The following is a 54508-nucleotide window of genomic DNA, read 5'->3' on the forward strand; positions in this document are numbered from 1 at the left end:
CGAGATGGGAAGAGTGCTGGCGTGTCTTTCCATCGGTTGGTGAGGTACGCTGAGAGCAGCCGTGTCGTGTCGTCGGCGAGTTCGAGGGTCACTGGTGGTGGCGAGTTCTTGTTGGGATAGTCTTTCTGCAGTTCCGAGGGGAGGTAGAGCTCCGAGTTGTTGTTCCGGAGTAGTTCGACATCGATCTGGACGAGTTCGCCTACCCGGAGCCCCGTGTCGTACATCGTCGTGACGATTGCTTCGTTTCGCTGTTGGAGATAGTCTGCACCAGTCGCGTAGCATGCCGACCGGAGCGATTCGACTTGGCCGGGTGTCACCCATACTTTCGCCCGAACTTGGGAATCTGCTTACTCGCCCATCCTAACAAACCCTGCTTATAAACAACAGTGGGCTGCAGCCACTTGAACTTTGGAGTCCACAAGTAGACTCCAAAGTTTATCTATGCCGGATCAATCGAATTCTGCAGGAAAACCACATAGAAGACGCGGTAAAGAAGTGTGCGAATGACTCTGAATGACTTGTTAGGCACTCGGATAGACAATGGAGGGGTCGCAGGTGGGGTCGGCTTCTTCTGGGAGTGTTGAGTAGTCCCCTGAAGATTCGCGTGCTGTAAGGGCGAGGATGGCGGCGTCGAGGACGTCGTCGATACGACCTTCCTGGATTCGATGGTGCCATTGACTGTTTGCTTGCCGTTCGTCAACGAGGTCAATTACTGGCTGGAATGATTGGCCGCCGTTCTCGATGAGACAATCTTTCCGAGCTTCAAAGCCTTCGCCGCTTTTCTTCGATGGGAGATTGTCGCCGTGGTACGCTTTGAAGCAAACCTCTGGATGGCTCTCGTACACCATCTCACGTGCTGCATCGATTTCATCCAACATTGCGTTCACTTCTTGGATACGTGGGATGAGTCCCCAGCTGTGGCTTCCTAGTCCCCGAGTATTGTTCTCAACGGCCGTATCGTAGTCCTCGGCGGTCACCGCGTCGTTGTTCGGTGTCCAGAAGACAGTACTGCCACGAGAACCGAGGAAGTCCTTAGCATTCTGATCGCACTCTCGGTTCCCCTCGCGCTCCAAATGCACTGGGATGTCTACTAAGATCTCATTTGCTTGGTCGCCATATTCGTGCCAAACGTTGAGCAGCGAGGGTTCGGTACTGATATTAGTGGTTTCGGTGGTTGCCTCGACAACGACCCAGCACCCGCTTGCCCAATCGACGCCGACGTGTGACCCCATAGAGAAGAAGCCTTGTGCTCATACTTAGTTTCCCGCACCCTCCCAAGACGGGGATTCTGAGGGGTGAACTCGGGTAGATGCACTACAGTTCAGTCTGGGATGCTGGCGATCCCGATGAGGAGACTTGAGAAGAGTAGCCCGGTTGATGCTGGAAGAGGAAGTGATGATGCGTGTAGTCCCGTCACAAGCGCTGCGGCGAGGATAGTTATGCCGGTAACTCCGATGACTGATCGCCCGGCTGTGCTCACGTTACATGCGTGGAGTATGGGTGGCGAACCATCGCAGTGACGACGGATGAACTGGTCAACGAGATTGGTTCCACTATGCACAGCGCGTCCTATTGTACCGAACGCTGGGAGTGCGGCCGCGCCCTCGTCGTTGATCCAGTCCTGCATTTTCGTCTGACCGGGAAGTGTTTTAGACTGGTCAGTTTCGTCAGCGAGTGGTATCGCATGATCCTCGAACGCCGCTTTGATGTACGCGCTAGCGTGCTTCCGGAAGAAGCGACGGTTTTTCCGGTCCGTTAAGTAGTGTTTGTTCATCACGCGTTCCGAGGATGAGCCTGCCGCATCAGTCGTCGGCTCTGTGACGTCACGGCGGAAGCCGAGTCGAGCTCCTGCAAGGAGATTCATGTAGAAGTCCCGGCCAGCCGTCGGTGTTAGATTGTAGTCCTCACGGTCAATCGTCACGTCGCTGCGTTCGACGACCTCGTCGAAGCGGGCTCTGATGAAGGCGTAACTCCGTGAGCCAGATTCCGAACGGTCGCTAGGGAGCATCGCGCCATTCCAGTTGGGATCCTGTTTCAGCAGTTCTAAATGTCGCTTCAAAATATCGTCTCCAGCGAGGAGGACAGGCTTTCCTGGACCGTTCTTCCGATCAGAACCGAACTCAAGATGTGGATCGAATGGATCGAGGTGGACCCTGTCTCCGGTGAGGACTCGGATGTCATCGGGTCGTAACCCGGCGGCGAACATCAGAATGATGATTACTTTCTCGGTGAGCGTTTCAGTAGCTTTCCACAGCTGCCATACCTCAGTGGTAGTCAGCACGTAGACGGGTCCATCGCGTTGGTATTCCCAATCGAATCGGTCGCGGATCTCGTCGGCACGATGTGAATCAATCTCGTCAAGGAGTTCTAACCAGTCATAGAAAGAGACGAGTGTACTGGCGTAATTATACGCCGTCCCCTCCGTTTCATGGTGGTCTTCCAAGCTCAGAAACAGGTCTCGTAACGCGTAGTACTGTTCTCGCCGTTCCATACGGCCGATTCTAACAAGGTCTGCATGTCCATGGGTTTCGAGACAAATGTCCATGAGCGTCCGCATGTGCGTCGATAAATTATGGACTGTGGAGTGGTTAACACGGTTGAAGTTGTCCAACTCCTCGGCGAAGAACGAGTGAAGAAGGCGCTTTGTTTCGACACTGTGGCCCGGGAGTGGCTTCGATGGCCGTTCGTCAAATCCGAGTTCTTCGAGAAGAATCTCATCAACTGTTACCTCACGGGTTCGACAGTACGTGAATACTCCCCAGAAGCTGTGTTCCCTGAGCCAACGATGAGTTGGCTTGACGTCTGGGTCGTTCCCCTGAGCCAGTAATTCCTCTCGAACACGTGGCTCGAAGTCCTCCTTAAGTTGAGCGAGCGTTACCATATCTACCATTATCTCCCACACACGTTTAATGGCCAGCCAGCGGTTGAAAGAGATCCAATCCAGAATTCACGAGCGGAACTGATTGACGAATTTTTGGATTCCATAGCCCCGCCGTCTGCCGTTCAACGATCAGGCCGGCCGCGTGGCAACACACAGGATGAACTCAAACCACGGGACGGGAGGAGGATGATTAGAGGAAGTTTTCGTGTCATCTTTGTCCCGTAACAACGATGATTGAACGTGAATTAGACCTTCAGTTAGTGGAAATCGATGACATTGAGGCACGAACATCTTTCGGCAGCTATCCGCTTGGGAGTAATGCCAAGCGATTGTGGATCTATCGTAGCAGCCGTTAGGCAGTAGGCTGGTTACGCTTGACGAGTTCGTTTTTCTGTGGCTGAGGAGGGTCACATCATTCGATTGGTATAGTGTACTAGGCGAATCACTAAGACGACTAGTGGGTTTGTTATTGTATGACGTACTGCCCGAATTGTGGTGATGTCGTAAAGGAGGAGCACCACTACTGCGGACAATGCGGGTATCCGCTTGCTGAAGTTGACGATGATGCAGATGAAATTCCTCCAGCGGGGACGGCGGCAACTCGTCAAGGCTTCCTTAGCGGGCGTTCCCTCCAGTATTTAATTGATGTACGGAATGAGGAACAAGTACTGGATTCAGAGACAGTCGGCTACTCGAATCTATCGCGGGATGTGGGTGGTGGACTGGCGGACTTTGCGAAAGTTGCGCTGGTTTCTGATGTCAACCTACTCGCTCTTGTCCTCTACAATAGTAGTGATGCTGATGTCCTAGGTGAGGATGTCAATCAACTCAATCGGTGGCAGGCACAGGAACGAATGATGTGGATGGGGCTGCTACAGGTGCCGAAATTGTACGACCGAGCATTCGGGACAGAGTGGGATGAAGAGTTCTCGGAACGGTTAGAAGAGCTCTCGGAGAAGGCTGTGGAATTCACCGAAGAGGAGTGAGACCTTTGATAATGGAGACAATTAGGCGTGAAGCCGTAGAGTGCGCTGTTCCCAACAAAGACATACACGGTGTCGACTCTGGCGGCTGTGTAACAAGCTACTGGTGTGGCCAAGTGTTTGTTCCACTGTCCGTGCGATGGTTTTTGTGTAATCGGTATACGGCACCGGTATTGAACGCCGATTCTTGCGCTGAAATCCCCGCATTTCGTGCGTTACTATTCTGTTGGTTGTCATTTTCTGCGCTCAACTGTTCCGGATCGCGCCAATTGTCTATGGATCCTTTGGAATCGCCATAAGGCGCTACGAAGAGAATTAAATTCTCGGCGGAGATCTGGGGGAGTACCACCCCCATTAGTGGCAAATATCTCCTACATAATCTGCCGAAGGCTAACTGCATTAAGTGGGTGGTTATTCTGCTGAGTTGATGAGCGACCGGCGTGACGATGTAGAGTTCGTAAAAGAACGCCTCTCTGAGGACCCCACAGAGGAATTTCTAGAGCAGATAGCCTCTACCGTCGTCGATCAGATGGCGGATTCGTTCCCTGAACTCTCACGAAAGTCGCGCCCGATGAATGAGGTTCTGGATGAGTTTCGGGATAATAAACTGGAAGAGGTGGCCTCGACAGGTCAGTATAAGCGGAAACTGGACTACCTTCAGACATACCTCGAAGACGAGGTGGATGTCGAATCGACTGAAAACCTCACGAGCGAGGACGTAGAGCGATACAATAAATGGCGGAAGTACGAGTCCCTGTCTCGGGACGAACCGTTAGCGGACACTACACTTAGCGACGATATGTACCTCTTCCGTGAGTTCATTCAATACTTGATCGAACATAGGATGGCTCCAGTTCGCTTCGAGAAGTGTGTCGAAATCCCGGACATAGACTATGCCGGAGGCGAGGGTGTCGACGAGAAGAAACTTGATCCCGAAATAGCGAAAGCGGCGCTAGACTACCTTCGAAAATACGAATATGCCGATATAGAGCACGTTTCAATGGAGTTGATGTGTCAGTCTGGCCCGCGGAAAGCTGGATTGATCGGCCGTGATGTATCCGATTTCGACTATGAAGAGCGGGTTCTCCAGTACGAAACCGACGAGACGACACCGCTGAAGAACGACGAGAGTAGCGAACGAGAAATCACTCTCTACGGGAATGTTCCAGAGATCATTCAGGACTATCTCAAAGATCAGCGACCGCCCGCTACTGACGAAGAGGGAAGGGAACCGTTGCTTACGAAGGGGGATGGGAGAATGAGCCCGTCGACGCTACAGAAGATTGCCTACAAATGGACTCGACCTTGCATGGTCGGATTAGACTGCCCTCATGACCGTGACTCCGAGGACTGCGAAGCGGCACAGAAGAACAATTCCGCCTTCAAGTGCCCAAGTAGTCGGGCTCCGCATCACATCCGAGGCGGGTATATTACCGACCAGAAGAATAGAGGGGTCTCTGCAGAGGCTATTGAACAGCGCTGTGACGTAACGCCACGCGTCCAGAAGTTACACTACGATCTCCCGGACGACGCTGAAGAACGTGAACGCTTTGAGGACGAGTTCCGCAACGCCGACGACGATCCTGACTCTGGGTTCAATCACAACTGACAACGGATCTCATCGGCGGTGGAACGTAGTGGATGAGCAAATCAGGTAGTGCCCGTCAAACCAAGTACCGATCACACTAAGAGTTACCAATCTGTGGTTTGGTTAGTGTTGAATAATGGTCACAGGCTTCTACGCAGCACTTGCTGGCGCAGCCAGCGTCTTCATCGGTATTCTTACCGCACTGCTCGCAAGCAACATATCGAATCGGCGTTCAGAACAGACTCAGTTAATACACCGAATCAAAGCTATAGATTCCCGGCTTCAGAGTTTGGATGAGCAACGACAAGACCTCGAAAATCAAATTGATCGAGTTCGACGTGCGATGGAGCATGAGGATCTCGAAAATGACGCGACGGAACGTGTTAGTCAATTCATCGACGACTACGTAGGGAATGAGTTCTCCCCCAAGCCGACAGCGATAGACCTAGAAGATGTGATCGATGCATTCGCCAATTATGAGGGGGATGATACGAAAGAGATCAAAGCGGATGAATACCTCACGGATGAGTTAGACGGCCGACTTGATGAAATCAAACGCGAACTCGGTGGGCGGTCCCCCTACGCTGAAGCCGATATCCAACCATCTGCTGAGCAGATTGCAGTTCAACGGCAGATGGACACCCAACGTCGGATTCACCAGCGAGACCAGTACAACAATTTCCAGAATAGGTGGCATCAGACCAAGACTGACATCCAGACCTTGCTGAATGAACGAGCCAAACTCGTACCGCGATTTGAAGCAACCGAATCTATCGATACCGACCTCCTATGGGCTATCGTCGCCGCAATTGGTCTTTCCGTTGGAGTGCCACTATTCGCATATTTGCTCCATATTTCCGGAACCGTGCTTATTCGAGGTGTTCAACCGTGGGTTGAGCCAACCGGAATATTTGTAATATGGGTTATTGGTCTAGGAATTGTGTTCCACCATCTCAGAGATCAATTCAGCGATGACGGCGAAGATCTCCCTAACAAGCCAGAAGTCACCCTCGATGAAGTGAATTGATTAGTCTTAGGGCTATCTCCCCATTGAAGCATCCGATTTAGAGGATATGGATTAGAATTCTTAGATCTAAATAATCTTAACTGAGGTGAGTGCGTGTTTTGTCACATCGAGTATAGGGGAGAAGTCCGAGTCGCACGTGATTTGACTCTGAAAAAAGGATTTTTGAAAGACGATTTGGCTACTCCGACGAATGACGAGCGACGAACACTCTCGGATTTTCGTAGATCAATCGGAGCGAAGTAGTGAACTCAGCAACTGCCTCCGGAGCCTCTTCTTCGTCCTGCCGATAGTATGCGTCATACTCTCGCGCTTCAATACGAAACCAGATCTTCCCATTAGAATCTTCAATCCGAACCTCATGGTCTGGGACCTGAGATTCATCATCGGGAATCGGAGCATCGGTATCGACCACAACAGAGAACGGTTGGTGTTGGTCAACTTCGGATTGGCCAGCTGTCGGGTCGCTTGGCAATGTCTCTGGGTCAAACCACGGTTCTGAGTGACCGTCCTCGCCATATACCGGGCGACCCTCCATATAGGGCTTCTCTTGCTCCCAGAGTTCCTCAGGTCGTTCGTAGTACTGAATCAACGACTCAACGTAATTGGGGAAGCTTTCCACCCCTGGCTCTTCTAGTCCCCAGTCACTACGATACCATGGTACGATCTCGAACCCGTTTGATTCATAAATGAGGGCATGACCATTCCCAGTCAGAAGCGTTAGCGGAGGACCTTTTGGTTCGTTTGCCATCGCTGCTCGGTTTAGATTGGAATCGTATGATAGTTAGGACATTGTTGTTTCACAAACACCTTGATAACTGTCCTCTCAAAACTGTTCACATGTCGGTCGACGAATTCGAAGGGAAAGCCGAGGATGCAATTGGTCAGGAGATTTGGGTAGACGAAGAGCTCGGGAACGATCTCGGATGGTTTATGGTAGAGACCGAAATGGAACTGCAGGAGGAGACGTTCGAAGCCGAAGTGGACTTCAACCTATCCGAATCGGGAGTCTCGTTGCTCTACGCCGAGATAACTATCGACCCGAGCGACGTCGCACGGAAGTCAATCCTCGAAGAGGAGGCCACTATCTTGGATCGCGGAGACGACTACGCCCTCTACGAGTATTATCCTGAGGAGAACGAAATAGATGACCTATTGAAGGATTTGAACGAAGTCTGCTCTCGGACGGAAGGGCTGTGACCTATACTTGAAGTGTCGTCACTGAGACCCATCAGGAAATGACTCGTGTGTTGGTGAAAGGGCCGGAAGTGTCTCTTTCAGATGAATATGCCGACTGGGACGAAGAAGAGAACCTTATCGACTCAAATATCGCGTTCTACGACCTCAAGGATCTCCAGCACCGAAACTACGAGTTCGCATACCCCGGATTCGGCTCTCGGGATAACGACCCAGTTCGATTACCCACAAAGAGCGACGTTATTGATTTTCTCTTCGGAGGGAATGAGTTGGTAATCCGGCTCCCTACCACGGCACGATTCCATTTAGAAGGAGAAGACCACGATGGTAACGAGGAGTGGTTCGAGTTCGATCCCTTTGCTTGGCTGCCAATTGGTGTTGGATTAGACGAGGAGAAACGAGGAGACTTGGTTTCAGCGGAGCCTGAGTGGGAATGGTACTTTGATGACGACTTTACTTGGGAGACTATTCTGCAAATCGGTGCGTCGGTTCAAAACCCTGACTCTGGTTATTTCGATCCTCGACCACCAAAGTCGGGACCAGCCCCTAAAGCTAGGGTCGCCCAACCGACTTTACCTGAACCCTCTGTTGAGGGACTGGCCGCAAATAACGTGAATAGACTTCTCGCAGCCAAAGTCCAAGTCAATTCTGAGCGATTTGAAGACAGAGAACTACACGAATCAGACGGCCATATCTACCTGCTCCCACCTCATCCCTCTCAGGAACCCGGTGAGTTCGTCCGTGGACTACTGGAACATGAATTCGGGTTAGATGTTGAGCATAGACCGGACTGGGTCAATGACTACTCCCTTCCCAATGAGGACAAGTTTCGGGATCAAATCGGGCAGTTGGAGACAGAAGTCTCCGATCTCGAAGCCAACGTCCAAGAAGCTCGGAAGTACAGAACAATCTTGTTCGAAGGAGACAAGGAATTGGAAGAGTTGGTTCCTGAGGTTCTCCGGAAGCTAGGACTAAACGTAGATGGCGAGGTTTCGGGTGGCCGGGATGGTGCGATCAACTTCGAGGAGAAGACGTTCATCTTGGAAATCACCGGACAGAATACCGGAGTTGACCATGGGAAGATCCGGCAGTTGGAGGATCACTTGGATAATGCGGCGAGTGAAGGATTCGGTACAAACCGAACTGGCCTCCTCATATTCAACCACTTCAAGGACAGGAACCCTGCGGATCGGCAGTTGACGACATCGAATTTCAAAGACCGGCTTGAGAAAGAGGATTGTAAATTACTCACCACGGTGGATCTCTACCAGATTCTTTGTGACTATGAGCGAGGAGACATCGATGCGAACGAAGTTGTTGATCTCTTCACTTCGGACAATACGATTATTCGAGCAGACAATCAACTCAGCCAATCGACCGGTCAAACAGAAAGCCAGTTAGCATCTCTACGAAGTCGGCTGAGAGATATCCTGTAACTTAGTATCGAAATTCGGGGAGCAACAACTCAGAAAGAGTGCTTTGAGACTGCAAGAGTGGATTAGAAATGAAACGCGAGTGTTCTACCCAGAGCTCGTCAAACACGATTCGGGGAAGGTCGTGTTGCGAGGCTGCTTCCTCAAATCCTTCCTGAAGATCAGAGTAGCCAACCTTCTTCCTTGGATTTGTGTTCGGATTCACGTTCACGACGCGCTGGTAGTTCTTATTGAGGTCAGCTTCCCAGTCCTCACCCTCTCGGTCGATAGCACCAGTCTTGACCAGCGCCTTCACCACGTGCGTATCTAATGGAACGTGAAGGTCGTATTCCCATTCAGAGTTGATTCCAAAGACGTGGACTGCCTTTCGGAGAAACTCGTCGACGATTTTCGGGCCCACATCATCTATCTGAATGAGTTCCTGGAAAGCTTCAGACCGAGTGTCGTAATTGAGGAAAGCCTCAGCGTTAAAACGATCTGAGAGAACACGATAATCCGCGGGAGATAGTGAGCGAGCTCGATTTTGGATAGCGAGATCGAATAGTGTCTGTAATTCGGGATCGACCTCGTTGATCCCGTAGACGTTCGTATAGAGCGCGTATTCGTGTTGAACGTGGCGATTGGTCACCTCGGCGTCGACGAAACGGGAGGCAATCTCGTCAAGGATGTCTTGCTGGAGTTGCATTTGTTTTCCCTCGATGACTATTACGGTTCGTCGATGGTTTCCCGGACAGTTTCGGTTGGGAACAACGTCTCGATGAATTCCGTGAGACGGGACCGGACCTGGTCAACGTCATCCTGAAGCGTTTGACCCGATTTGTGGTGAGCCATCCACCGACGTTCGGCCCGATTCATGCTCTCAATTTTAGAGACCGTCTTCTGGTCGATTTCCGCGTGTTCGGTTAGTTCGTCAAGGATCGAGTTCCGTCCTCCTGCAAAATTGTAATAGTTTCCGTTCTGTTCTTCCGCTATGATATCCACATCGGTCGTGTGCTCCAGATACGCTATTGCAGCCCACTCGAATGCGTGAATGTAGCAGGTAAGCGCCGAGTGCCAGAGGCGGTGTCGGTAACACTGGTCTCCCTCTCGGACGTGATTGATGATCTCTGACCCATGCTTCGTTTGTTCCAAGAACTGGCCTTGAGGGTTGGAGTAAATACGGCCATTCGGTCCGGAATTCTGCGGTTCGGGGAGTCGCTTGGCTATCTCCCGAGTGACCTCTGTGAACCGGGACGGGCCCCACGGATACGCCTCTCCGCAATGGTGACAATACTCTTGAACCCTCCAGTAGGGCGATCCGTCGTCACGGGTGTAGCCATCTACCTTGATAGGTGCATTGTTACAGTTCGGACACACGCTGTGCACCGGCTCGCCGCACTTTCGGCAGTAGGGGTCGTGCTCGATATCGTCGTATTCGGCTTCAATTGACCGTATATGGCTGTTCTCACAGACCGCGCCGACTGTCATTAGCTCCGGGAATGTCGGCAGTTGGAATTATTCTTCTGTTCTTCCACTTTCACTCCGGCACGAGACCACTTATCCTGTTAGTACCCATAGGAGAGATTACAGGTGTGAACCGAGCTCAGGTAGAGAACCGAATACGAATGGCTGGGAGAGCCCTCTTGGTCTTCATCTTACTCCTCTCTCTTATCGTCCCAGTCGCTGTTGGGATCACCATCTTCACGCTCCTTTACTCGCTAGCAATCTTAGGACCGTGGCTAAGTGGCAAGATTTCACTGAAAGGTAGGTTCCGAGGGGCTATCGACTGGATCTTCGGGATAGATGAAATCCACCGATTCCGAGACGATATCAAGAGTTTGGTGGGAAAGCACAGTCAACTCGAAATCGGGGACAGATCGGCACCAGAGATTCGGGAAGATATCCTCGACATCCACACTGAGGCGAGCGACCAGGCAGAACGAGGAGAGTTCGTTATCGCTGTTGTCACAGGGATTCTATCCTTAGTAGTCGGAACTCTTACTAGGACTTCTGTAATTGGGTGGCTCCTCGGCACATATTCAGTCATTATGACACTAACTATCGGGGTCCACGTGGTTGTTCTGGATATTCTCACCTACAATCGAGAAGATGACCTTAGTCCATATCGACGGAAGCATCTGGTTCTACTCGAAGGATGGAACAGGGCCATACTATCAAGTCGACGAACACAGGCTCGTATTCTTGTGGTTGGTTTGCTCCACCGCTTCTCTCCATTCGGATACGAGTTGGCGAAAGAGCTCTTGGATGAGATTATGGAACAGGATATGGATACACTGGAGGCGATTTTCTTCATCACGTTCACAATCTCGAAGTCCATCGACGATCTGGTCAAAAAAGGAATTGATTAAAGTATAATCTGTAGGTCAAGCTGACGGAACTTATGAAGTTAGACTAGAGGTTGTCCAGGTATTCCCTCCGTTGCTCCATCTTTTCACGCTCAGTACGGCGGTCGTAGTGCTGTTCGATCACCCGCTGGCTGACGTTCGCGCGGTCGCTGACTACCTTGTCTGGCATATCACTATTCAGGCTATGGGTGATGCTACCTCGCCGGATTGCGTGTGGACTCACGCTTGACGGGCAGCGGTAGGCAGTGTCGCGTTCTAGTGCCGAACACTCACCGAGATCCCGGTCGTGCGGGCACTTGGTACTGTAGGTACAGGGCCGGGTCCACCGATAGACGTACGCTCGAAGCGTTGTCTTGTTCGTACGTCCTTCGCGCGAAGCGAGTAGCGGCTCTCGCCCGTACTCGTCGGTGACTGATGGGCGCTTCTCGGCTAACCAGTCGTCGAGTACGTCACAGAGTTGATCTGAAAGCGCAACCATCCGTTCCCCCTTCCCCTGATTCTTAATCGGCGTCCCCGATTCTGGACGATGACGAACCTTCACACACTGGTCGTCTGGATCGTAGTCGTCGACGTCCAGTGCATGCACGCCACCGACACGCATCATCGTGTGCCACATCAATGCGATTGCGACGTGCTGGATACTCGCGTATTCATACTTCTCCAGATGAGCGAGTACATTCGAGGCACTGTCGCTGTCCAGCATCACGTCTCGGGAGTTCTCGTCAGGGGTGATCGACGGAGACAGTACCTTCTGACTCAGGTCTTGTTCTACGCCGTCGATGGATTCCAGCCATCGGATGAACACGCGGAGCGTGTCCATCTGTGTTTTCTCGCTGACCTTGTTCAGGTCGCCGTCTTCGCGCCGCCAGAGCCGATACCGGTGGAGCTGGCGACCGGTGAGCGTGTTGAGATTCTCAATCTCCTTCTCATCACACCAGCGGACGAAGTGACCGAGACGGTATTTATGCCCTTTCAGAGAGGCCTCCGAGAGTTCGTTCTCTTTGTCTGCAAGGTACAATTCGAGTGCGGTTTCTGCGTCGATTGGTTCGAGACTCATGGTTGGTCTTCTCCAGTCAAGCGAACCCCACGAGTCCCGGTTACTGCCCGTTCTGAACCAACGGCTACAACGCCCGAAATCGCCAAAAGGAAGGGTTGTCACGCCGCGTGACCAAGGCCTGCAGCGCCCATCCGAAATTAAGTCGGATTGGAGTAAAATAAAATCAGCCGCTAGAGTCGTCTACGGCTCCCAATTCGGCGGATTCGCGTTTCTCAAAATCCCCGATTTTCTGGTGACCAATTGGTTACGAGAAACGCCCCTCTGCAGTCATGCGGTTTGCTCCGCCAATCGGGGTGATCTGCGGTGAGTTTGGGACACAGCTCAAACTCGCAGTGCCATCTCACTGCAGATGGGCCCGGCGAATTCTGGTGTCCTGTCTGCGGTCAGAGGTGTACGCGGAACTCGACGAGCGGCGTCGAGTACGGGCACGCGCTCGACTGTCCCGAGCGGCCGGCCGAGCTCGATAATCTCGTCGAGAAGTGACGCGCTCGACTGCGCGCCGGTCCACCTCCCCACGGGTCCGGCCCGATCTCGCCCGCCTCGTCGACGCGATCCTCGTCAGTCTCTCCGAGCGGTCGGCGACCTTGCGGTCCGTGAGGTCCGCCGAACGCGGACCGAGCGGCGCCGACCGCGCACAGGCGACCGAAGGTCGCCAAACGAGTGGCGGTGCAGTCGCGGTTGAACGCACACCTGGAGGTGAGCGATGAGCGCGCCCGACGACGGGGCTGCGTCTTGGCCTTCCAAGGAGACTAACTCTGTAACGGCTTCTCTCAGCGGATTAGAGGATGACGCCGATCCCGTCGTCGAACGTGTGAGCGAGTTCGCAATCGAGTATCCACACCTCGCCGATCAACCGCTCTCCGAGACGCACGGGCGCAAACTCCGCCGGATCGTCACCGATCCTGAGTGGGAAACTGAGTTCGCCTTCCAAGGAGACTAACTCTGTAACGGCTTCTCTCAGCGGATTAGAGGATGACGCCGATCCCGTCGTCGAACGTGTGAGCGAGTTCGCAATCGAGTATCCACACCTCGCCGATCAACCGCTCTCCGAGACGCACGGGCGCAAACTCCGCCGGATCGTCACCGATCCTGAGTGGGAAACTGAGTTCGTCGACCCTAAACAGCCGATGGAAGACGCCTTCGCCGTCGACTCTCTTCGCTCTCGTTCCGCCGGGACGTGGCTCGACGCGATTCACGCGTTCCTCCGCGCTCACCGCGACTACCAGGGCATGATGGCCCGCTTTGCTGACCGCGAAACCGGCGACGAGTTCGACGTGCCGCTCGTCGACGCCTGGGGGAAGGAGTACAGCAAGAAGCAGTACGCGCGGGCTCGGGCGCTCCAGCGTCAAATGTCAGGTGGTAAACGCCCGTCCGGTGGCGAAGCCATCCCTGCTTGGGACAATCCCGTAACGACCATGCTCACCCTGACTGCTTCCTCTGTCCCTGACGGGGAACGGCTCTCTCCGGTCGACCAGATGGACGCGATTCACGACGCCTTCAGCTACGGCGGTGTTCGCGATACCCTCCGCAACGTGATGGAATATCACCTCGACCTTGACCCCGACGAGTGGGGCTATTGGCTCCAGGCAGAACCTCATGGAATGGGCGCTGCATCGGACGATGAGAAAGAGCCAGGACTAAACGCTTGCTACACTCATATTCACGTTGGCGTCTACTTCGACGGGGGCGACTTCGACGATTTCCGTCCGGTCGCTTCTGAGTTCGAGCGTGTCGTCGACAAACACCTCGAAGTGTGCGACCCAGCCGGGTGGTCAGCTCATAACTACGACGCCATCGACGATTACCTTCACGAAGATAACGGCTGCATCTCGATGAACGCCGACGTGGGCAATCTCGGTTCTTATCTCGCCGCGTACATGGGCGGCTACACCGAGGACCTGCTCGAAAAGCCAATCGAATACATCGCCTGGGGTGCAGTCTACTGGTCTGCAGCTCGTCGTCGGACCTCCCGATCGCAGACTGTGAATCAGGCCATCCGCGCGGATCGGTGTGAACAGCGCGCTGAAAACGAAGAGTCGGGCCAGGTTGACCCGCACGGTGATCGCGTCCGATGGGACGACGGTCACGGCGCGGATGTGGTCTGCGTCTGCTGTGGCTCACCCTGGACGATCGACCAGGGCCGCCTCGATGGACCTCCCGAACCGGATGATCGTCTTCTCGGCGATCTCCGATGGGCGACGGACGCAGCTGCGACGCCGCCGGAACCAGACCGCGAGCGCACGCTCGCCGAACGGTGGCCGAGTGCAACGACCGCCTCAACGTATGGCGAATCACCTCGCAAGGCGCTGATTCGTGAACGCGTCGAAGCTTATCTTGACGTGCATGGAGCGGATGTGTCACTTCCGTCCATTCTCGCCCACCTCAACATCGACCCCTCATGCCGGGAGTTTGTCGGTGAAATTCTGAACGGCAGCGACCAACCAGAAACCGAGTCCGTCGATCGGCGTCGACGCGAGCCAGAGTTCGGCTACGAACTGAAGGCGATCGTCGACAGCGACGGCCACGAGCATCAACCCGGCGGCGGCGGTGTCGACATGGTGTCTCTAGAACTCCCGATAAAGAACCTTCTCCAAAATACTCGGCTTCACAACGACCTCGTACAAGGCGAAGTATTCCGCAACGCTCGGACTGAGGTTGCGTGTCACGATCCGACGACTATTGCCGCTGGATTTATTCAGAACGGGATCACCGAGCCGGAGGTCGTCGATCGCCTCCTGATCGTCGAAGACTATCACATCTCGAACCCGGCGATGGATCGCACTGAGCCCCGTCCCTGTATGCTCCATCCAGATCAGAAATAGTCTATTGAATATAGAACAGTTACCCGACAAGAAATCAGACTGCAATTTAAGTGATCGTGAACTAAGTTAGCTTCCAAAAGCAAGGAGCCAACTCAAAGCTCTAGTTTCGGATAATAGCGGGAGCTTCACTCCGAAAATCGTAGTTCGTACAGCTTCTGATCAAGGATGTCATAGAAGCTAAGCCCTCTCTTTATTTGTTCGAGTTCATAGTCGCTAATTACAATGATCGCAATCCCCTCATCCCGAAAAACATCTCGCACCCGTTTTGATGCGTTAGCACCGGTATCTCCTGAGATCCCGTTACGGGCAAAGAAAATCCCGAGATCAACCCCGTGTTCATTCAATCTATCCTTGAATACGCGGATCTGATCAGATCCAACTGAGCCACTCCAGTTTTTACACTCAGCCAAGATAAAGCGGGAATAGTCGTCAAATATTGTTAGATGATTTGACCCCTGATATTCGATAATAACGTCAATCTCACCCGTGTTTGTTCTGAACTTCCGATCGCGCATCTGAAGAAATGAAATACCTGAAAAAAGTAGCACTGCCAATCGCTCAAACGAATCACCCTTCTCAATAGTCGAATCTGCCTCATCTACTTCTCGGAGGGCTTGGACATATTCTACAGTGTCAAGCTGAAAATTTTCAGTTCGTATAGAGCTGGTTTCAGCATTCTTAATGGATGGGGAGATCTCCCGTGGTAGTTCCTCTGGTGCTTGCAAGAGTTCAAAAATCTCTCCAGCGTCGGCTATAGAGACCTCCCGCAGATCATAATCCCGATATTCTCCATCGTGATAGATATATAGCGAAAAACTAGACAAATAGACGGAAAATATTGGTTCAAATGCGCCTATAAATTGTTCAATCTCCTGATAGAGAACATGATTGTATAAATCTATATCTTCACCAGGTGGGAGCTCTTCTGAATATTTTGCCTTGATCACTAGATACGGTCTAGACGAAGGATGTCTTGCTACTCCTGCGTCCGCCTGAGTGAATCGGTACACGTCTCCGTCCCTTGAGGCCGCATCCTCATCCAAATGAGCAGGGTCCACTTTGTACTGACCACTTAACTCATAGAAGATGACATCCGAATCATACTGTAAAATATCTAGAAACTCTGAAACATTTTGATACATAAACTCACTGCTCGTGTCGTAATCCTGGTCTGGAAGCTTATTCAGAAATTCAAAAAGTCTCTCACGACTCATACCTGAGAAGTCTGGCTCGTATCTATTAAATCAACTACCAAGATGGACGCCTGCAAAATACGCATCCTGTATATCGAACGTGACTCTTGAACATCAGCCAATTCTGATGACAATATACTAGTTATTTTCAGTTTCTATGTAATTATATCTATAAATGTCGTATACTCGACCTCCGATTTTAATATTCCAATTTTTCTCTTCAGTTACTTTACTTGTGTTTGTCCGCCATCTTGTGTGTAAATTTCGCTCTGTTGTTTCTCCAAGTAGAATCTCACCCGGATCCGCCTCCTGTTGAATTTTACTTGCCAGATTCACACAGACCCCAAGTAAGTTGTAATCCTCTTCTCCCTCAGACACAATCCCGGGCGTGCCTGAATTAATTCCAATCCGACATTTTAGCTCAGGGAATCCGGCTGACTGTAGCACTTCATTGATGCCATCTCTCAAAAGAAGCATATGGCTTACGGCACAATCAATCGTATTGTCGTGCATCCCATTCACATTTGGCCCCGGAAAGTAAGCGATAATACCATCACCCCCCGTAGAGAGAATTGAACCATTAAAATTGTGGATTAAATTAGCCGTTTCCATCATGTATATTTGTATCATTTTTGCGAATCTATCATTTCCCATACCAATACTGAGAGATGTGGATCGAACAAGATCAATCGACATGATGGCAAAATATTGAACATCCTCACTTTCTAGTTCTGAGAGTGTTTGTCGATCAGGCTCTACCATATGTAGAGGTTTTTCATCCTCTACCGCAAGACGGATCTCCTCTTTTCGTGCCTCAACGTACTCTACTGTATCATCTATCTGAGGAGGATCGTAATATCTTGGAAGGTCATTATCGGGATCCTCATCCAAGATTGGCTTTTCGAGCTCGTCGAGCGCTGGCTCAAGAACGTCATCAGGTATGATTGTGTCGTCAAATTTATCTAGCCAACCTGGAGGATCCTCAATCCGCTCATACCGATCAGGATGAGGCTTTGCTCTGAATTCCAATTCCATATGATCTATAATGTAATATTTACCGTCCATTTCAACTGCATCTACGTGATCTTCATCCACTTCTACAAGATGAGGCACAGCGACCGGTTCTTGTACAAAATCCATCCGAAATCGCTTCCATTTATCTTCTTCAGACATCAATCCTAAGTTAACCGTCACTAATTTATCAACCCGTCGAATTTTATAAATATGGATAAAAGTGAGCTAGCAAAAATAGCGTACCAACATCAAAATACGTATATTAAACTCGCCGACCAGAAGGCCTCGATCTTGATCTCTGGTCAAATAGCGTTTGTTGTATTAGTCTTGAATCTGATGTCAAACATTACTGTAGAGTTGAGCACACCAACCGTGGGGATGATTACTATTTCTATACTGTTTTCGCTCATATCAATACTTTTTTCAATTCTAACGGTGCTACCACGGGAAGAATCTGGAATATCGGAAGGATTTGTATACTGGAATGATATAAAAAAATATAATGACCAGAATACATACGCCGAAGCAATCACAGAGCTCGACGGTGACACACCTCTAAACGAAATCAGTCACGACATCTATAATCTATCGTCAGTAGCACAGGAAAAGTACAAATACCTCCGATGTTCCATTATATTCTCAATTGGATTCTTATTGTTTGGGTCAGTCAGTGCTATCTCGTTTGTGATTTGTAGCTAACATAACGACGAAGCATCTGTTGTCGGTACACTAGTTGAAATATTGGTGACTACTTTCACCCCGCACATCTCGAATTTATATCCGATATCTTAGCTGACTAATAGTCGGAGATGTCGACTGAAAGACCGACGCCGCCTGACGGTTACGAACAGTTCGAAAGTAACGACCCCGACAGCGATGTGCCGACCGTGGAACTCGGCCCCGGTGACGTGCTCGAAGGGCTCGTGCTCGACCTGACCGAAGGTGAAGGAGAGTACGGTCCGTGGTACCGCCTCAAGATCAAGGACGAGAGTCGGGGGGTCGTCCGGTACTTCGCCAAGGACGAGGTCAAGCGCGCAGCTGCGCAGGACCGCATCGAGGTCGGCGAACAAATCTGGGTCGCGATGGACACCGACGAGGTGACCCTCGAACGCGATGACGGCTCGACGCACGACTACAACCCGACGATGGTCGCCTTCCCCGGTGGTGACTGAGAATGGCGTACAACAGCAAATCGATGAGTGCGCGGATGAACGACTACATGAATCTGCGCTCGCTGCCCGCCGCGATCGGGATCGTGTTCACAGTCGCCTCGCTGTACCTGTTCGGTGCCATCACCGGACTGACGTTCGGATGGGGCGTCGAGTATCAGATCGCCGATACCCACGCACTGTGGGTGTCGCTCGGTGCCTACCTGCTCGCGTTCGCCTCCTCTGAAACTCGCTCGTTCGACAAGTACGACCGCGGAGAACAGGCGATGATCGCGGCGGGACCGCTCCTGATGCTCCTCTCGCAACATTGGACGTGGCTCGTCGACACGATGGCCGCGAACTCGCCGCACTTCGCTATCGTCGCGTTCCTCATCAGTTTCGGCTCGTACGCCGTTCTGGTGCAGTAACGAACTGACTCTGCACTCAACCTTATGTCAACAACCAATGACCCAACGACTCGCAGTAACGCCTCCCACGGCCCTGCTGATGGGCCTGCTGTGGAGCCTGATAGTAGTGATGACGTACGGACTCGTCGTACTGGCCGCCGCCGCTTCCTGAAGGGCCTCGGAGCCGCCGCCGCTGCTGGTGGTGCGCTCGCCTACGACAACGGCCCCGTACAGGAGTCGGAGGCTTTCGCGCCGCTCGCCGCGTACGGCGCTGTCGCTGCTGGCTCGTTCGTCGCAGGCGCTGTCGGCGGCATCGCCGCTGGCTCGATCCTCTCCGACGTTGACGAGGAGGAGGTCGAGGACGCCCTCGACTATAACGGCCTGATCAACGAGTTCACTCGCCAGCGCGAGTCGGAGCTATCCGATGAGGAACTGAAAGCTTCGCTTCAGCGCGACGTTCAGCTCGTACAGAACAAGGCTCGCGAAGAAGCAATCTTCGCGATCTACGAGCAGGGCGTCGACTCCGGTACTGCGTCTGAGGCTGAACAAGCCGCTATCGATGCCATCGACGAAGCGTACGCGACTGTCGAGCGCAGTCTGGTCAACTCGTGGCACCTCCGCGTAACCCGCCTCGAAAAGCTGATCGAACGCATCAAGGATGATGATAACCCTGATTGGGGTTACGGCTCCGACCTGTACATCCCCGAGTCCCCTCGCTCAAACACGACTCACACCCAAAACCTGCCGTGGGAAAACTTCGAGGTGACGCTGCTCGACGGCGAGCAGATCACCTACCGTGGCTTCACGCTCCGAGAGGAGCAGGGGCAGTACGACGACGTACACATCTCGAACACCTGTGCCGTTCACCCGGACCAGTACGAACAAGAACGGGACTGGACTGATAACGACAACGGCGGAGAGTTCGTCTACGGTATCGAGTGGTCGCAACCCGATGCCGACGACTTCGAAACCGTCGACGACGGCGTCGACCTCCCATACAACCGTGTGACGCTGTACAACTGCAAGGAGTGGTATGACATCTTCGTAGACCTCTACGACGAGCACGACGCGATGATCTCCGAGGTCTCGTCGATGGTCGATACCTACTTCCAACCCGCGCAAGACGGGGAGATCGACCTGCACGAAACCATCGGCCCCAAACACCTCACTGACACTGCTGCTGACGCGACCGACTATCAGGAGGCTGCGATGGCGATGCGTGCGATGGGCTACCCGGTAAGCCATCAGGTCGTCAACATCTCCGTACCTCTCGGAGATGACTACGATGGCGACGAGGAGGACGAGGACGAACGCCTCGAACTCACTGGTCGTCTGTCGTGGACCGCTCACAGCGGTAACGCCCTGACGGTCGGTACTGAGTACGACCCGGATGACGTTGTCGGCTCCATCTTCGCCGCGCTCAACATGCCGGACGATGCTGAGTCCGACGCTGAAATCCTCGAAGTAACTGGCCCGTTCGTCATCGAATCTGCTGAGGGCGCTGACGAAGTCACCTTCGAGGAGCGTGATCTCGTCGAGTCCGACACCGAGATGACGAACGAGGAGATCGTCGACCTGTTCCACCAGCATTACGAGGCGAACACTGAGGCAACCGAGAACGTCCACGACACCGCCGGTGGTGGCGGTGGAGGACTCCCGGAGTGGGGAGAACTCACCAACACCGAGAAAGGTGCCGCTGCTGTCGTCGCCGGGCTACTCGGCTACGGCATCTTCTCGAACTGAACACCATGCGTCTTCTCACAATCTTTGCCATGCTGCTCGTAGCGACGGCTCTCGCAACCGGTGGAGTCGCCGCCCAAGACAACAGCACGGCCACGAACGAAACCGAAAGCTGCACCGAACGCATCAACGAGTACACTGCCATCTGTGACGCCGAACTCGACGGCTCCGACGTGGTCGTGACCATCCACACGGAAGGGCCACAGACCATCGTCGTGACCGAAGCGTTCCGCCGCGGCTCGGGCGAACTGACCCAACGGCATGTTGACCTCGACGCTGGCGTGAACACCGTTCGGCTCACTGTCACCGTCGATGGTGGCTCCGAAGGCGTCACGATCGCTGCTGGTGACACTCTTTACCAAAAGGAGGTCACGACCTCCGACGAACTAATCGGCGGTCCATTCACTGCGACTGACGCCCAAGCCGCCGGAATCGGCGGTGGTCTCGGCGTCGCCATCCTGACAGTGTACCTCGTCGCGAAGGCTGTCTACGGCCGCGATCAAGAACCTGAGAGGTTAGCATGAGAGACACGCCTGATACTTGCCCGGAGCCGCCGAACCACATGAAGCTGATCGACTGGCTCTCGGGCTACGTTCCTGAACTGATCGCTGGTGGTCTCGTGCTTGTCGGCGTCTCGCTGATCGTCGGGTTCAATCTTGAAGTTCCACGATTTGCGAAGGTCGCCGCGATCGCTGCCGTCGCGATGGCTCCGCTCGGCCTATTCACCGGCTCGAAGGTCGTTAGCTGGCTCTACAATCCCCAGTGGGTCTACCTGTTCGACCTCGATGCTCGCGAACTCGATGGCGGAATCTACCGACTCCCCCTCGACGAGTTCAAAGAACTCGAAGTCATCGACGATGACGGCTTCCTGAACCGCTCGTACGAACTGACACAACTGACGCCGAACCTCTACGTCGGTAAACAAGTCGACCTCGAAGAGATGACCGTCGTCGGCACATGGCGCGGAACCCTCGATGACCGCGAACTCGCCCGCTCGCTTCGTGCCGTCTCGGAGTGCCGCGGCCAACTGCAAGACGACGCGCAACGAGGATTCATCCTCGAAAGCTCGGCGTTCGTCGTCGTCCGACGTGCCACTCGCAACACCGTCGAATCTATCATCAAGACGTTCGAGGAGGGATCGCTGCCCGATTCCGGTGACGGTATCGAGCGCGCCATAGATGCTGAACTCGAAGATTTCGGCCTCGACTCCGGCGACAACGATCTTGACGACCTCGTCGACGATGAGGAGGTCGACGAGATGGAACACAAGAGCGGATTCGACTTCTCGACGCCGGATGAACCCCCTACCAACCGTAACGGTCACTCAGAGAAAACGGAGGTACCCGCCGATGGGTAACTCGGACGAAGGAATGTTGACCGCGGCGAAGCTCGCGGAGCAGTTGGCCGGTCGCATCGAGACCAATCGTAACCTCGACTCCCGAGCGGGTGCAATCGACCCCGGCGACGTGTCTACCTCCGTGTTCCTAAACGACCTCGACCCGCAACTCGTCGAGGACTCCGAACTGCTCGACCTCGTTGACCGGACCCAACAGTCTCGGCAGGCGTCCGAAGCGATTCGGTCGGGGAACTCGATGCTGCTCTCGCACCTGGTCGGTGTCACCGAGCAGGACCTGGACGGCTCTGCCCTTCGGCTCCCGCTGCGGCTCGACGACGTGATGACCAACAACGACGCGACCGCGTTCATCGGTGGTGCCGGGAATCCGAACACTGGCAAAACAAACCTGATGGCGTTGCTCGCTGAGCTCCGTTCTGCGACTGTCGACGATCTCCTCGTGATCTCGAACTCGCGGACCTGGTCGCTCACGGACAGGGTCGTCACGAGCGCGCACGACCTTGCCGTTACCTGCATCGAGCACCGCGACCGCCCCAAATTCGTCTTCATCGACGAGGGCTCGACCCACTTCGATGCTCGAACTAACTCCTACGAGGTCGCCGCGCAGTTCTCTCCGCTCGCCAAGCGAATGGCGAAGGTGAACGTCGACGTGTTCGGCACCGTGTTCCACACGGGGAAGGACTGCCACCCGGAGCTGAAACGGCTGTTCACGACGGCGTACTTCAAACACTCAAAGAAAGAAGTCGACTTCTTCGCGGACTGGCCAGCTGACGCGGACAAGCCTACCGATCAACTGTTCGGCGGGACCGTCGAAAACCTCGAACCCGCGACCGCGGAACCGGACCCGGACGACGCCGCTCCGTGGAACTGGAACCTCGAACCTGACCTATTCGCTCTCGACCTCGACTGGCCCGATCTCCTCGACGAACTGCGCGAGCGCGGACCAGCTTAGTGTTTCATCTCGTGACCGCGCACGCTGTGTGCAATGTTGTCTAATCCGCTTTCTTTCGCATAGAAACTGTACGTTTTGTTCGCCGTGTGAACCTTCAAAGATGAGCTACGAAGCAGAAATCCCCAGGCCCACAACCCCACACCAGTGATACCTCCAAGAACCCCTAACATCATTCCGATATCTTCTGAGATCGGTCCAATCGGTGTGAACATCAGCGCCCCGATTGCTAGTAAGGTGCTGAGTAGTCCCCACGCAAAATACTCATTTGGATATCCTCCCTCCGAATATTCTATCGAGTTCACTCCACGTAGTGAGATATCAGTCACATCTCCGTTACGAACAAACACAAGTCGGTAGGGTGTACATGCGAGTGTTCCAGCACTCGACTCCGAATATTCATCTGGACTATCGAATGCACTGATCTTGCTAGAGACACTTTCTTTCTCTATCAGGTAATCATTCAATTCCATACATCTCGGTCAAATACGTGGGAAATAAAGCTATCTACTGAATGAAGTTAAGTGATAATCGCACCCAAACACGGTGATCCACCCACCGACCCACCTACCCTTTCAGTGGGCGGCCGCCCGCGCGACCCCTCCCTGCGGGGGGTCGCGCGAGTTATTCTGAGCTCGTAATGTCACTCACTCATCCTCCGTAGATATCTTTTTTGAGGTCGCTCCTAACGCCTCCATGAAATTCATATCATCATCCAAAATATATGCCATCATAATAATAGCAAATCGAAACCCATCATCTACTAATTCTTCACTCAAGGCCCGTACCATGACTAAAAGCGCTAGTACTGGGATCGTCGTGTTGCTTGTCAGTGAATGATTCCAAAGGTAGAACGAGAATATTTCTGATTTTAAGTCCGAGTCCTTGATTCGTTCATCCTTTACCCTTAACTCATCGTTCATCAGCCGAATTATATTCGAATCAAATTTTAATGCTAATAAATAGGCAGCACCAGCCAAAAGCCAAGATATTGGGACCCCGTACTCAAATAAAATACTAGCAATAGGGGGACCATCTAGAAATCCCACCACTAATTCTGCAGAATATCCGAGAGTCTTGTGTAATATATATGCAATTAATACTACAATCACCCATAACGCGCGGTATACTTTTCTGAATATTGAGAGAGGATCAAATACGATTGAATGTGGTTCAAACTCGGTTGACTCTTCTCCCGTAGCCAGAGCATCATCGCGTAATGAATCTGATTCTCGGGATTCCAAATATTCCCGAATCGGTTCTGCTTCGGCAGCTTCTAAATATACACTAATAAAATTCTCTCTTAACGAACGGTAATCTTCGAACCTTATCCACCGATTGGCTACCGCTCGTTCAATTATTTTTGAGGACCTACTCATGTCCTATTTACCCATTTTGGCAAGTGGCTGGCATCAAGGTTGCCTCGTAAATATGCGAGTCCCCAGCGAGTGATTTCATACATTCTTCCCTGTTCGATAATGGGCTCAATGAGTTCGCGCTCCACAACCCGATCGCAGCGCTGTCGAATGTACTTCTCATCTGCATCTAAATCTTGAAACTCTGATTCGGCTGCCATTGTTGAGGGTGATGCCCATGATTCTTCGGCAAGATGTTCAAGAATCCGCTCGTCGACGGTGTACATCCAACGGCCCATCCGACGTACTTTCATTATTTACGCCTCATCCATGCTCTCATTCCTTTCTCCGTTGTCTGTTACCCCAACATCACCATTTTCTACTGCGCTATACTCCCCATTCAAATAGGAAATTCCGTCCTCTGTTATAGTATACACACCTCTAGCAACTGGTTTGAGCAATCCATGTGCGGCTAGTTTCTTACATCGACGCCCGACGTGCTGCGAGCTGTATGGAATTCGCTTGTGGTCGGCGATGTCGCTTGGAGACATAAACTCGTTCTCTTCCTCGCTTAGAAGCTCTAGGATTCTCTCATCGAGCAATACCATCCATTTCCCCGATTTTCTCATAATCCGTATCTGGTTCTTGAGTGCATATTTGGACCGTCTATAAACAAAACTGCACTCCCACAACATATATGTTGTATCCCCCCAGATGTGTTCTCGTCATGGACGATGATCCCCGACAGGTCACGGCGACCGACACCCGCGACCTCTCCAGTTGCGAAGTGTGCGGTGCCTCCGTCGACCCGGACCCACCGGACGGGTTCACCCCGTACGCGCGACAGGTCGCCGGCTACCTCGACCACTTCGCTGACGAGCACCCGGACCACGAGATTCTGGACACCCCGGAGGGATTCCTGTGAACGACGACGACCTCCAACCGATCTCCCCGGAGACGGCTCGCGATCTCCATCTGGAAGCGCTCCGCGACGAGGCTGCCAACTGGACCTACCAGTCTCACGAGAGCCACCTCCGCGCGTTCATCGAGTGGTGCGAGGAAGAGGGAGAGATCGAAAACATGAACGAGCTGACCGGCCGCGATATCTTCCAATTCCGGCGCTGGAGACGCGACGGAGGTTACTCGCAGGGGAAAGACGACGAGATCGCCCCTCGAACACTCGCCTCCGCCCTGAACGTGGTCCGCGTGTTCATGCGCTTCTGCGGGCAGATCGAGGCGGTCCCTTCAGACTTCTACGAGCTGGTGGACCTCCCATCGCTCACGAAAGACGACCAGGTGAGCGATTCGACGATTGACCCCGAGCGCGTCCCGGATATACTCCGGTACCTGAACAAGTACGAGTACGGGTCCCGCGACCACGCGATTTGGGCGCTCGTTTGGCATACCGGCGTCCGTCTCGGCGGGCTCCGCGCGCTCGACCTCGCTGATGTTCACCTCGACGGGGAGACTCCGCACATTGAGCTGGTCCACCGACCCGGCAAGGATACTCCCCTCAAGAACCAGCGCGACGGCGAGCGGGCGAACCGTATCAGCGACCGAGTCGCCGAAATCCTCCGGGACTACATCGACGGTCCCCGTGTCGACAACACCGACGACTACGGCCGGGCTCCCCTGTTCACGACCCGAGAGGGACGCATCTCGCACAGCGCGGTTCGGTACACCTTCTATCGGTGGACCCGCCCGTGTGTGATCGGCCTCGGGTGCCCGCACGGAGAGAACACGGAGACCTGCGAGTACCTCGACCACACTCAGATGAGCGGCTGTCCGTCTTCGCGGTCACCTCACGACGTACGAAAGGCGCGGGTCACCCGGTACAGGAACGACAACGTTCCACGGGCGATCGTCTCGGACCGACTGAACGCTTCGGAGGACGTGCTCGATCTCCACTACGACCGAGCGTCCGATCTCGAAAAGGCTGAGCGACGGTGGGAGTTCCTCGAATAATCATAACTATGACACAAACAGCAAAACGATTCGACGCAAACGCAATTACCGCGGACCTGCAGCGCCCATAGATTTCTGGACCAATAATCGCCGGACAGCGCAACGGTCACTGGTCGAACGGACGTCTTCTTGGCTATCGTTCGATGCTCGAACGAGGGTGTGGTTTTCACAGAGATTCGCGTATAGCCAAACTGGTCGTGTCTGAGAAAATCAATCGCCGATTGACCCTGCCTCCTCGCTTGGTTGGAGTGGCCATCTCAAACCCTGATAGAGCCAAACTACTGAATCGAGGGGATGGATCTTGTCTAGACGTTTGGTCACTGGCCGAATATCGGCCTCTCGAAGTTCTCCACGCAGATCGTCTCAGTCGTACCTTTGTCAGCGGTGATGATCTGTTCCTGGTTGAGATTTCGTGTGAGTACTGCCGCCTGACGTTGGTGGCGTGCGGTCGTGATACAACGGCAGAAGACATTCATATAATATATCCACTTTTGGACTAGTTGATTTCGCGTTAAGTTTATATTCCAATGGTAATTGATGAGATAGTAGTGCCTAAGCGAGATGATTCTCTGTGACAGGAATAGTACCGTTTGTACAGGACGAGAGTGCGGGTTTCGGAATCCTAACTCTCTACACAATTGTGGCGATCTATAAATTCGTAACAGTTCCCGCTGATTCCGTACTCGCGTATGGATTTCTATTATTCTCTTTGGGGCCAGCACTCATCATTTATGAGATCTCTGAAGAGTTCACAACGGAGATCATCAAGGAAGTATTTGAACAACATATTGCGATTTTACGGATGAGACTTGAGCTTGAGCAGGGAGGCGAATTTGATGACTGGTACTCTGGAGATACTGAGTCCAAAATAGATGATTTGGATCAAAAAGCCAAGCAAGAAGTTGTTACTGCACTATGTTGTTTGACAATCGGGATTACCGCTCCTGTTCTCGGGTACTTTGCATATGGACTATTGGGGTTAAGTGCCGGGCTTCTCCTGTTAGTTCTGATGGCCGGAGCGTCGTTGTACTCGGCCAAAGAAGTAAAACGCTCGATTGAACGAACACTCAAAGTTGTTAACAATGAACATTAGTGGATTCAAAATTGACGATTTCGCTAAGGAAATCTACACAGAAGACCAAACACCGCAAGCGCACAATCTTAACGGAGGGGCTCTACTTATCCACGGACCAAACACTAGTGGCAAGAGTCTTACATTTAACGCGATCCTGTATGCCGTTCTTGGGGTTCATCAGAGGCTTGGGGTTCGCCCCGGCGGTGGAAATAACGTTACTGTCACATTTGATGACGGTTCACAGTTTACTCGGGGTGATCCGAAGAGGAAGTATTCGACTGATGAGGGCGTGTTGAAAACAAAAAAGGCTGAGAAGGCTCTTGAGAATAGATTGGGTAATACAGAGGTTGTTCGACAACATTTTCTCCCATCTCATCTCGATCAACTCCCTCTCGGACATCTCGATGGGTCCGCGAGATTGGACATGATTCTAGAAGTCACTAATAAAGCCTCTAAGCGTCGTATTGAGGAAATCCGTAATGAGATTGAGCGCTTGGAGGAAAATATGAATATCGAACATGATCGAATTTCTCCTCTCGAAAATAGAAAACGAGATCTAAGCCGCGATGTGAGTAATCTGGACGGATACCAATCCCAGTGGGAGCAAGTTCTCAGCCTATCTCAAACCGGAGAGCTGGAGGGGATTGCTGATAAGCTCTCAAAAAATGAGGATATACGCCAACGGATAAGCGAACTCTATTCAAAGAAACGAGGATTGAATCGGAAGATCAATCAGAAAGAGGAACAGAAGGATGAACTTCAGCGATACCAGTCAAACGTTGAAGATATAATTATAGAAGCACTCAAAGAATTCTTTTGTCCTGTCTGCGATCAACGCGTCTCCTCAAATACTGTAAAGAAGCGTTTAGATGATTCTGAGTGTCCGTTCTGCGGTGAAAACCACTCTATTGACTCATTAATAACACATCTTCAAGAGAAAAAATCAGAGAATGAAGGGAAACCTGAGCAACTTGCTACAGAGCTCGCCGAACATCAGGCAGAGCTCAACGATATCGAGGGCAAGATTTCTGACCTAGAATCTGAAATGCCGGAGATTTCGAAACTCAACTCGTTGGTCGTAGATCGACTGGAGGATGGTAAGAGCGTAGATGAAATTCAACAGGAGGCCGAAGAAGAACTCGAAGAGCGTGGGGAAAAACTTGAGCAAAAAAGAGAGGAACTTGAACACATAGAATCAGAACTTGAAGAGACACAAGACAATATTTCTGAGTTACAGAAGGAAAAAGAGGATTTGATATCCGAATTAGAACAGCTAGAGTCTGAAAGCTATGATTCTGCTATTTCGACGTTCGAAGAATCGTGGACCAAGCATTTTCAGAAGTTGTCAGACGAGCCAGAAATCGAGCTGTTGATTAACAGAAACAGTGGTGCTGTCGCTCTACCAGGTAGTGATGAACGTCGTCTCTACGATAGGCGAGGAGAACTAAGTGATTCCGAACTCCAGTTACTCAACTTATCATTCACATTGGCTCTCAACGAGCACGGAAATCGAACATCTGCGATAGACTGGGGCACAATTGTGCTGGACGAGCCGTTTTCTAATTTAGACGCTGAAAGGAAGGAATCATCATTGTCTCACCTGCTTCAATCCGACCCGCAAATCATCTTTACATCATCTGACTCGGTCGTTATCGACGAGTTTGAAGAACACAAAAAATTAGAACTCGTACGCTCGTCTTCCAAACAAGCCACCTTTGCAGAACATGAGTGGAAAGCATGACCGACGAATCCGACGAAATCCTTCCGGGGTCAGAGGCAGCGTTACATCCCCGATTATGGATGCTCAACGAGTTTGATGGGGAGATAGACGGTGAGCTGAAATTTCACAAATCGCTTGTACAGTTCCGCAACGGAACAGATATTGAGAAGGACGAATGGCCGTTCATTCGTGCTTATCGAGGTCCGATGGATCAGGGCTTTTCGAGTATATTGGAGTCCTATGACGATCTCGAACTAGTCTATAGGGAGAAAGATGGAGTAATCCACATCTACAGAGAAACAGAGAAAGGGAACCGGTTCGTCAGAGGACTAAAAAATGGTCTTCGTATATTGAAGAAAGACCAGACAGAGGAAAGAGAGACTCAATTAGAACTTGTAGCTAAAGCTAACAAAGACAGAATAGGGAGTGAAATTGAACAGGACGAGGATATTCAAAAGATGAAGGAGGCACCAATAGGTACCGAAGTGTAGCATACGCAGACCAAAATTCTTAGAGCGTGTCGAACGAATTGATGACATCATTTGTTGAGTACGTCCCAACCAGATCCTGGTCGTCGAAGTCGGAGTCGTCACTCCAGATGGCCGCATCGCAGGCTATCGCACATGCCAAATACAGTACATCGTCGGGATCGGTGTCCCCAATTGCTCTGTCCGCACTCTCGATAGCGGGATAGAACTCGCTGGCGGGGACAACGTCGATGTATTGGAACAGAAGGTCGATGAATTGTGTTACCCGGGCCGGTTTCATCCCGGATTTCTCCACGACTAGGTCCTTGTAATTCTCGATTTCGTCGTAAACGAATGCAGGTGTCAGTAAGTCCGGTTCGAGCGTGACGATGAGTTCCCGCGTTGTCGAATCAGCGATAAGTGCAGAGATGACGACGTTGGCATCGATGACCAGCTTCATTCGTCGTGATTACGCTGATTCCTCGTTGACACGCTTGCGTCCGCTCTCGTTGATTTTGTCAGCGATGTCCTGCACATCGCTCTCGGTAAGTTCACTCTCGCTGGTGAGTTCGTCCATCACTTCGAGTGTCTCAACCTTCTCTTGGATGGCCTGTCGGGTGACCTCACTCCAGTTGATCTCTGGGTGGTTTTCCATTCGCTCTTTGAGGTCGTCGTCTACATTGACAGTGATACTGGGCATACAGGAATCTATGTATACACAGGTTACTGTGTCTTTCGGTGTATCTCAGAACTATTGAATTTGGCCGCCTCACGCCTCAAAGGTCAAGTCGTTCGACAGTCGAACCGGAGCCTGCAGCGCCCATAGGTTCAGGACCATAACCGCTCGACAGCGGGACGGTTACTGGTCGTACGGACACGTTCTTGGCTTTCGTTCGATGCTCGAATGAGGGGTGCGTAATCCCCCAGTTCAATCTGATTCTGACACGTGAAAATACAGACCTGATGATCTACGCGTGAGGGTTGGACGGTTTCGGTAATTTCGTTTCGTCACCAGCGTCGAGAAGTGGGTCTTCCCAGCCTTCGAGTCTGTTACGAATGAGTTTCGTGTTCTTCCCCGACACAATGATACCGAACAGTCCGTTCGATGATGCGTCGGTGGTAATGGAATTCTGTCGAATATACCTTGATAAACCGAGCGTCGGAACTCCGAGGGATGGTTGAAGCAATCGACGGCGAACGGTCGGTTCAATTCTGTGAACTGGTCGAAGAGGGAACGGGACAGGAGCCGCCGTTGGATATCGAACTCGGTACTGAGCTGAGCTGAGCTGGTTCGTAATCGGTACCGCTCTCGAACTGAAGGCTGAAACGTTCAAGCCGGAGGGTGACTTCAATCACTCCGAGTCTAGTGGAGGACCACTCGACACCGATCTGTACGAGTACTCATTACTCGCTCGCTGAGCGTTCTCCTTCGTAGGCGTCGAACCAGCCTTTGACGGTCTGTTGGAGCGCCCCAGTCGTGCTCCCGAGGTTCAGCATCTGGTAGCCGTTCGTCGCTTTCTCGTTGACGTCATCCATCCCGAATCCGAGACCGCCGACGGGAACACCTGCGTCGACGGCCTTCGAACGAATGGTCTCGACGGCTTCCTGTACGTCCGGATGGTCGAGTTCGCCGGGGCAGCCGAGCGAGACGGAGAGATCGAACGGGCCGATGAAGACGAATCCCAGCTCCGGGACGTCTAAGATCGCGTCGAGGTTCTCGACGGACGTCTCTGTTTCAATGGTCACGCCGACGACCGTCTCCCGGTCCTCGGTGACAACGTAGTCGTCGACGAGCCCCCAGCGTCGGGCCCGGGGCGACGCAAGGCCCCGGTCGCCGGGACTCCCGTCGTAGCTGAACCGAGCGGATTTGACTGCTTCGCGGACCTCTGCCGCCGTTTCCACGCGCGGCAGAAAGACGTTCCTGACCCCGAGATCGAGCGCTTTCCGGACCAGCGTTGGGTCCGTGTCGGGGAGTCGGACGAGCAGTTCGAGGCCCGTCCGTTCGGCCGCGCGTAGTAGGTCTTCCATCCGGTTCGCGTCCCACGGATCCGGCCCACCGTGTTCGAGGTCGATCCAGACGAAATCCACGTCGAGTTCACCGAAAAGCTCCACGAGTGTGGGGCTGTACGTGTTATCGAGCAGGCCGAGGGCGACGCCGCCGTTCGCCAACGTGGCCGCGAGGTCGTTCGTCGGTGGTTGATGGTCCATCGTCGTATCTTCGAGCGCAGACGGGAAACATCTACCGGAAAAGTAAGTGAGATAACATTTGTAGGTCTCACCCGCCGATCGCGCGAGCCGACAACGAAGTATCCGTCCGGATGTAACGATCGATCCGATTATCCGCCGAGCCACCAGCCGTAGAGCTGTTCCTGCTCGTCAGTGCTCGAACTCTTCATCGACTGGTCGTAGGTCTTCCCTTTGAGGAGCTGGCGTTCGACCGCGTTCGCGGCGAGTCGAATGGCGTGAGACGCACCGTATCCCTCCCCATCGGCCGTGAAGTAGCCGCGGTCGGTGGTCAGTCGAATACGTGCGAGCATCAGCGGCACGCCCCGTCTCCGTTCTTTGTGCTCTTGCAGTTCGATGCTGGCTTTGATCACGCTCATCTCACCGTACTTCGAGGTCATGCTCTCGATCAGCGCGGAGACGTCGTCGTAGCTCATTCCCTCAAGCAGATCGATCCCGAGTATCTGCACGGCGTTACGGTCATCGCGCTCCCAAGTGAGCGCCTCGATGACGTCCGTTTTCGTGATGATACCGATCGGATCGGTGGTGTCGTCGTCCGTGACGACGAGCGAGGAGATCTCCTGTTCGAACATCGTCTCGACGACCTCGTCGAGCGGTGCGCTCCGCTCGACCGTCACGACTCTATCGGACATCAGGTCCCGCACCGGCACGTCGAGCATCCGATGGGAATCGCCCTCGCGCGCGCCGAACCCACCGCGATTCTGCCCGCCACCGCCGCGGCCACCGAAGTCGCTCGACGAACCGCCTTGGCTCCGCGTGCCTCCCCGCGTCGTGAAGTCGATGACGTCGTACAGGCTCAACATCCCCACGAGGTCGCTCTCCTCGACGACCGGGAGATGGGCGATTCCGGCTTCTCGAAGCAGATTGAGCGCCTTCCCGACCGTGGTATCTGGTGACGCACTGATCAACTCCGCCGAGTAGGTGTCCTCGACGGTCGCCGCGTCGAGGAAGGGACGCACTGCTTCGAGGACGGCATCGCCGGTTACCACACCGACGACGCGGTCGTCCTTGAGGACGGGGAGCGTTTTGGCGTCGCTGCCGATCATGAGTCGCGCGACCTCGCGGACGTCCTCGGTGCGATCGACAGTCGGGACGTGCTGTACCTGCGAACCGACCTTCGCAGACGGCTGGTTAGACGAGGACGCCAGCTGTCGGCGACTAACGACACCGCGATACTCGTCGCCGTCCGTCACGATGACGGCATCGAGCTCTTGATTCTCGAACGCCCCGGCGACCTTCGAGAGCGGTGTGCCGATATCGAACTCGGTGAACTTTGTGGAGAGGATCTCTGTTATATCCATGCTATCACTCTGCATGGAGGGGCGCCGGACGGTTATACTTGTTCCGTCACTGACATCCCTCGGTTATCGTCCCGGTCAGTTCACGGAGAATCGAGGAGAAAGCCTCGCGCTTCAGCGCGGGGAGGATGTCAAGTAGGCGTGTGACCGCCCCAACACGAGACAGATTCCGGTCGGCGTTCGACACGCCAGCGTAGACGATCGCACCCGTAATTTGTTCGCGAATCAGCCGTCGTATCCCACCGAAAGCACTGATTAACTACATTATCTCGTGAGGAAAGTCGCCTTCATGAACGGGAAACTCGGCATAGGTAGGCAACGTTCGCCCCATCATCACCACGGTATATCGCTCGGCCTTCTGAAAGAGCGTGAATAGTCGATGAGGAACAGAAGACCATGACGGCGCAGCTAGATCAGTACTCGGCTGCCGCGGCGCCCGTGCCGTATCCGATCGTGGTTACCGCCGCCGTCGGAACGCTTCTCCTCACTGTCGCCACGATGGCGTCGGTTCGGAGTACGTACGCGATGGCCGTTCTCGTCGCTGCCGTCTTGTTTGTCGGGTCGGCCGCGATCACCGGCGGGGTGGCCAGCGTGCTCATCCACGACCTGCTGCGCGGGGCCGTCGGATACTGGACGGTCACGGACGCGGTGTGGCTGTTCGTCTTCTCCGGACTTCTCCTGTGGCTTACGTCTGCTCCGGTCGTATCTCGGGATGGCAGATCGAAGGTGGTGCGCCGCATCGTCGTCGACTCCCTCGGCGCTGTCGGTACCGCCGGCGTTTTCGCGACGGCAGTCGCAGCGTGGGTCGGGTTCCTGATCGGCGGTCAGCGCTTTTATACCGGCGTCACCGAGCTACTCGGCGGCGTTCTAGTGACCGCGGTGATCTGCATACCGGCGGTGATAGTCCTCGCTCGATGGAGGGGTACGCGGGGCGGGCACGCAGTCGCCAGCGACGCATCTCCGGAGTCGTTCCCTTCCGAACTGGGAGACACGTGGTTTGACCGCGTACGGCGACCGTCGTCTCGAACTGTCGTCTATCTCTCGCTTATCGGCCTCGTTTGGCTCGTGGGTGGCGCGATACTGGACGTCATTACACACGACCTGAGGCTCTTCCCGACCGAACGGACGCTCCGCGAATACGTGGCCGGTATCGTCGGAACGGGGTCGACGCTGGCGACCGTAGGAACGGCCGGCGCTGTCGCGGTCTACCGATACGGGGCTTGGGCGTTGCACCTCTTGACACCCGCCGTCCTGGTAGCGGTGTGGGTCACGTGCCGTCGCAGCGGGATACGAACGGGGCGGATCAATGAGAGCTAATTGCACCTACGGAGGGACCCGATGAGCCGACGGCCGGACGAGACGCGTGAGCCCTCCGCTCGGGATCCGAGCACTACGCGCCGACGCAGCCTTTTCGCTCTCGGTGCCGCGATGCTCGGGGCCGCGGGATACGGGTACGGCGTCGCACCGAGCTCCGATCGGTCGTCAGATGCTGACGTCACCGAGAGGGAACACACGACGACGCCGGCACGTCTCGCGACGCTGACCGCGCTCGCCGATGCGGTGTACCCGCCGGGCATCGACGTCGACCGGGAGTTCATCGAGCGTCGGGTCTTCGGCCGGACCGAGCCGAAGCCGGGCCACTTCGAGGGGGTCGTCGCCGCCGTCGACGCCGTCAACGGTCGGGCCCGAGCCCGCTTCGGAGCACCGATCACCGAGATCTCGGTCGACGATCGGCGCCGAGTCCTGCGGTCGATGGGCGCGACGGTCGTCCATCCGAATCCCGATGGAACGGTCCCCGAACGGGTGCGGCACTACCTCGTCAACGACCTGCTGTTCGCGCTGTTCACTTCGCCGGCCAGCAGCGGATTAACCGGTATCGAGAATCCTCCGGGCCATCCGGGAGGACGGGACGCGTACCAACGGGGGCCGGACGAATCGTGAGATATCCACGAGAGGTCGTTTCCGGCGTACCTCGCCGTCCACCGACGAGCCCGGGAGGTGACCCACGATGACAGGGACGATCGATCGGACACCGACCGACGCCGACGTCTGCGTCGTCGGTGCCGGACCGGCCGGGGCGATGGTCGCTTACTCGCTGGCGAAGCGGGGGCACGATGTCGTCGTCCTCGAGGCCGGAGAGCGACTCACACCCGAGGACCACCGCCGACGGATGGAACTGTGGCTTCGACCGGAGTTCTGGCGAGGGGAGTTCTGGGTCGACGAGGAGCGGGACGACTTCTCGTCGACGGGCGAAATCCCCGCCCGGCTGAATCACACGCGCGTGAAGGCCGTCGGCGGAACGTCGCTCCACTGGGACGCGAACACGCCCCGGCTCCACGAGAAGGACTTCGAGATGAACACACGGTACGGGGTGGCGCGCGACTGGCCGATCGAGTACGCCGATCTCCGACCGTACTACGCCCTCGCCGAACGCGAGATGGGGGTGTCCGGCGCCGACGACAACCCCTTCGGGCCGCCCCGCGAGGAACCGTTCCCGCTGGAGGCGTTCCCGCCGAGCTACTCCGACTCGTTGTTCGCAGAGGCGTGTGAGGAACTCGGTATCGAGATGCACTCCCAGCCCAAGGCGATCAACTCCGAGCCGTACGACGACCGCGCCGAATGTGTCGGATACGGAGTCTGCAACGCCTGTCCCGTCAACGCCAGGTACACTGCGGAGGTCCACGTACAGAAGGCGGAAGCGGAAGGCGCTCGGGTCGTCGACCAAGCACAGGTTCTGCGCGTACAACACGACCGCGAGGGAACCCACGTGGACGGAGTCGAATACGCCACGCCCGCCGGAAGCCGCCACCGCCAGACGGCCGATCACTACGTCCTCGCGTGCGGGGGGATCGAGACGCCGCGGCTGCTGTTGCTGTCTGCCTCGACCGAACACCCCGACGGGCTGGCGAACGGAAGCGGTGCCGTCGGTCGGTATCTCATGGATCACCCGAACGTCCAGACGTGGGCGGAGCTTGACGACTCGACGAGACAGAACAACATCGGGTGGATCTCCAGCCGCACCGACCAGTTCTACGACCACGAAGCGCCTCCCCCCGGCAGTTTCTATCTGACGTTCGACAACAACGCGGAATCGAGCCGGGGAGGGATAGAGCGGAAGGATCCGACCGTCACGCGGCTCCTCGCGACCGCGGGGAACCCGAGCCCGGCGAGAGTGGGAGAAACGGTTCGCGACCCCTTCGACGAGGCGCAGTTCGGTGAGCAACTCGCCATGCCGACGACTGCCGATCCGCCCCATTCGGTTTCGATTCGCGGTGTCTGTGAGATGCTCCCGAGGCCGGAAAACCGGGTGACTTTGGACCGGTCGAAGACCGACAACCACGGACGACCGGTGCCGTCGATAGAGCTCGCAGATGGCCCTCACGAGAAACGGACGATGGAGCGTTGTCTGGCGGTTCAGGAGGACATTATGGACGAACTCGGCGCAGAGATCTCCAGAACGTCGACCTTAGCCGATCGGTCCATGAGCACTCATCACATGGGAACGACACGGATGGGAACCGATCCTGACGAGAGCGTGGTCGACAGTCAGGGCCGCACCCACGAACTCGAGAACCTTTGGATCGCTTCCTCCAGCGTCTTTCCCACCGGGGGCGCCGTGAATCCGACGCTGACGATCGCTGCGCTCGCCCTCAAAACCGCGGACCACATCGATGCTCAGCTGTGAGTTCGTCCGTCACTTCGAGCGTCTCGGTGTCGACTCGGGGCCTGCGACGCCCACCCGTTGTGCGACGGATATGACGACGGTTCTCGCCCGCACGGTGCGTTAGCTCAATCGGCGGCGGTACCGCTCGCACCGTCCGCTCGCTGTCGCGCCGGCAGTTCTCCGTCGTATCCGTCGGGAACGTGTCGACACAGCGGATCACTCTCCAGCGGGTCTCCGGTCGCCGCGTACGCCCGCGAACGGCTTCCGCCACAGACCTGTCGGAACTCGCAGGCGCCGCATTTCCCCTTCAGTCGGTCCGGATCCCGCAGCGACTCGAACAGGTCCGCGTTCCGGTAGATGTCGACGACCGAACGGTCCCGAACGGTCCCGGCGGAGCGCGGCAGGAATCCAGAGGGATACACCTCGCCGGCGTGACTGACGAAGGCGAACCCGCGACCGGCGGTGATCCCGCCTCGGCGGCGCGCCGCCGTCTCGTTTTCGTTGGTCTGGAGCCCGACGCGCCGATAAAAGGGGGCTTCCGTCGTCTTCACGCCGAACGACTCCGCGTTAGATACGTCGTGAAGCCACTCCATCACCGCTTCGGCCCGCTCTGGCGCGATCGGGTCGAGAATTCGTCCGCGTCCGACCGGAACGAGGAAGAACACGCTCCAGAGGACGGTCCCGAGCTCGCGGACGCGATCCCGTATCGCCGGGAGATCCTCGACCGTCTCCGCGCAGACGGTCGTGTTGATCTGGAGCGGAACGTCCGCGTCGGCCGCCGCCTGCGCCGCGGCCATCGTGCTCTCGAAGCTCTCCTCGCCCCGAAAGCGGTCGTGCCGCTCTCGGGTCGACCCGTCGAGGCTCAGTGCCATGCGCTGGATCCCGGCGTCGGCGAGGTCATCGACTCGACCCGGAGACAGCGACGCGGTTCCGCTGGGGGTGATCGTCATCCGTAGCCCTCGCTCGTCGCCGTAGGCGATGAGCTCCGTGAGATCGTCACGGGCGAGCGGATCGCCGCCGGACAGGACGACCAACTGGCCTCCGCCGAACTCCGTCGCGGAGTCGAGGAGGCGTTTCCCCTCGGCGGTCGTCAGCTCGTCGGGATGCCGGGACGGCTTCGCGTCAGCCCGGCAGTGGCGACAGGCGAGCCCGCACGCCTGCGTCACCTCCCAGATGAGAACCAGCGGCCGTCGATCCGTGTCGAGGTCGTCGAACATCCTCTGTAGCAGTCGTCGCTCCGTCCGCTTGGGTCGTTCCCCGAACGTGTTCGTATCAACAGGACTGAGTTCGTGAGAAGCGGCACGGCGACCGCCGGCGATGCGGTCGGCTCAGTCCCCGCCGAGGAGGCTCTCGACGAGTTCCTCCGGCTCGAACAGGGTGAGGTCGTCGTAGCCCTGTCCGGTCCCCAAAAAGAGGATCGGCTTGCCGGTGACGTACGCCACCGATATCGCCGCGCCCCCGGAGGAGTCGGCGTCCGCCTTGGTCAGGACGGCTCCGTCGATCGCGGCCGCGTCGTTGAACTCCTTCGCGCGGTTCACGGCGTCTTGGCCCGCGACGGCCTCGTCGACGAAGAGGGTCATGTCCGGGTCGACGACGCGGTCGATCTTCTCCAGTTGCGCCATCAGGTCGTCGCTGGTGTGGAGCCGACCCGCCGTGTCGCCGAGGACGACGTCGATGTCGTTCGCCTCGGCGTACTCCACGCCGTCGTAGATGACGGCGGCCGGGTCGCCGCCCTGATCGTGTGAGATCAGTTCGCGGCCGAGCCGGTCGGCGTGCTCGGCGATCTGCTCGTTCGCCCCGGCGCGGTACGTGTCCCCGTTGGCCAGCACCGACGAGTAGCCGCGGTCGGCGAGCCACTCCGAGAGCTTCGCGATGCTCGTCGTCTTCCCGACGCCGTTGACGCCGGTGAACACGATGGTGACGGGTTTGTCCGCCTCGGCGATCCGTTCTTCGAAGTCGAACTGACCGACCGCGATCACGTCGAGGAGCGCGTCGTGAAGCGCCGACTCGACCAGCTCGCCGGTCGTCTCGACCTGCTTTCGCGACTCCCCGAGCATCTTCTCGCGGACCGTCTCGAGGATGCGCTCCGCGACGCTCATCTCCACGTCGCTCTCCAACAGCGCCATCTCGAGGTTCCACAGCGGCTCCTCGAGGTCCTCCTCTTCGATGATGATCCGACCGGTCGCGAACGCCTTCGCGCGCTGGAAGGTGCTCGGTTCGGAGTCGTCGCTGTCGTTCGGCCCGGAGTCGTCGCTGTCGTCAGCTGACGCGTCGCCGGTTTCTACGGGCTCATCCGCTGCAGGCTCGTCATCGGTATCCGCGGGTTCCGTGGCGTCTGCGCTCTCTTCGGTATCGGCGCTTTCGTCGACGTCGGTGCTCTCTTCGACGTCCTTCCGGAACCCGGAGAGCTTGTCTTTCAGTCCGTCGAACACGATTTGGGGTTACTCCTCGTCGCCCTGCGCCTGCTGTTGCTGCATCTGCTGCATCTGCTGTTGCTGCATCTGCTGTTGCATCTGCTGGGCCTGCTGTTCGAGCTCGTCGCTCTCGCTTTCGAGTTCGTCGATCTCTCCTTCCGTCTCGTCGATGCGGTCGTCGAGCGCCTCCTGCTTGCGTCGGAGCACGTCGACGGCGCTGTCCTGGTCCTGCTCTGCGGAGTAGTTACCGCCGAGCGAGACGATGACCTCGTCGATGTCCTGAACCTCGGCGCGGAGGTACGCGCCGCCGCCGAGCGGGACCTGCACCGTCGAACCCGTGTCGAGAGTCTCGATGGCTTCGACGGCGTCGTCGATGTCGGACTGCTCCTCGCGGAGGTCGTCGACTTCCGATTCGAGCGCCTCGATCTCCTCGTCGAGCGCCTGCAGTTCCTGCGAGAGCTGCTGAAGCTGCTGTTGTCCGCCACCCATCATGCCGCGGTCACCTCCTCGATCTCGATCTGGGTGCGCTTCCGGTTGTGCTGGCTCCCGACCGTCGTGTAAATGCGTTCGCGAGCGAGGTCCTCGTTTTCCGCCTCGACGTCTTTCGTAAAGGGTTGGAACCCGTCCCGACTCTGGAACTGTCCACTCACCGTGTAGGTACTCATGTTCATCGATCCGGCAGGGACAGGGAAGTATCTTCCTAAAAAGTGACGCCGACAGTTACCCACAGATTCGGTCGATAGTGCCGCTCTCAGACGGTCTAACCGCGGTAATACGATCAGTATCGGCGGCACAATATCCGAGCGCGTCAGTCGATGAACCCGAGCGTCTCTTCGATGCGCCCGAGTTCCGGACCCGTGGTGTCTTCGCCCACCACGTACCCCTCGTCGGTGGCGATCAGCCCGGAGCCGACCAGCGGCGCCCCGTAGTTGATCGTCCCGAGGTCGGCGCGGACGTCGAGGGCCTCCTCGACGGCCTGCAGCTCCGATTCGGTCGATTTGGGATGACAGAGGACGCCGGTGTTGTTCGCGACCGCGGCGGTGCCAACGGTGCGGACGTCGCCGAGGTCGCCGCGGGTCACGGGGACATCGAGCGTCTCTCTGACCGTCACGATCGCCTCGCGTGAGAGGTCCGGATGCACGTAGGCGCCGTGATCGTTCGCGAGGACGACGTTCCCGGCCGCGTTGATCTCGCCGGGAAGCTCGCCTACCTCCTGGTCTGCGGCCTCGGCGATCCGTGATATCTCCCGGTCGGTCGCCCGCTCGGAGACGAGAACCCCGTTCTCGTTACCCGTCGCGAGAGAGCCGACGGTGTTGGCGCCGCCGACCGTCGTGAGAAGCGGCTCAGCGCCCAGCTCCTCGCCGATCGCGTCGGCAAGCTCCTCGTCTGCGTCCGGCCGGACCAACAGCAAATCGTCGATCGCGCGGGCGAACACGCCCACGTACGACGAGCCGGTGAATGTCGCCCGTAACACGTTACTCTGCGTACTCGGCTTCGACGACGGGCTCGCCGTCCTCGACGAACCGGGCCGCGCGGACGCGGAGCTTGCTCGGCGGGTTCTGGCGACCGTTCGCCCAGACCGCCTCGTTGACGGAGGTGTCGAGCACGACGGCGTCCTCGTCGACGGAGAAGTGCTTCGCGAGATGACCGCGGACGATCTTCATGGCGTAGTCGGCGCGCTGCTGCACCGGCTTGTCGTTTGCGTCGCGGAGCGGGACGGTGACGACGCGCTCCTCGAAATCACTCGTGCTCATTTACTCGTCCAGGTCGTTTCGGCGCCAGTTGCGCCGCTTGGGGTTTCGCGTCACGTTCATGTCCGTCTTCATCATGACCCACGCGGGGACGCGGGTGTTCTGGCGCTCGGCCTTCGCCAGACGCTTCTTTTGCGCCTTCGACTTGTCTCCCATAGTGGCGCACACTTTCCGTGCGGCACATAAAACCCCTTCCATACCGCGTCGCTCGCGGCGACGAGCGAGCACCCGCGCGTCGCGTCTCATTGCGGTCAGAACCGGCGTTCGCTGATGTCCCGATACATCCGATAACACCGGTCGAGCACGTCGATGCCGACGCTCTCCGTGTCCGTGTGCGCCTCCCCGGGCTCGGAGGCGCCGCAGACGAGCGGTTCGGTACCGGCCTCGGCGAGCCACCCCGCGTCGGTCGCGTGCGGCTTGGTAACGAGTTCGGGCGTGTCGAGCCCCAAGTCCCCGTGGACCTCGCGAGCGACCGCGAGCGCCGCGTCGGCGAAGGCGTCGTCCGCACAGCCCATCGGCGGGAGGTCCTGTTCGATCTCCCACTCGACGCCCGCGACCGCCTCGGCTGCGCGGCCGATGTCGGCTCTGTCGCCCGGAACCGTGCGCTCGTCGATCGTCACCTCGCAGCGCTCCGGGATCACGTTCCACGTCTCGCCGCCCTCGACGATCGTGACCGCGAGCGACCCCCTGACGAGTTCGCCGAACACGGTCGCCTCGGGAGCGTCGAGCCCGCGGATGACGTCGATCGCGTCGCTCGCGCGGTAGATGGCGTTCTCGCCGCGCTCGGGCTCGGAGGCGTGCGCCGCGGTCCCGTGCGCGACGAGCGTCGACGCCCGGCGGCCCTTGTGCGCGACGACGACGTCCGTGACGCCCGGCTTCGAGTAGTTCGTCGACCCCTCTGCGACGATCGCGCGGTCGGGGACGAATCCCTCGTCGATCGCGTGGCGCGCGCCGGTCCCGCCGACCTCCTCGCCCACGAACGAGGCGAACGCCAGCTCGCGGTCCGCCGGCGGTTCGGCGTCGCGGAACGCGAGCATGCAGGCCGCCACCGCGCCTTTCATGTCCGCCGTGCCGCGGCCGTAGATCCGGCCGTCGCGGCGCTCGACGACGTACTCGCCCGTGTTTCCGTCGCCGATCGTCTGTCGCTCGGCCGGCGGGACTACGTCGTGGTGGCCGACTAACGCGAGGGCGTCCGCGTCGTAATCGTTGGTCTCGCCCTTATAAGCGAGCACGTTGCCTGCCTCGTCGCGCTCGACGCGTGCGTCGGTCTCCGATCGGAGCCACTCCTCGATGGCGTCGCCGGCGGCGGTCTCGTCCTCGTGGGAGGGGATCGCGACAAGCGCCTCAGTCAGGTCCGCGAGTTCGTCCATGGAGCGGTGTCAAGGCTTGACGGCTTAAAAACTGAGTTCGGTGATACTACCGATACATCGATCTGCGGTGGCGCGCGTCTGCGAGCGCCCTGATAAGGGCGCGAGGAGCGCCGCGCGAGGTCGCCGGCGGCTTCGCCGCCGGTTGCCAGACGGACCTTCAGTCCCTCGCTGGACGCGGTGAGCGACGTGGACGACCGACGGGAGCCCCGAGCGAACCGCGAGGCTGGGGAGGCGTGAGGTGCGGTTGCTGTGCGGGGCTTTGGAGGTGTTCACCGTCTCGCTGACAACATCTGCTTAGAAGCGAGAGCGGGAGTCCGAGGATTCTACAAGGACCTAAACGCCCTACTTCGCGACCTTCGCTTCGAACTTCTCGCGGACCTTCTCCATCTTCGGCTTGGCGTGGAACGTGCAGTAGGCGTCGTCGGGGTTCTTCGCGAAGTAGTCCTGATGGTGCTCCTCGGCGCGATAGAACGTCTCCAGCCGGTCGAGCTCCGTCACCACGTCGTCGTCGTACTCCTCGTCGAGCGCGTCGATGTAGGCCGCGGCGACCTCGCGCTGCGTCTCGTCGTGATAGAGAACGATCGAGCGGTACTGACTGCCCACGTCGGGCCCCTGACGGTTGAGCTGCGTCGGATCGTGGACCTCGAAGAACGCCTCGAGGACCTCGTCGTAGGCGATCACGTCGGGATCGAACTCCACTTGCACGACCTCGGCGTGACCGGTGTTGCCGGAGCACACCTGTGTGTACGTGGGGTCGTCGACGTGCCCGCCCGCGTAGCCGGAGGTGACCGATTCGACGCCGTCGAGCAGTTCGAGCGCCGCCTCGGTACACCAGAAGCACCCGCCGCCGATCGTCGCGGTTTCGAGTTGCTTAGCCATGCTCGTGACAAGGGCTCCGAGACGTATTAATCACGCGCGCTTACGAGCGGATGAGTTCGTCGGATTCAGCGAGTGTCTGTATATAAGTCGACGACGACGGATCGACGGTAAACGTCTCCAAAGCCCCGCACAGCAACCGCATCTCACGCCTCCCCAGCCTCGTCACCGGCGGCCTCGCGCGGCGCTCCTCGCGCCCTTATCAGGGCGCTCGCAGGCGCGCGCCACCGCCTCGGCCATTTATAAGCAATTCACAGCGGCTCGCCACTCGCCCTGAACCAGTTCGTCCGGCAACCCTGCGGTCGAACGGTAGACCTTTGCCGCCGCCCGTTTGACCGTCTGTATGGTCTCGCTGGGACTGGTGGTGGCGCGGTTCAACGACTCCGTCACGGAGCCGATGGCCGAGGCCGCCCGTGAGGCGGCCGCGAATCGCGACGCCGTCGTCGTCGACGAAGTGAGCGTGCCGGGAGCGTACGACAGCCCGCTGGCAGCCGACCGGCTCGCGCGCCGGGACGACGTGGACGCCGTCGCGGTCATCGGCGCCATCGTCACCGGCGACACCGACCACGACCACGTCATCGCGAGCGCGACCGCCGAACAGCTCACCCGGGTGAGCCTCGACCGCGACACCCCCGTCACGTTCGGCGTGAGCGGGCCGGGGATGTCCGGCGCGGAGGCGCGCGAACGGATCGACAAGGGAGCGGACGCGGCCGACGCCGCGATCGATCTCGCGGAGGAACTCACATGACTGACGCATACGACTTTTCAGAGCGGATCGGACGCGTAGAGCCCAGCGCGACGCTGGCGATATCGAACCTCGCGGCAGAGAAAGAAGCCGAAGGCGCGGACATCGTCGACCTCTCGGTCGGCGAGCCGGACTTCGACACCCCCGAAAACGTCGTTCAGGCGGGGAAAGACGCCCTGGACGCGGGCCACACCGGGTACACGTCCTCGAACGGAATTCCGGCGCTCAAGGAGGCGATCGCCGCCAAGCTCCGCGGGACGGGCATCGACGCCGACGCCGACGAAGTGATCGTCACCCCCGGCGGCAAGCAGGCCCTCTACGAGACGTTTCAGACGCTGATCGACGACGGCGACGAGGTCGTCCTCCTCGATCCGGCGTGGGTCTCCTACGAGGCGATGGCGAAGCTCGCCGGCGGCGAGCTCTCGCGGGTCGACCTCGCGCCGCACGGCTTCCAGCTGGAGCCCGCGCTCGACGACCTCGCCGAGACGGTCTCCGACGACACGGAGCTGCTCGTCGTCAACTCCCCGTCGAACCCGACCGGCGCGGTCTTCTCGGAGACCGCCCTCGAAGGCGTCCGCGACCTCGCGGTCGAACACGACATCGCCGTGATCTCCGACGAGATCTACGAGCGTATCATCTACGACGCCGACCACGTCTCGCTCGCCAGCCTCGACGGGATGGCGGATCGGACGATCACGATCAACGGCTTCTCGAAGGCGTTCTCGATGACCGGCTGGCGGCTCGGCTACCTCCACGCCAAAGACGGGTTCGTGGGACAGGCCGGGAAGCTCCACTCGCACTCGGTCTCGTGTGCGGTCAACTTCGTCCAGCGGGCGGGCGTCGAAGCGCTCGAAAACACCGACGACGCCGTCGAGGAGATGCGGCAGGCGTTCGCCGCCCGCCGCGACCTCCTCGTCGACCTGTTCGACGAGCACGGCGTCGATGTCGACGTCGGCGACGGCGCGTTCTACATGATGATTCCCGTGGACGACGACGACCAAGCCTGGTGTGAGGCCGCCATCGAGGAGGCGTCCGTGGCGTGCGTCCCCGGTAGCGCGTTCAACGCGCCCGGTCACGCCCGAATCTCGTACGCGGCGAGCGAGGAGCGACTCCGCGAGGCGGTCGACCGGCTGGTCTCGAACGACCTGCTCTAGAACGGTCCCTCTCGAACGACCTGCCTTCTCTCGGCACTCGCCGATCGCCCAGAACCGTACCGTTCGGACCGGTTCCGGTGAGAATCGACGACGTGTTTATCAGTATTGTCACTCAAAATAACACTTGGTGGTGGCATGTACGACAACATCCTGTATCCGACGGACGGGAGCACCGGTTCAGACGCGGCGGCGGAACACGTTAGATTACTCGCGTCGACGTTCGACGCGACCGTTCACGTGTTGCACGTCGTCGACACGCGCCACGCTGGCATGGGAATGAGCGGCGCGTTCCTCTCCGACGACGGCACCGGACTGAGCGGGAAAAGCGAGGAAGGCGGTGGATTTGGGATGGTCGGGGAGCGACCCGACTTCGACGAGGTGAACGACGCGCTCTCCGAGCGGGGCAGTTCGATGGTCGAGGAGGCGGCCGAGGCGTTCGGCGACATCGACACCGTCACCGCCGTCGAACTGGGGAACCCGCACTCGGTGATCTTGGACTACGCCGACGCCAACGACATCGACCTGATCGTGATGGGGACCCACGGGCGGACCGGGGTCGAGCGGTACTTGCTCGGGAGCGTCACGGAGAAGGTCGTGCGGATGGCCGACCCGCCCGTGGTGACGGTGCGCGCCGGCGCGAGCGAGTGAGCGTCGGCGACGTCCGTCTCTCGGGTTTCCGAGGCGACGATCGATACCGCGTTCCGAAACCCTTACTCCCGGTCCGGAACACCTCGACGTATGAGCGATACGTCCGAGTCGACCGACGCTGCGGGGGCGGACGCGGGGGACGACCCCGATTCGTCCGCCGACGCCGACGCGGCCGCGGTCGACGCCGAGGAAGTCCGTCACGTCGCCGAGCTGGCCCGGGTGCGCCTGGACGACGACGAGGTCGACGCCTTCGCCGACCAGTTCGCCGACATCCTGGAGTACTTCGAGGCGCTCGACGAGGTGCCGGAGACGGAGCGCGAGGAGGAACTCGTCAACGTGATGCGCGCCGACGAGGTCCGCGACGGGCTCTCACAGGAGGAGGCGCTGTCGAACGCGGACGAGACGGAGGACGGCTTCTTCGTCGGACCGAGGGTGTCGTAGATGGCGGCGGACTACAACGCCTTCATCACGGAGGCGACGATCGGCGGCGACACCGACGCGGAGGGGCCGCTCGCGGGGGCTCGCGTGGCCGTCAAGGACAACATCTCGACCGAGGGCGTCCGGACGACCTGCGGCTCCGAGATGCTCGCCGACTACGTGCCACCGTACTCCGCGACCGTCGTCGACCGGCTGACGGCCGCGGGCGCGACGATCGTCGGCAAGACGAACATGGACGAGTTCGGGATGGGCACGACGACGGAAACGTCCGCGTTCGGCCCAACGAAGAACCCGGCCGACCCGGAGCGCGTCCCCGGCGGCTCGTCGGGCGGCTCCGCGGCGGCGGTCGCCGCGGGCGAGGCCGACGTGGCGCTCGGCTCCGACACGGGCGGGTCGGTTCGGTGTCCGGCCGCCTTCTGCGGCGTCGTCGGTATCAAGCCGACCTACGGGCTCGTCTCGCGGTACGGGCTCGTCGCGTACGCGAACTCCCTCGAACAGATCGGGCCGATCGCGGGGACCGTCGAGGAGGCGGCGGCCGCGCTCGACGTCATCGCGGGCCCGGACCCGCACGACGGCACGACCCGCGACTTGAGCGAGGTCGACGGCGCGGACCCGGACGCGAGCTACGCCGCGGCCGCCGACGGCGACGTCTACGGGCTCACCGTGGGCGTTCCCACCGAGCTGTTCGAGGGGGCAGACGACCGCGTCGTCGACACGGTCGAGGCCGCCATCGCGGACCTGGAGGCACAGGGGGCCGAGACCACCGAAATCTCGTTGCCGTCGGTCGAACACGCCGTACAGGCGTACTACGTGATCGCGATGGCCGAGGCCTCCTCGAACCTCGCGCGCTTCGACGGCGTCCGGTACGGCGACCGCGCCGAGTCGAACGGCAACTGGAACGAGTCGTTCGCGGAGACGCGGGAGGCGGGCTTCGGCCCGGAGGTCAAACGCCGGATTCTCCTCGGAACGTACGCGCTCTCCGCGGGATACCACGACAAGTACTACAAGAAGGCGCAGGACGCTCGCGCGTGGGTCCGACAGGACTTCGAGGACGCCTTCGCGGACGTGGACGTGATCGCGTCGCCGACGATGCCGGTGCTCCCGTTCGAGCTCGGCGAGAGCCTCGACGACCCGCTGCGGATGTACCTCGCGGACGCGAACACGACGCCGGTCAACCTCGCGAACCTCCCCGCCGTCTCGGTGCCCGCGGGCGAGGCCGAGGGGCTCCCGGTGGGCCTGCAGCTCGTCGGACCGAAGTTCGACGAGGAGACCGTGATCCGCGCCGCGAGCGCGGTCGAGGACCAATGAGTCTGACCGACGAGGAGCTGAGCCGGCTCGCCGACATCGTCCGGCTGCAGCCGACGAAGAACGGCGAGTTACAGGACGCGTGGGGGCTCGACAGCGGCAGCGAAGTCCACCAGTACCTCCAGAATCACCTCAAGGAGTACTACTACCGCGACGACGACAGCCTGATTCGGTCGACCGCCGAGGCGAACGACCTCGTCGACGTCGAGCCCGGAATCGAGGCGGACGCGGTCGCGAGAGGCGCCGCGCCGGAGACGATCAGCGTTCCGACGCTCGAAGCGCAGGTGTTCGAGGTCGTGGCGGGCCCGGACGAGCGCTCGCAGTCCGTCGTCAGCGTGCTCAACGCGTTGCGCGAGGCGTACGACATCGACCCCGAAGTCGACGAGGTGCGGCGCGCGCTCCGAAGCCTCGAACGCAAGAACGTCGTCGAGGTCGTCTACCGGACCGTCCCGACGTTTAAACTCGCCGTCGAGCGCGACTCCATCACCGTCGACGTGACGGAATCCGACTGAGCGGTCGGACCGAGCGCCAGAGCCGGAGCCGCGGTGCGTTCTGCGCGCGACGTACGGCTCTCCTCTGCGTGCGCACCCGTCGCTACGCGCAGTTCCGCACTCTGCATTCGCACACCGCTCCCGTGCCCTTATCCTCGGCCCACGCGTACTGTTCGCATGGAGCACATCGACTACGCGTACACGCACGGCATGGACGACGCCGACGTCGAAGCGCGGCTGCGGTCGGCCGAGACCGGCGTGCTGGCCCTGTCGCGCGAAAACGACGCGTACGCGGTCCCGCTGGCGCACTACTACGACGGAGACGGGCTCTATCTTCGACTCGGGACCACCGCGGGGAGCACGAAGCAGGCGTTCCTCGACGCGACCGAGACGGCGTGTTACGTCGTGTACGGAACCGAACCGACTGACGATCCGAAGGCGATCGAATCGTGGAGCGTCGTCGTCACCGGTCAGCTCACCGAGCTCTCCGACACCGACGCCGTCGCGTTCGACACCGCCGAGATCAACCGTCGCTTCTCGCCGATTCGGGTGTTCGACGAGGCGGTCGAGGACGTCGACGTCCGAATTATCCGGCTCGACGTCGAGACGATGACGGGCCGAACGACGCCGATGGACTGAGGGGCTGGGCTGTGCGGAAATCGTCGGGCGGGGTTGTCCCCGTCGCCGTCGTCCACCGTCGCGGTTGTCCGCCGGGGCCGTCGTCCGCCGGCGGGCGTCACTCGCGCGACCGTTATCGGCGTCGGCCGACTACGTCGTGAACAGCTCGGTGTCGTCCGGGACCGCGAACAGCCCCATCCGGACGCCGGCGTCGAGCCACCCGTACCCGTACGAGAACGACGCGAGCGCGTTGACGGGGTCGGCGTCTGCGCGGAAGTGGCGACCGTCCTCCAAGTACGACTCCGCCATCTCGATTACGTCGGCCGCGGCCGCCCCGAGCGGCGTGTCGGCCGGCGGGCGCGGCTCCGCGACCGCCAGCGCGTCCGCGAGCATCCGCTCGTAGCGGTCCGTCTTCTCCGTCAGGTCGGCGCTCATGGCCGTGTTTCCCCGGAACGAGGCAAAAACCCGTCGGGCCGACAACGACGTCGAGGGAACTGCTCTCGATCCGACGAGAAAAGCGCAACGTCGATACCGAGGGAGCCGAAACGTGGCGGTATGTACGAGGCCGTCCACGCCTATCCCGACGGTGAGGCCACCGTCGCGCGTCACGCCGCCACGGCCGCCCGGTACGGCTACGACGGGATCGTCGTGCGGACTCGCGAGGCGCTCACCGCTTCGGCGGACGAGGGCGCTACCACGGGCGCTACCGCCGGAGTCGCTACCGAGGCCGCGGGACTCCGCGACGAGTACGGGGTTGACGTCGTCGACGCGGTCGAGATCGACGTCGACGACGCCACGAGCGCCTCCGGCGCTGTCGGTAACTACCGACCCGACCACACGGTCGTCTGTCTGGTCGGCGGCGACGACACCCTGAACCGCTTCGCCGTCGAGGAGCCGCGGATCGACGTGCTCGCGCGACCGATGCGCGGGTCGGGCGACTTCAACCACGTCCTCGCGAAGGCCGCGCGCGACAACGGCGTCCACGTCGAGTTCGACCTGGGTCCGCTGTTGCGCGCCACCGGCGGCAAACGGGTCCGCGCGCTCGCGGACCTCCGGAAGCTCCGCGAGATCGTGACCTACTACGACGCGCCTCACGTCGTCAGCGCGAACGCCGCCTCACACCTCGCTACGCGTGCGCCCCGCGAGCTGGTCGCCGCGGCCGAGACGGTCGGCTTCGACCCCGAGTGGGTCCGCGACGGGCTCCGAGCGTGGGGCGAGATCGCCGCCCGAAATCGAGACCGGCGCTCCGAGGCCTTCATAGAGCCGGGGGTCCGACGTGGACGGTATGAAGAAGAGCGTTGAGGAACACGCCGCGCGGTTCTCCGAGAAGGCCGACGAGTACGACGACTCGAAGAGCGACGAGTACCACGCCTGCGCGAACCTGGTGGTCGCGTACGCCGACCCGACGCCGGACGACGTGGTGGCCGACCTCGGCGCCGGAACCGGGGCCATCGCGCTCGCGCTCGCGCCCCACGCGAACCGCGTCCTCGCCCGCGACATCAGCGAGGGGATGATGGAGAAGGGCCGTGAAAAGGCCGCCGCGGCCGGGGTCGACAACGTCGAGTTCGCGTACGGCGAGTTCCGTACGCCCGAGATCGACCCGGATCAGCGGGTCGACGTCGTCACCTCGAACTTCGCGCTCCATCACCTCGCGGACGACGAGAAGCGCGAGGCGATCCGGGTGATGGCGGACACCGGCGCCCGCCGGATCGTCCTCGGCGACGTGGCCTTCTTCGAGGAGCCGGACCCCGACGCGCCCTTCTACGGTCCCGAGGTCGACGACCCGGCGACGGTCGGTGCCCTCGTCGAGATGTTCACGGCGGTCGGGTTCGCGGTGACCGCGGTCGAGCGCGTCCACGATCAGGTCGCCGTGATCGTCGCCGAGCGGCGAGGTTCGGAGGCGGAAGGGCTCAGAACGGGCGTCGAGTCGGCGGCCGACGCGGAGCGCCGGTCGCGATGAAACACCTCCCGAAGCACCTCCGTCCGCGGTGGCGGTACCTCGCGATCGGGATCGAGACGTGGCCCGATGCTGACCCCGACCGACGGGCGTTCCAGCGCGCGCTGTGGTACGCCGCCGGCAACCTGATCGGGGACGCCGGCAGCGCCGACGCCGATCTCACGCTGCTCAGCTTCGACCACGCGGACGGACGCGGCGAGGCCGTCGTTCGGGTCCGTCACGGGCACGTCGACGATGCACGCGCCGCCATCACATGCATAAGCGAGGTCGACGACGCCGCCGTTGGGATCGTCGTCCGCGGGATTTCGGGGACAGTGCGTGCCTGTGAGGAAAGATATATGGGTCGCGCGGGCGCTACTTCGACACAGCGAGACGTCGCGTTCGAGAACGCCGAGCGGTCCGCAGTCGTGCGCGAAGATGCGTGCGACGTGCGGACCGAGTCGGGGTACGTCGGCGCGGCGACGTTCGACATCGAGTGATATCATGCAGGGCCAATCCCAACAGCAGGCGTACGACCGAGGCATCACGATCTTCTCTCCCGACGGCCGACTCTACCAGGTCGAGTACGCACGGGAAGCAGTAAAACGCGGGACGGCGAGCGTCGGCGTCCGCGCAGAGAACAGTGTGGTCCTCGCGGCGGACAAGCGCGCCCGGTCCCCGCTGATGGAACCGGCGAGCATCGAGAAGCTCCACAAGGCCGACGACCACGTCGGCGTCGCGAGCGCGGGCCACGTCGCGGACGCGCGCCAGCTCATCGACTTCGCCCGGCGGCAGGCGCAGGTGAACCGGCTCCGCTACGGCGAGGCGATGGGCATCGAGACCCTCACCAAGACGATCACCGACCACATCCAGCAGTACACGCAGGTCGGCGGCGCACGCCCCTTCGGCGTCGCGCTGATCGTCGGCGGGATCGAGAACGGCGAGCCGCACCTGTTCGAGACCGACCCCTCCGGCACGCCGTACGAGTGGCAGGCCCTCTCAATCGGCTCCGACCGGAGTGACCTGCGGGACTACCTCGAAGCGGAGTACGAGGAGGGGCTCTCCACTGACGACGCGGTCGGCCTCGCGCTCGACACGCTCGCGCAGCCGAACGACGGCGAGCTGTCCCCGGAGGGCGTCGGCGTCGCCACGATCACGGCCGAGGACGGCTACACCGAGCGCTCCCCCGACGAGCTTGAGTCCGTGCTTGCGGAGCGCGGCCTGCTCGCGCCCGATGCGGAAGACGAGGAAGCGGACGACACGGACGAGGAGTAGCCGGGCGAGCGCGACGGCAGCGCTTTTCAGGCACGGACCGCCTATTTTGCGCGCAAGCGAGCGCATCCACTGGCAGCGGACAGCTGTGGGTCGGGAGAGTTATCATGACGGAGGCCGACCGACGATACGTGCAGAAGACGGTACTCATCACCGGCTGTTCCTCGGGTATCGGCCGCGCCACGGCGCACGCGTTCAACGACGAGGGATGGACCGTGTACGCGACGGCCCGCAACCCCGCGGACATCGAGACGCTCGGCGAAGCGGGCTGCGAGCTCGCGACGCTCGACGTGACCGATCAGAGCGGCGTCGACCGCGTCGTCGACCGGATCTTGGACGAGGAGGGCGCGATCGACGCGCTGATCAACAACGCGGGCTACGGTCAGTTCGGCCCCATAGAGGACGTGTCGACCCAGACGGTCCACGAGCAGTTCGACGTGAACGTGTACGGCCCACACCGTCTTATCAAGGCCGTGCTGCCGGGAATGCGCCGCGAGCGCGACGGGACGATCGTCAACGTCTCGTCGGTCGCCGGACGCGTCGCGTTCCCCGGCGGCGGCGTCTACAGCGGCTCGAAGTTCGCGGTCGAAGCGATGTCGGACGCGCTCCGCAACGAAGTGGCCGAATTCGGGATCGACGTGGTCGTCGTCCAGCCCGGTCCCGTGAAGACGAACTTCGCGCAGCGTGCGGCCAGCGAGGCCGACCCGGACGCAGACGAGGCCAACGGAATCGAACGCTCGGGAGCGTACGAAGAGCTGTACGCGCTATTCGAGGAGACACAGATGGTCGGTGGCGACGGGCCCGGCGCTATCGAGCCGGAGGTCGTCGCCGGCGCCATTCTCAACGTCGCGAGCGCGACGCAGCCGCCCGCTCGCGTCCAGCCGGGCACGGTCGCCCGTGTGGGTGTCTTGGCGCGGTTCCTCCCCGATCCGCTGCTCGATAAGGCGTACGGGCTCATGCGGAAGTTCACGTCGTAGGTCCGTAACCGCGGCCGGGCTCGACTCCTCCGCTCGCGTCCTCGCGACGGGTCGACACCCTCTTTTCGTCGATATATGCGTATTCATTACTCTATGAGGCAAAGAAATAAGTAGGCACTTTCGTAGTAGAAAGGTATGTCAGACGATGGCATTCCGTTCAGTCGACGCGACGTACTGCTTACGACCGCCGGTGGGCTGGGAGCGACCGGGTTCGCCGGCGGTGCAGCCGGTCAGGACCTCGTCGAGGTGAACGTCGGCGTCAGCAATGACACCGGGCGAGACGCGGCGCTGCGTGCGGCCGCCGAGGTGAAACGCGAATTCGCTTTCGACGCGCTCACGGTCCGAGTCGCTCCGGCGGCCGCCGAGGCCCTCGCCACCAATCCGAACGTCAGGTACGTCGAGGAGAACGGGACGATGGTCGCGTTCGAGCAGACGACGCCGTACGGGGTCGATATCACCGACGCCGACCTCGTGATCGACGACGGGGACACGGGCGAGGGCGTCGACGTCGCGGTCATCGACACCGGGATCGACGCCCGGCACGAGACCCTCGAAGCGAACCTCGGAGAGGGGTACGCGACCGCTGACGCGGCCTGTACCACCGACTGTGGCGGCGGACCGTTCGGCGGCGGCAACGACATCGACGAGTGTCTGGCCGAGTGGGACGACGACAACGACCACGGCACGCACTGCGCCGGAACCGTTGCGGCCGCCGACGACGGGACCGGGGTGCTCGGGGTCGCACCGGACGCAACGCTCCATGCCGTCAAAGTACTCGCCTGTGACGGGTCCGGGTCGTTCGACGACATCGCGGCCGGGATCGAGTGGTCTGCCGACCAAGGCCACGACGTACAGAGCATGAGCCTCGGTGCCGACTCGGACTCAGAGGTCGTCAAAGACGCGCTCCAGTACGCCGCCGACCGTGGGGTCGTGATGGTCGCCGCGGCCGGGAACGACGGTCCCTGTACCGACTGCGTCGGGTTCCCGGCCCGCGACGAGCGAGTCATCGCGGTCTCCGCTACCGACGCGAACGACGCACTCGCCGACTTCTCTTCGACCGGTCCGGAGGTCGAACTGGCGGCGCCCGGCGTCGACACGCTCTCGACGGTCCCGCGCGACGGCTACGCCGAGTTCTCCGGCACCTCCATGGCGTGCCCGCACGTCTCCGGCGCGGCCGCTCAGGTGATCGCCGACGGGACGACGGACCGGGACGCCGTCCGGTCCACGCTCCTCGACGCGGCCGACGATATCGGTCTCGACGACGACGAGCAGGGCGCGGGTCGGCTCAACGTCGCGTCCGCGGTCGGCGGTACCGACGACGGGAACGCGGCCCCGACGGTCGACGACCTCGCCGTCTCCGAGGTCGAGACGGACGACGGAGACGCCGAGTTCGACGCCTCGTGGGCGGTCTCCGACGCGGACGGGAACCTCGATACCGTCGACCTCACGCTCACCGACGACACGGACGGCGAGACCGAGGAGGCGGTCTCGGTGAGCGTGAGCGGCGACACCGCCGGAGACACCACTCGACTGATCGCCGCCGGCGACGACGGGAGCGGGAACGACTACACCGTCGAACTGGTCGTCACC

General features: G+C 58.6%; 63 protein-coding genes (2 of these 63 running past the window's edge). 36 read left to right on the forward strand and 27 right to left on the reverse strand.

Going from position 1 to position 54508, the window contains the following annotated elements:
- The 3 genes from ACNSN4_RS06015 to ACNSN4_RS06025 form a co-directional block, all read right to left on the reverse strand.
- Window positions 1-317 carry the 5' portion of a tyrosine-type recombinase/integrase gene (locus ACNSN4_RS06015; protein ID WP_418284874.1) on the reverse strand. Its footprint begins 259 nt before the window's first position, so the window shows 317 of its 576 coding nt (coding positions 1-317); its start codon is at window positions 315-317; its stop codon lies beyond the left edge, outside the window.
- Between the two features lie 204 nt (window positions 318-521).
- Window positions 522-1232 carry a DUF429 domain-containing protein gene (locus tag ACNSN4_RS06020; RefSeq protein ID WP_418284875.1) on the reverse strand — a complete coding sequence of 237 codons (711 nt, stop codon included), beginning with the start codon at window positions 1230-1232 and terminating at the stop codon, window positions 522-524.
- Between the two features lie 89 nt (window positions 1233-1321).
- Complete coding sequence (locus ACNSN4_RS06025) at window positions 1322-2881, reverse strand: site-specific integrase (RefSeq protein WP_418284876.1); 1560 nt, start codon at window positions 2879-2881, stop codon at window positions 1322-1324.
- A gap of 473 nt (window positions 2882-3354) precedes the next feature.
- Between ACNSN4_RS06025 and ACNSN4_RS06030 the strand changes: the two genes are divergently transcribed.
- From ACNSN4_RS06030 to ACNSN4_RS06040, 3 genes are all read left to right on the forward strand, one after another.
- On the forward strand, window positions 3355-3867 hold the full coding sequence (locus ACNSN4_RS06030) for a zinc ribbon domain-containing protein (RefSeq protein ID WP_418284877.1): 513 nt from the start codon (window positions 3355-3357) through the stop codon (window positions 3865-3867).
- A gap of 424 nt (window positions 3868-4291) precedes the next feature.
- A complete protein-coding gene (locus ACNSN4_RS06035; RefSeq protein WP_418284878.1) occupies window positions 4292-5473 on the forward strand; it encodes a site-specific integrase in 1182 nt (393 codons plus the stop codon).
- A gap of 115 nt (window positions 5474-5588) precedes the next feature.
- On the forward strand, window positions 5589-6479 hold the full coding sequence (locus ACNSN4_RS06040; protein ID WP_418284879.1) for a hypothetical protein: 891 nt from the start codon (window positions 5589-5591) through the stop codon (window positions 6477-6479).
- A 178-nt stretch (window positions 6480-6657) separates the two neighbouring features.
- Here the strand turns inward: ACNSN4_RS06040 and ACNSN4_RS06045 are convergent, their stop codons facing one another.
- Window positions 6658-7227: a hypothetical protein gene (locus ACNSN4_RS06045; protein ID WP_418284880.1), complete on the reverse strand. Its 570-nt coding sequence runs from the start codon at window positions 7225-7227 to the stop codon at window positions 6658-6660.
- A gap of 89 nt (window positions 7228-7316) precedes the next feature.
- Here ACNSN4_RS06045 and ACNSN4_RS06050 point away from each other — a divergent pair, with 89 nt between their 5' ends.
- Together ACNSN4_RS06050 and ACNSN4_RS06055 are read left to right on the forward strand one after the other, a co-directional pair.
- Entirely contained in the window at window positions 7317-7676 is a 360-nt protein-coding gene (locus tag ACNSN4_RS06050) for a hypothetical protein (RefSeq protein ID WP_418284881.1), read from the forward strand.
- A gap of 53 nt (window positions 7677-7729) precedes the next feature.
- Window positions 7730-9109, forward strand: coding sequence for a hypothetical protein (locus tag ACNSN4_RS06055; RefSeq protein WP_418284883.1), 1380 nt, complete (start codon window positions 7730-7732; stop codon window positions 9107-9109).
- Window position 9110: 1 nt separating this feature from the next.
- Here the strand turns inward: ACNSN4_RS06055 and ACNSN4_RS06060 are convergent, their stop codons facing one another.
- Both ACNSN4_RS06060 and ACNSN4_RS06065 read right to left on the reverse strand, forming a co-directional pair.
- A complete protein-coding gene (locus ACNSN4_RS06060) occupies window positions 9111-9791 on the reverse strand; it encodes a hypothetical protein (RefSeq protein WP_418284884.1) in 681 nt (226 codons plus the stop codon).
- Between the two features lie 20 nt (window positions 9792-9811).
- Window positions 9812-10573, reverse strand: coding sequence for a DUF2321 domain-containing protein (locus ACNSN4_RS06065; protein WP_418284885.1), 762 nt, complete (start codon window positions 10571-10573; stop codon window positions 9812-9814).
- 137 nt (window positions 10574-10710) lie between these two features.
- Between ACNSN4_RS06065 and ACNSN4_RS06070 the strand changes: the two genes are divergently transcribed.
- A complete protein-coding gene (locus ACNSN4_RS06070) occupies window positions 10711-11454 on the forward strand; it encodes a hypothetical protein (protein WP_418284886.1) in 744 nt (247 codons plus the stop codon).
- Window positions 11455-11497: 43 nt separating this feature from the next.
- On the opposite strand, the gene ACNSN4_RS06075 is transcribed toward ACNSN4_RS06070, so the two are convergent.
- Window positions 11498-12508 carry a tyrosine-type recombinase/integrase gene (locus ACNSN4_RS06075; protein ID WP_418284887.1) on the reverse strand — a complete coding sequence of 337 codons (1011 nt, stop codon included), beginning with the start codon at window positions 12506-12508 and terminating at the stop codon, window positions 11498-11500.
- Between the two features lie 703 nt (window positions 12509-13211).
- On the opposite strand from ACNSN4_RS06075, the gene ACNSN4_RS06080 reads away from it, so the two are divergent.
- A complete protein-coding gene (locus tag ACNSN4_RS06080; protein WP_418284888.1) occupies window positions 13212-13448 on the forward strand; it encodes a hypothetical protein in 237 nt (78 codons plus the stop codon).
- 58 nt (window positions 13449-13506) lie between these two features.
- A complete protein-coding gene (locus ACNSN4_RS06085) occupies window positions 13507-15330 on the forward strand; it encodes a hypothetical protein (RefSeq protein WP_418284889.1) in 1824 nt (607 codons plus the stop codon).
- Between the two features lie 125 nt (window positions 15331-15455).
- On the opposite strand, the gene ACNSN4_RS06090 is transcribed toward ACNSN4_RS06085, so the two are convergent.
- Together ACNSN4_RS06090 and ACNSN4_RS06095 are read right to left on the reverse strand one after the other, a co-directional pair.
- Complete coding sequence (locus ACNSN4_RS06090) at window positions 15456-16544, reverse strand: restriction endonuclease (protein ID WP_418284890.1); 1089 nt, start codon at window positions 16542-16544, stop codon at window positions 15456-15458.
- 117 nt (window positions 16545-16661) lie between these two features.
- Window positions 16662-17696, reverse strand: a complete 1035-nt coding sequence (locus ACNSN4_RS06095) for an adenylate/guanylate cyclase domain-containing protein (protein ID WP_418284891.1) — start codon at window positions 17694-17696, stop codon at window positions 16662-16664.
- 51 nt (window positions 17697-17747) lie between these two features.
- On the opposite strand from ACNSN4_RS06095, the gene ACNSN4_RS06100 reads away from it, so the two are divergent.
- From ACNSN4_RS06100 to ACNSN4_RS06130, 7 genes are all read left to right on the forward strand, one after another.
- Window positions 17748-18236 (forward strand): Pycsar system effector family protein, encoded by a 489-nt coding sequence (locus ACNSN4_RS06100; protein WP_496923285.1) that lies wholly within the window; start codon window positions 17748-17750, stop codon window positions 18234-18236.
- A gap of 110 nt (window positions 18237-18346) precedes the next feature.
- On the forward strand, window positions 18347-18709 hold the full coding sequence (locus ACNSN4_RS06105) for a hypothetical protein (protein WP_418284892.1): 363 nt from the start codon (window positions 18347-18349) through the stop codon (window positions 18707-18709).
- A 2-nt stretch (window positions 18710-18711) separates the two neighbouring features.
- Entirely contained in the window at window positions 18712-19113 is a 402-nt protein-coding gene (locus ACNSN4_RS06110; RefSeq protein WP_418284893.1) for a DUF8023 family protein, read from the forward strand.
- A 90-nt stretch (window positions 19114-19203) separates the two neighbouring features.
- Window positions 19204-20835 carry an Env/VP5 family phage fusion protein gene (locus tag ACNSN4_RS06115; protein ID WP_418284894.1) on the forward strand — a complete coding sequence of 544 codons (1632 nt, stop codon included), beginning with the start codon at window positions 19204-19206 and terminating at the stop codon, window positions 20833-20835.
- Between the two features lie 5 nt (window positions 20836-20840).
- Window positions 20841-21356 carry a DUF8063 family protein gene (locus ACNSN4_RS06120; RefSeq protein ID WP_418284895.1) on the forward strand — a complete coding sequence of 172 codons (516 nt, stop codon included), beginning with the start codon at window positions 20841-20843 and terminating at the stop codon, window positions 21354-21356.
- Window positions 21353-22189, forward strand: coding sequence for a DUF8125 domain-containing protein (locus tag ACNSN4_RS06125; protein ID WP_418284896.1), 837 nt, complete (start codon window positions 21353-21355; stop codon window positions 22187-22189). Before ACNSN4_RS06120 ends, ACNSN4_RS06125 begins: the two co-directional genes overlap by 4 nt.
- Window positions 22182-23138 (forward strand): hypothetical protein, encoded by a 957-nt coding sequence (locus tag ACNSN4_RS06130; RefSeq protein ID WP_418284897.1) that lies wholly within the window; start codon window positions 22182-22184, stop codon window positions 23136-23138. The genes ACNSN4_RS06125 and ACNSN4_RS06130 overlap by 8 nt, the downstream gene beginning before the upstream one ends.
- Here ACNSN4_RS06130 and ACNSN4_RS06135 read toward each other — a convergent pair.
- From ACNSN4_RS06135 to ACNSN4_RS06150, 4 genes are all read right to left on the reverse strand, one after another.
- Entirely contained in the window at window positions 23135-23608 is a 474-nt protein-coding gene (locus ACNSN4_RS06135; protein ID WP_418284898.1) for a hypothetical protein, read from the reverse strand. The two genes, ACNSN4_RS06130 and ACNSN4_RS06135, sit on opposite strands and share 4 nt — an antisense overlap.
- 174 nt (window positions 23609-23782) lie before the next feature.
- Entirely contained in the window at window positions 23783-24514 is a 732-nt protein-coding gene (locus ACNSN4_RS06140; protein WP_418284899.1) for a hypothetical protein, read from the reverse strand.
- Entirely contained in the window at window positions 24511-24777 is a 267-nt protein-coding gene (locus ACNSN4_RS06145; RefSeq protein WP_418284900.1) for a hypothetical protein, read from the reverse strand. Before ACNSN4_RS06145 ends, ACNSN4_RS06140 begins: the two co-directional genes overlap by 4 nt.
- 30 nt (window positions 24778-24807) lie before the next feature.
- Window positions 24808-25119 carry a winged helix-turn-helix domain-containing protein gene (locus tag ACNSN4_RS06150; protein WP_496923286.1) on the reverse strand — a complete coding sequence of 104 codons (312 nt, stop codon included), beginning with the start codon at window positions 25117-25119 and terminating at the stop codon, window positions 24808-24810.
- Window positions 25120-25217: 98 nt separating this feature from the next.
- Between ACNSN4_RS06150 and ACNSN4_RS06155 the strand changes: the two genes are divergently transcribed.
- The 5 genes from ACNSN4_RS06155 (at window position 25218) to ACNSN4_RS06175 (ending at window position 29741) form a co-directional block, all read left to right on the forward strand.
- On the forward strand, window positions 25218-25415 hold the full coding sequence (locus tag ACNSN4_RS06155; protein ID WP_418284902.1) for a hypothetical protein: 198 nt from the start codon (window positions 25218-25220) through the stop codon (window positions 25413-25415).
- Entirely contained in the window at window positions 25412-26455 is a 1044-nt protein-coding gene (locus ACNSN4_RS06160) for a tyrosine-type recombinase/integrase (protein WP_418284903.1), read from the forward strand. Before ACNSN4_RS06155 ends, ACNSN4_RS06160 begins: the two co-directional genes overlap by 4 nt.
- A gap of 571 nt (window positions 26456-27026) precedes the next feature.
- Complete coding sequence (locus tag ACNSN4_RS06165) at window positions 27027-27548, forward strand: hypothetical protein (protein WP_418284904.1); 522 nt, start codon at window positions 27027-27029, stop codon at window positions 27546-27548.
- Entirely contained in the window at window positions 27538-29271 is a 1734-nt protein-coding gene (locus ACNSN4_RS06170) for an AAA family ATPase (RefSeq protein WP_418284905.1), read from the forward strand. Before ACNSN4_RS06165 ends, ACNSN4_RS06170 begins: the two co-directional genes overlap by 11 nt.
- Complete coding sequence (locus tag ACNSN4_RS06175; protein WP_418284906.1) at window positions 29268-29741, forward strand: hypothetical protein; 474 nt, start codon at window positions 29268-29270, stop codon at window positions 29739-29741. The genes ACNSN4_RS06170 and ACNSN4_RS06175 overlap by 4 nt, the downstream gene beginning before the upstream one ends.
- Window positions 29742-29760: 19 nt before the next feature.
- Here the strand turns inward: ACNSN4_RS06175 and ACNSN4_RS06180 are convergent, their stop codons facing one another.
- From ACNSN4_RS06180 to ACNSN4_RS06195, 4 genes are all read right to left on the reverse strand, one after another.
- Window positions 29761-30177, reverse strand: a complete 417-nt coding sequence (locus ACNSN4_RS06180) for a PIN domain-containing protein (RefSeq protein ID WP_418284907.1) — start codon at window positions 30175-30177, stop codon at window positions 29761-29763.
- Window positions 30178-30186: 9 nt separating this feature from the next.
- Window positions 30187-30417 (reverse strand): AF_0619 family ribbon-helix-helix protein, encoded by a 231-nt coding sequence (locus ACNSN4_RS06185; RefSeq protein ID WP_418284908.1) that lies wholly within the window; start codon window positions 30415-30417, stop codon window positions 30187-30189.
- Window positions 30418-31121: 704 nt separating this feature from the next.
- A complete protein-coding gene (locus tag ACNSN4_RS06190; protein ID WP_418284909.1) occupies window positions 31122-31925 on the reverse strand; it encodes an HpcH/HpaI aldolase family protein in 804 nt (267 codons plus the stop codon).
- A 128-nt stretch (window positions 31926-32053) separates the two neighbouring features.
- Entirely contained in the window at window positions 32054-33262 is a 1209-nt protein-coding gene (locus ACNSN4_RS06195) for a CBS domain-containing protein (protein WP_418284910.1), read from the reverse strand.
- A gap of 393 nt (window positions 33263-33655) precedes the next feature.
- Here ACNSN4_RS06195 and ACNSN4_RS06200 point away from each other — a divergent pair, with 393 nt between their 5' ends.
- From ACNSN4_RS06200 to ACNSN4_RS06210, 3 genes are all read left to right on the forward strand, one after another.
- Window positions 33656-34576, forward strand: coding sequence for a hypothetical protein (locus tag ACNSN4_RS06200; protein WP_418284911.1), 921 nt, complete (start codon window positions 33656-33658; stop codon window positions 34574-34576).
- 21 nt (window positions 34577-34597) lie between these two features.
- Window positions 34598-35200 carry a gluconate 2-dehydrogenase subunit 3 family protein gene (locus tag ACNSN4_RS06205; protein ID WP_418284912.1) on the forward strand — a complete coding sequence of 201 codons (603 nt, stop codon included), beginning with the start codon at window positions 34598-34600 and terminating at the stop codon, window positions 35198-35200.
- 67 nt (window positions 35201-35267) lie between these two features.
- Complete coding sequence (locus ACNSN4_RS06210; RefSeq protein ID WP_418284913.1) at window positions 35268-36944, forward strand: GMC family oxidoreductase; 1677 nt, start codon at window positions 35268-35270, stop codon at window positions 36942-36944.
- Between the two features lie 104 nt (window positions 36945-37048).
- Here the strand turns inward: ACNSN4_RS06210 and ACNSN4_RS06215 are convergent, their stop codons facing one another.
- From ACNSN4_RS06215 to msrA, 9 genes are all read right to left on the reverse strand, one after another.
- A complete protein-coding gene (locus ACNSN4_RS06215; protein WP_418284914.1) occupies window positions 37049-38140 on the reverse strand; it encodes a radical SAM protein in 1092 nt (363 codons plus the stop codon).
- Between the two features lie 111 nt (window positions 38141-38251).
- Window positions 38252-39355: a signal recognition particle-docking protein FtsY gene (ftsY, locus tag ACNSN4_RS06220; RefSeq protein WP_418284915.1), complete on the reverse strand. Its 1104-nt coding sequence runs from the start codon at window positions 39353-39355 to the stop codon at window positions 38252-38254.
- A gap of 9 nt (window positions 39356-39364) precedes the next feature.
- Complete coding sequence (gene pfdA, locus ACNSN4_RS06225) at window positions 39365-39826, reverse strand: prefoldin subunit alpha (RefSeq protein WP_418284989.1); 462 nt, start codon at window positions 39824-39826, stop codon at window positions 39365-39367.
- Complete coding sequence (gene rpl18a / locus ACNSN4_RS06230) at window positions 39826-40002, reverse strand: 50S ribosomal protein L18Ae (protein ID WP_418284916.1); 177 nt, start codon at window positions 40000-40002, stop codon at window positions 39826-39828. The genes pfdA and rpl18a overlap by 1 nt, the downstream gene beginning before the upstream one ends.
- A 143-nt stretch (window positions 40003-40145) precedes the next feature.
- On the reverse strand, window positions 40146-40811 hold the full coding sequence (locus ACNSN4_RS06235) for a translation initiation factor IF-6 (protein ID WP_418284917.1): 666 nt from the start codon (window positions 40809-40811) through the stop codon (window positions 40146-40148).
- Window position 40812: 1 nt separating this feature from the next.
- Window positions 40813-41091 carry a 50S ribosomal protein L31e gene (locus ACNSN4_RS06240; RefSeq protein ID WP_418284918.1) on the reverse strand — a complete coding sequence of 93 codons (279 nt, stop codon included), beginning with the start codon at window positions 41089-41091 and terminating at the stop codon, window positions 40813-40815.
- Window positions 41092-41244: a 50S ribosomal protein L39e gene (locus ACNSN4_RS06245; protein ID WP_004050128.1), complete on the reverse strand. Its 153-nt coding sequence runs from the start codon at window positions 41242-41244 to the stop codon at window positions 41092-41094. It lies immediately after the preceding gene.
- A 95-nt stretch (window positions 41245-41339) separates the two neighbouring features.
- Window positions 41340-42458: a M20 family metallopeptidase gene (locus ACNSN4_RS06250; RefSeq protein WP_418284919.1), complete on the reverse strand. Its 1119-nt coding sequence runs from the start codon at window positions 42456-42458 to the stop codon at window positions 41340-41342.
- A gap of 342 nt (window positions 42459-42800) precedes the next feature.
- The gene (gene msrA / locus ACNSN4_RS06255) at window positions 42801-43337 is read right to left on the reverse strand and encodes a peptide-methionine (S)-S-oxide reductase MsrA (RefSeq protein WP_418284920.1); all 537 of its coding nucleotides are present in this window, start codon (window positions 43335-43337) and stop codon (window positions 42801-42803) included.
- Window positions 43338-43677: 340 nt separating this feature from the next.
- Here msrA and ribH point away from each other — a divergent pair, with 340 nt between their 5' ends.
- The 7 genes from ribH (at window position 43678) to ACNSN4_RS06290 (ending at window position 48754) form a co-directional block, all read left to right on the forward strand.
- Window positions 43678-44082: a 6,7-dimethyl-8-ribityllumazine synthase gene (gene ribH / locus ACNSN4_RS06260; RefSeq protein ID WP_418284921.1), complete on the forward strand. Its 405-nt coding sequence runs from the start codon at window positions 43678-43680 to the stop codon at window positions 44080-44082.
- A complete protein-coding gene (locus tag ACNSN4_RS06265; RefSeq protein WP_418284922.1) occupies window positions 44079-45233 on the forward strand; it encodes a pyridoxal phosphate-dependent aminotransferase in 1155 nt (384 codons plus the stop codon). The genes ribH and ACNSN4_RS06265 overlap by 4 nt, the downstream gene beginning before the upstream one ends.
- Before the next feature lie 135 nt (window positions 45234-45368).
- Window positions 45369-45881, forward strand: coding sequence for a universal stress protein (locus ACNSN4_RS06270; protein WP_418284923.1), 513 nt, complete (start codon window positions 45369-45371; stop codon window positions 45879-45881).
- A 90-nt stretch (window positions 45882-45971) separates the two neighbouring features.
- Window positions 45972-46322: an Asp-tRNA(Asn)/Glu-tRNA(Gln) amidotransferase subunit GatC gene (gatC, locus tag ACNSN4_RS06275; RefSeq protein WP_418284924.1), complete on the forward strand. Its 351-nt coding sequence runs from the start codon at window positions 45972-45974 to the stop codon at window positions 46320-46322.
- Entirely contained in the window at window positions 46323-47627 is a 1305-nt protein-coding gene (gene gatA, locus ACNSN4_RS06280; protein ID WP_418284925.1) for an Asp-tRNA(Asn)/Glu-tRNA(Gln) amidotransferase subunit GatA, read from the forward strand.
- On the forward strand, window positions 47624-48136 hold the full coding sequence (locus ACNSN4_RS06285; protein WP_418284926.1) for a DUF5797 family protein: 513 nt from the start codon (window positions 47624-47626) through the stop codon (window positions 48134-48136). Before gatA ends, ACNSN4_RS06285 begins: the two co-directional genes overlap by 4 nt.
- Before the next feature lie 156 nt (window positions 48137-48292).
- Complete coding sequence (locus tag ACNSN4_RS06290) at window positions 48293-48754, forward strand: pyridoxamine 5'-phosphate oxidase family protein (RefSeq protein WP_418284927.1); 462 nt, start codon at window positions 48293-48295, stop codon at window positions 48752-48754.
- Window positions 48755-48883: 129 nt separating this feature from the next.
- Here ACNSN4_RS06290 and ACNSN4_RS06295 read toward each other — a convergent pair whose 3' ends face one another.
- Window positions 48884-49168, reverse strand: a complete 285-nt coding sequence (locus ACNSN4_RS06295; RefSeq protein WP_418284928.1) for a DUF357 domain-containing protein — start codon at window positions 49166-49168, stop codon at window positions 48884-48886.
- A 120-nt stretch (window positions 49169-49288) separates the two neighbouring features.
- Here ACNSN4_RS06295 and ACNSN4_RS06300 point away from each other — a divergent pair, with 120 nt between their 5' ends.
- The 6 genes from ACNSN4_RS06300 to ACNSN4_RS06325 form a co-directional block, all read left to right on the forward strand.
- A complete protein-coding gene (locus tag ACNSN4_RS06300; protein ID WP_418284929.1) occupies window positions 49289-50035 on the forward strand; it encodes an RNase P subunit p30 family protein in 747 nt (248 codons plus the stop codon).
- Window positions 50019-50693 carry a class I SAM-dependent methyltransferase gene (locus tag ACNSN4_RS06305; RefSeq protein ID WP_418284930.1) on the forward strand — a complete coding sequence of 225 codons (675 nt, stop codon included), beginning with the start codon at window positions 50019-50021 and terminating at the stop codon, window positions 50691-50693. Before ACNSN4_RS06300 ends, ACNSN4_RS06305 begins: the two co-directional genes overlap by 17 nt.
- The gene (locus tag ACNSN4_RS06310; RefSeq protein WP_418284931.1) at window positions 50690-51169 is read left to right on the forward strand and encodes an Rpp14/Pop5 family protein; all 480 of its coding nucleotides are present in this window, start codon (window positions 50690-50692) and stop codon (window positions 51167-51169) included. The genes ACNSN4_RS06305 and ACNSN4_RS06310 overlap by 4 nt, the downstream gene beginning before the upstream one ends.
- Window positions 51170-51173: 4 nt before the next feature.
- Complete coding sequence (psmA, locus tag ACNSN4_RS06315) at window positions 51174-51944, forward strand: archaeal proteasome endopeptidase complex subunit alpha (protein ID WP_418284932.1); 771 nt, start codon at window positions 51174-51176, stop codon at window positions 51942-51944.
- 104 nt (window positions 51945-52048) lie between these two features.
- Window positions 52049-52918, forward strand: coding sequence for an SDR family oxidoreductase (locus ACNSN4_RS06320; RefSeq protein WP_418284933.1), 870 nt, complete (start codon window positions 52049-52051; stop codon window positions 52916-52918).
- Window positions 52919-53053: 135 nt separating this feature from the next.
- On the forward strand, window positions 53054-54508 hold the 5' portion of the coding sequence (locus ACNSN4_RS06325) for a S8 family serine peptidase (RefSeq protein WP_418284934.1). 366 nt of this gene lie beyond the right edge of the window; 1455 of the gene's 1821 nt are visible here — the first part of the coding sequence; its start codon is at window positions 53054-53056; the stop codon falls past the right edge of the window.

It is taken from the genome of Halorubrum marinum, from assembly GCF_048381195.1.
Lineage (GTDB): Archaea > Halobacteriota > Halobacteria > Halobacteriales > Haloferacaceae > Halorubrum.

What these genes read in the sequence shown, in the direction of transcription:
- ACNSN4_RS06125 (WP_418284896.1), top strand. Translation starts at nt 21,353, where the DNA reads ATGAGAGACACGCCTGATACTTGCCCGGAGCCGCCGAACCACATGAAG.
- ACNSN4_RS06265 (WP_418284922.1), top strand. Translation starts at nt 44,079, where the DNA reads ATGACTGACGCATACGACTTTTCAGAGCGGATCGGACGCGTAGAGCCC.
- ACNSN4_RS06200 (WP_418284911.1), top strand. Translation starts at nt 33,656, where the DNA reads ATGACGGCGCAGCTAGATCAGTACTCGGCTGCCGCGGCGCCCGTGCCG.
- ACNSN4_RS06150 (WP_496923286.1), bottom strand. Translation starts at nt 25,119, where the DNA reads ATGAGAAAATCGGGGAAATGGATGGTATTGCTCGATGAGAGAATCCTA.
- ACNSN4_RS06065 (WP_418284885.1), bottom strand. Translation starts at nt 10,573, where the DNA reads ATGACAGTCGGCGCGGTCTGTGAGAACAGCCATATACGGTCAATTGAA.
- ACNSN4_RS06035 (WP_418284878.1), top strand. Translation starts at nt 4,292, where the DNA reads ATGAGCGACCGGCGTGACGATGTAGAGTTCGTAAAAGAACGCCTCTCT.
- ACNSN4_RS06250 (WP_418284919.1), bottom strand. Translation starts at nt 42,458, where the DNA reads ATGGACGAACTCGCGGACCTGACTGAGGCGCTTGTCGCGATCCCCTCC.
- ACNSN4_RS06025 (WP_418284876.1), bottom strand. Translation starts at nt 2,881, where the DNA reads ATGGTAACGCTCGCTCAACTTAAGGAGGACTTCGAGCCACGTGTTCGA.
- ACNSN4_RS06140 (WP_418284899.1), bottom strand. Translation starts at nt 24,514, where the DNA reads ATGAGTAGGTCCTCAAAAATAATTGAACGAGCGGTAGCCAATCGGTGG.
- ACNSN4_RS06285 (WP_418284926.1), top strand. Translation starts at nt 47,624, where the DNA reads ATGAGTCTGACCGACGAGGAGCTGAGCCGGCTCGCCGACATCGTCCGG.
- ACNSN4_RS06070 (WP_418284886.1), top strand. Translation starts at nt 10,711, where the DNA reads ATGGCTGGGAGAGCCCTCTTGGTCTTCATCTTACTCCTCTCTCTTATC.
- ACNSN4_RS06145 (WP_418284900.1), bottom strand. Translation starts at nt 24,777, where the DNA reads ATGTACACCGTCGACGAGCGGATTCTTGAACATCTTGCCGAAGAATCA.
- msrA (WP_418284920.1), bottom strand. Translation starts at nt 43,337, where the DNA reads ATGGCTAAGCAACTCGAAACCGCGACGATCGGCGGCGGGTGCTTCTGG.
- ACNSN4_RS06060 (WP_418284884.1), bottom strand. Translation starts at nt 9,791, where the DNA reads ATGCAACTCCAGCAAGACATCCTTGACGAGATTGCCTCCCGTTTCGTC.
- ACNSN4_RS06020 (WP_418284875.1), bottom strand. Translation starts at nt 1,232, where the DNA reads ATGGGGTCACACGTCGGCGTCGATTGGGCAAGCGGGTGCTGGGTCGTT.
- ACNSN4_RS06155 (WP_418284902.1), top strand. Translation starts at nt 25,218, where the DNA reads ATGGACGATGATCCCCGACAGGTCACGGCGACCGACACCCGCGACCTC.
- ribH (WP_418284921.1), top strand. Translation starts at nt 43,678, where the DNA reads ATGGTCTCGCTGGGACTGGTGGTGGCGCGGTTCAACGACTCCGTCACG.
- psmA (WP_418284932.1), top strand. Translation starts at nt 51,174, where the DNA reads ATGCAGGGCCAATCCCAACAGCAGGCGTACGACCGAGGCATCACGATC.
- ACNSN4_RS06195 (WP_418284910.1), bottom strand. Translation starts at nt 33,262, where the DNA reads ATGGATATAACAGAGATCCTCTCCACAAAGTTCACCGAGTTCGATATC.
- ACNSN4_RS06105 (WP_418284892.1), top strand. Translation starts at nt 18,347, where the DNA reads ATGTCGACTGAAAGACCGACGCCGCCTGACGGTTACGAACAGTTCGAA.
- ACNSN4_RS06130 (WP_418284897.1), top strand. Translation starts at nt 22,182, where the DNA reads ATGGGTAACTCGGACGAAGGAATGTTGACCGCGGCGAAGCTCGCGGAG.
- ACNSN4_RS06320 (WP_418284933.1), top strand. Translation starts at nt 52,049, where the DNA reads ATGACGGAGGCCGACCGACGATACGTGCAGAAGACGGTACTCATCACC.
- ACNSN4_RS06270 (WP_418284923.1), top strand. Translation starts at nt 45,369, where the DNA reads ATGTACGACAACATCCTGTATCCGACGGACGGGAGCACCGGTTCAGAC.
- ACNSN4_RS06045 (WP_418284880.1), bottom strand. Translation starts at nt 7,227, where the DNA reads ATGGCAAACGAACCAAAAGGTCCTCCGCTAACGCTTCTGACTGGGAAT.
- ACNSN4_RS06170 (WP_418284905.1), top strand. Translation starts at nt 27,538, where the DNA reads ATGAACATTAGTGGATTCAAAATTGACGATTTCGCTAAGGAAATCTAC.
- ACNSN4_RS06180 (WP_418284907.1), bottom strand. Translation starts at nt 30,177, where the DNA reads ATGAAGCTGGTCATCGATGCCAACGTCGTCATCTCTGCACTTATCGCT.
- ACNSN4_RS06100 (WP_496923285.1), top strand. Translation starts at nt 17,748, where the DNA reads ATGGATAAAAGTGAGCTAGCAAAAATAGCGTACCAACATCAAAATACG.
- ACNSN4_RS06120 (WP_418284895.1), top strand. Translation starts at nt 20,841, where the DNA reads ATGCGTCTTCTCACAATCTTTGCCATGCTGCTCGTAGCGACGGCTCTC.
- ACNSN4_RS06210 (WP_418284913.1), top strand. Translation starts at nt 35,268, where the DNA reads ATGACAGGGACGATCGATCGGACACCGACCGACGCCGACGTCTGCGTC.
- ACNSN4_RS06205 (WP_418284912.1), top strand. Translation starts at nt 34,598, where the DNA reads ATGAGCCGACGGCCGGACGAGACGCGTGAGCCCTCCGCTCGGGATCCG.
- ACNSN4_RS06040 (WP_418284879.1), top strand. Translation starts at nt 5,589, where the DNA reads ATGGTCACAGGCTTCTACGCAGCACTTGCTGGCGCAGCCAGCGTCTTC.
- gatA (WP_418284925.1), top strand. Translation starts at nt 46,323, where the DNA reads ATGGCGGCGGACTACAACGCCTTCATCACGGAGGCGACGATCGGCGGC.
- ACNSN4_RS06245 (WP_004050128.1), bottom strand. Translation starts at nt 41,244, where the DNA reads ATGGGAGACAAGTCGAAGGCGCAAAAGAAGCGTCTGGCGAAGGCCGAG.
- ACNSN4_RS06090 (WP_418284890.1), bottom strand. Translation starts at nt 16,544, where the DNA reads ATGAGTCGTGAGAGACTTTTTGAATTTCTGAATAAGCTTCCAGACCAG.
- ACNSN4_RS06300 (WP_418284929.1), top strand. Translation starts at nt 49,289, where the DNA reads ATGTACGAGGCCGTCCACGCCTATCCCGACGGTGAGGCCACCGTCGCG.
- ACNSN4_RS06295 (WP_418284928.1), bottom strand. Translation starts at nt 49,168, where the DNA reads ATGAGCGCCGACCTGACGGAGAAGACGGACCGCTACGAGCGGATGCTC.
- rpl18a (WP_418284916.1), bottom strand. Translation starts at nt 40,002, where the DNA reads ATGAGTACCTACACGGTGAGTGGACAGTTCCAGAGTCGGGACGGGTTC.
- ACNSN4_RS06080 (WP_418284888.1), top strand. Translation starts at nt 13,212, where the DNA reads ATGAGCGCGCCCGACGACGGGGCTGCGTCTTGGCCTTCCAAGGAGACT.
- ACNSN4_RS06075 (WP_418284887.1), bottom strand. Translation starts at nt 12,508, where the DNA reads ATGAGTCTCGAACCAATCGACGCAGAAACCGCACTCGAATTGTACCTT.
- ACNSN4_RS06175 (WP_418284906.1), top strand. Translation starts at nt 29,268, where the DNA reads ATGACCGACGAATCCGACGAAATCCTTCCGGGGTCAGAGGCAGCGTTA.
- pfdA (WP_418284989.1), bottom strand. Translation starts at nt 39,826, where the DNA reads ATGGGTGGCGGACAACAGCAGCTTCAGCAGCTCTCGCAGGAACTGCAG.
- ACNSN4_RS06095 (WP_418284891.1), bottom strand. Translation starts at nt 17,696, where the DNA reads ATGTCTGAAGAAGATAAATGGAAGCGATTTCGGATGGATTTTGTACAA.
- ACNSN4_RS06310 (WP_418284931.1), top strand. Translation starts at nt 50,690, where the DNA reads ATGAAACACCTCCCGAAGCACCTCCGTCCGCGGTGGCGGTACCTCGCG.
- ACNSN4_RS06185 (WP_418284908.1), bottom strand. Translation starts at nt 30,417, where the DNA reads ATGCCCAGTATCACTGTCAATGTAGACGACGACCTCAAAGAGCGAATG.
- ACNSN4_RS06050 (WP_418284881.1), top strand. Translation starts at nt 7,317, where the DNA reads ATGTCGGTCGACGAATTCGAAGGGAAAGCCGAGGATGCAATTGGTCAG.
- ACNSN4_RS06290 (WP_418284927.1), top strand. Translation starts at nt 48,293, where the DNA reads ATGGAGCACATCGACTACGCGTACACGCACGGCATGGACGACGCCGAC.
- ACNSN4_RS06240 (WP_418284918.1), bottom strand. Translation starts at nt 41,091, where the DNA reads ATGAGCACGAGTGATTTCGAGGAGCGCGTCGTCACCGTCCCGCTCCGC.
- ACNSN4_RS06215 (WP_418284914.1), bottom strand. Translation starts at nt 38,140, where the DNA reads ATGTTCGACGACCTCGACACGGATCGACGGCCGCTGGTTCTCATCTGG.
- ACNSN4_RS06190 (WP_418284909.1), bottom strand. Translation starts at nt 31,925, where the DNA reads ATGGACCATCAACCACCGACGAACGACCTCGCGGCCACGTTGGCGAAC.
- ACNSN4_RS06135 (WP_418284898.1), bottom strand. Translation starts at nt 23,608, where the DNA reads ATGGAATTGAATGATTACCTGATAGAGAAAGAAAGTGTCTCTAGCAAG.
- ACNSN4_RS06110 (WP_418284893.1), top strand. Translation starts at nt 18,712, where the DNA reads ATGGCGTACAACAGCAAATCGATGAGTGCGCGGATGAACGACTACATG.
- gatC (WP_418284924.1), top strand. Translation starts at nt 45,972, where the DNA reads ATGAGCGATACGTCCGAGTCGACCGACGCTGCGGGGGCGGACGCGGGG.
- ACNSN4_RS06305 (WP_418284930.1), top strand. Translation starts at nt 50,019, where the DNA reads ATGAAGAAGAGCGTTGAGGAACACGCCGCGCGGTTCTCCGAGAAGGCC.
- ACNSN4_RS06030 (WP_418284877.1), top strand. Translation starts at nt 3,355, where the DNA reads ATGACGTACTGCCCGAATTGTGGTGATGTCGTAAAGGAGGAGCACCAC.